Origin of the sequence: Streptomyces sp. MBT53 (assembly GCF_016654115.1) — a bacterium.
Classification (GTDB): Bacteria; Actinomycetota; Actinomycetes; order Streptomycetales; family Streptomycetaceae; genus Streptomyces.
This window is the reverse complement of record NZ_JAEQAZ010000019.1, coordinates 1-56,372: the sequence shown is the minus strand read 5'-3', so window position 1 is coordinate 56,372 and position 56,372 is coordinate 1. Positions and strand designations below refer to the sequence as shown.

Annotated in this window: 50 protein-coding genes (1 of these 50 running past the window's edge); 31 read left to right on the top strand and 19 right to left on the bottom strand. The window is 70.5% G+C overall.

The annotated features are described in order from the left end of the window. Both JHN45_RS10175 and JHN45_RS10170 read left to right on the top strand, forming a co-directional pair. Positions 1-340 carry the final stretch of an ATP-dependent DNA ligase gene (locus JHN45_RS10175; RefSeq protein WP_201048763.1) on the top strand. It extends 731 nt beyond the left edge of the window, so 340 of the gene's 1,071 nt are visible here — the last part of the coding sequence; the start codon falls outside the window, past its left edge; it ends in the stop codon at positions 338-340. Between the two features lie 126 nt (positions 341-466). Next, positions 467-1,462 (top strand): DUF3048 domain-containing protein, encoded by a 996-nt coding sequence (locus JHN45_RS10170; RefSeq protein WP_201048762.1) that lies wholly within the window; start codon positions 467-469, stop codon positions 1,460-1,462. A gap of 11 nt (positions 1,463-1,473) precedes the next feature. On the opposite strand, the gene JHN45_RS10165 is transcribed toward JHN45_RS10170, so the two are convergent. Then, positions 1,474-1,938, bottom strand: a complete 465-nt coding sequence (locus tag JHN45_RS10165; protein WP_200709576.1) for a MarR family winged helix-turn-helix transcriptional regulator — start codon at positions 1,936-1,938, stop codon at positions 1,474-1,476. A 234-nt stretch (positions 1,939-2,172) separates the two neighbouring features. On the opposite strand from JHN45_RS10165, the gene JHN45_RS10160 reads away from it, so the two are divergent. From JHN45_RS10160 to pcaD, 7 genes are read left to right on the top strand one after another with little or no spacing between them, the layout of a single operon-like run. Then, on the top strand, positions 2,173-2,934 hold the full coding sequence (locus JHN45_RS10160; RefSeq protein ID WP_200709575.1) for a CoA transferase subunit A: 762 nt from the start codon (positions 2,173-2,175) through the stop codon (positions 2,932-2,934). Next, a complete protein-coding gene (locus JHN45_RS10155) occupies positions 2,934-3,578 on the top strand; it encodes a CoA transferase subunit B (protein WP_200709574.1) in 645 nt (214 codons plus the stop codon). The genes JHN45_RS10160 and JHN45_RS10155 overlap by 1 nt, the downstream gene beginning before the upstream one ends. Beyond that, a complete protein-coding gene (locus JHN45_RS10150; RefSeq protein WP_200709573.1) occupies positions 3,575-4,777 on the top strand; it encodes a thiolase family protein in 1,203 nt (400 codons plus the stop codon). Before JHN45_RS10155 ends, JHN45_RS10150 begins: the two co-directional genes overlap by 4 nt. Before the next feature lie 8 nt (positions 4,778-4,785). After that, positions 4,786-5,559: a protocatechuate 3,4-dioxygenase subunit beta gene (gene pcaH, locus JHN45_RS10145; protein ID WP_200709572.1), complete on the top strand. Its 774-nt coding sequence runs from the start codon at positions 4,786-4,788 to the stop codon at positions 5,557-5,559. 6 nt (positions 5,560-5,565) lie between these two features. Then, on the top strand, positions 5,566-6,171 hold the full coding sequence (pcaG, locus tag JHN45_RS10140) for a protocatechuate 3,4-dioxygenase subunit alpha (protein ID WP_200709571.1): 606 nt from the start codon (positions 5,566-5,568) through the stop codon (positions 6,169-6,171). Further along, a complete protein-coding gene (gene pcaB, locus JHN45_RS10135) occupies positions 6,168-7,502 on the top strand; it encodes a 3-carboxy-cis,cis-muconate cycloisomerase (RefSeq protein ID WP_200709570.1) in 1,335 nt (444 codons plus the stop codon). The genes pcaG and pcaB overlap by 4 nt, the downstream gene beginning before the upstream one ends. Continuing rightward, on the top strand, positions 7,499-8,617 hold the full coding sequence (gene pcaD / locus JHN45_RS10130; protein WP_201048761.1) for a 3-oxoadipate enol-lactonase: 1,119 nt from the start codon (positions 7,499-7,501) through the stop codon (positions 8,615-8,617). Before pcaB ends, pcaD begins: the two co-directional genes overlap by 4 nt. 118 nt (positions 8,618-8,735) lie before the next feature. Here the strand turns inward: pcaD and JHN45_RS10125 are convergent, their stop codons facing one another. Further along, positions 8,736-11,420: an AAA family ATPase gene (locus JHN45_RS10125; protein ID WP_201048760.1), complete on the bottom strand. Its 2,685-nt coding sequence runs from the start codon at positions 11,418-11,420 to the stop codon at positions 8,736-8,738. Between the two features lie 345 nt (positions 11,421-11,765). Here JHN45_RS10125 and JHN45_RS10120 point away from each other — a divergent pair, with 345 nt between their 5' ends. Together JHN45_RS10120 and JHN45_RS10115 are read left to right on the top strand one after the other, a co-directional pair. After that, complete coding sequence (locus JHN45_RS10120; protein ID WP_200709567.1) at positions 11,766-12,344, top strand: hypothetical protein; 579 nt, start codon at positions 11,766-11,768, stop codon at positions 12,342-12,344. Positions 12,345-12,504: 160 nt separating this feature from the next. Further along, positions 12,505-13,542 carry a DUF2510 domain-containing protein gene (locus JHN45_RS10115; RefSeq protein WP_201048759.1) on the top strand — a complete coding sequence of 346 codons (1,038 nt, stop codon included), beginning with the start codon at positions 12,505-12,507 and terminating at the stop codon, positions 13,540-13,542. Between the two features lie 153 nt (positions 13,543-13,695). On the opposite strand, the gene JHN45_RS10110 is transcribed toward JHN45_RS10115, so the two are convergent. Further along, entirely contained in the window at positions 13,696-14,319 is a 624-nt protein-coding gene (locus JHN45_RS10110; protein ID WP_200709565.1) for a TetR-like C-terminal domain-containing protein, read from the bottom strand. A 224-nt stretch (positions 14,320-14,543) separates the two neighbouring features. On the opposite strand from JHN45_RS10110, the gene JHN45_RS10105 reads away from it, so the two are divergent. Together JHN45_RS10105 and JHN45_RS10100 are read left to right on the top strand one after the other, a co-directional pair. Then, positions 14,544-15,341: a phosphatase PAP2 family protein gene (locus tag JHN45_RS10105; RefSeq protein WP_201048758.1), complete on the top strand. Its 798-nt coding sequence runs from the start codon at positions 14,544-14,546 to the stop codon at positions 15,339-15,341. After that, positions 15,338-16,303, top strand: a complete 966-nt coding sequence (locus JHN45_RS10100; RefSeq protein ID WP_200709563.1) for a hypothetical protein — start codon at positions 15,338-15,340, stop codon at positions 16,301-16,303. The genes JHN45_RS10105 and JHN45_RS10100 overlap by 4 nt, the downstream gene beginning before the upstream one ends. A gap of 6 nt (positions 16,304-16,309) precedes the next feature. Here the strand turns inward: JHN45_RS10100 and JHN45_RS10095 are convergent, their stop codons facing one another. The 6 genes from JHN45_RS10095 to JHN45_RS10070 all read right to left on the bottom strand — a co-directional run bounded on the left by JHN45_RS10095 (position 16,310) and on the right by JHN45_RS10070 (position 23,287). Further along, positions 16,310-17,143 carry a phospholipid scramblase-related protein gene (locus JHN45_RS10095; RefSeq protein ID WP_200709562.1) on the bottom strand — a complete coding sequence of 278 codons (834 nt, stop codon included), beginning with the start codon at positions 17,141-17,143 and terminating at the stop codon, positions 16,310-16,312. Positions 17,144-17,195: 52 nt separating this feature from the next. Beyond that, on the bottom strand, positions 17,196-19,250 hold the full coding sequence (locus JHN45_RS10090; protein WP_201048757.1) for a phosphocholine-specific phospholipase C: 2,055 nt from the start codon (positions 19,248-19,250) through the stop codon (positions 17,196-17,198). 170 nt (positions 19,251-19,420) lie between these two features. After that, a complete protein-coding gene (locus JHN45_RS10085) occupies positions 19,421-20,662 on the bottom strand; it encodes an ABC transporter permease (protein ID WP_201048756.1) in 1,242 nt (413 codons plus the stop codon). After that, positions 20,659-21,420, bottom strand: coding sequence for an ABC transporter ATP-binding protein (locus JHN45_RS10080; protein ID WP_236583537.1), 762 nt, complete (start codon positions 21,418-21,420; stop codon positions 20,659-20,661). The genes JHN45_RS10085 and JHN45_RS10080 overlap by 4 nt, the downstream gene beginning before the upstream one ends. A 35-nt stretch (positions 21,421-21,455) precedes the next feature. Next, entirely contained in the window at positions 21,456-22,700 is a 1,245-nt protein-coding gene (locus JHN45_RS10075) for a hypothetical protein (protein WP_201048754.1), read from the bottom strand. Next, positions 22,697-23,287: a hypothetical protein gene (locus JHN45_RS10070; protein WP_201048753.1), complete on the bottom strand. Its 591-nt coding sequence runs from the start codon at positions 23,285-23,287 to the stop codon at positions 22,697-22,699. Before JHN45_RS10070 ends, JHN45_RS10075 begins: the two co-directional genes overlap by 4 nt. Before the next feature lie 91 nt (positions 23,288-23,378). On the opposite strand from JHN45_RS10070, the gene JHN45_RS10065 reads away from it, so the two are divergent. Together JHN45_RS10065 and JHN45_RS10060 are read left to right on the top strand one after the other, a co-directional pair. Next, positions 23,379-24,077 carry a response regulator transcription factor gene (locus JHN45_RS10065; protein WP_201048752.1) on the top strand — a complete coding sequence of 233 codons (699 nt, stop codon included), beginning with the start codon at positions 23,379-23,381 and terminating at the stop codon, positions 24,075-24,077. A 49-nt stretch (positions 24,078-24,126) separates the two neighbouring features. Further along, positions 24,127-25,875, top strand: coding sequence for a HAMP domain-containing sensor histidine kinase (locus tag JHN45_RS10060; protein ID WP_307783068.1), 1,749 nt, complete (start codon positions 24,127-24,129; stop codon positions 25,873-25,875). Positions 25,876-25,905: 30 nt separating this feature from the next. Here the strand turns inward: JHN45_RS10060 and JHN45_RS10055 are convergent, their stop codons facing one another. Further along, positions 25,906-26,970, bottom strand: coding sequence for an NAD(+)/NADH kinase (locus tag JHN45_RS10055; protein ID WP_201048751.1), 1,065 nt, complete (start codon positions 26,968-26,970; stop codon positions 25,906-25,908). A 139-nt stretch (positions 26,971-27,109) separates the two neighbouring features. Further along, complete coding sequence (locus JHN45_RS10050) at positions 27,110-27,937, bottom strand: helix-turn-helix transcriptional regulator (RefSeq protein WP_201048750.1); 828 nt, start codon at positions 27,935-27,937, stop codon at positions 27,110-27,112. A gap of 195 nt (positions 27,938-28,132) precedes the next feature. Between JHN45_RS10050 and JHN45_RS10045 the strand changes: the two genes are divergently transcribed. After that, a complete protein-coding gene (locus JHN45_RS10045) occupies positions 28,133-29,011 on the top strand; it encodes a helix-turn-helix transcriptional regulator (RefSeq protein ID WP_201048749.1) in 879 nt (292 codons plus the stop codon). A 27-nt stretch (positions 29,012-29,038) separates the two neighbouring features. On the opposite strand, the gene JHN45_RS10040 is transcribed toward JHN45_RS10045, so the two are convergent. Beyond that, positions 29,039-29,503, bottom strand: a complete 465-nt coding sequence (locus JHN45_RS10040) for a MarR family winged helix-turn-helix transcriptional regulator (protein WP_201048748.1) — start codon at positions 29,501-29,503, stop codon at positions 29,039-29,041. 175 nt (positions 29,504-29,678) lie between these two features. On the opposite strand from JHN45_RS10040, the gene JHN45_RS10035 reads away from it, so the two are divergent. From JHN45_RS10035 to JHN45_RS10025, 3 genes are all read left to right on the top strand, one after another. Next, a complete protein-coding gene (locus tag JHN45_RS10035) occupies positions 29,679-30,518 on the top strand; it encodes an SDR family NAD(P)-dependent oxidoreductase (protein ID WP_201048747.1) in 840 nt (279 codons plus the stop codon). A gap of 57 nt (positions 30,519-30,575) precedes the next feature. Next, positions 30,576-31,358, top strand: coding sequence for an SDR family oxidoreductase (locus tag JHN45_RS10030; protein ID WP_201048746.1), 783 nt, complete (start codon positions 30,576-30,578; stop codon positions 31,356-31,358). A 145-nt stretch (positions 31,359-31,503) separates the two neighbouring features. Then, positions 31,504-32,055 (top strand): dinucleotide-binding protein, encoded by a 552-nt coding sequence (locus JHN45_RS10025; protein ID WP_200717332.1) that lies wholly within the window; start codon positions 31,504-31,506, stop codon positions 32,053-32,055. 24 nt (positions 32,056-32,079) lie between these two features. Here JHN45_RS10025 and JHN45_RS10020 read toward each other — a convergent pair whose 3' ends face one another. After that, positions 32,080-32,919, bottom strand: a complete 840-nt coding sequence (locus JHN45_RS10020) for a GntR family transcriptional regulator (RefSeq protein WP_201048745.1) — start codon at positions 32,917-32,919, stop codon at positions 32,080-32,082. A 310-nt stretch (positions 32,920-33,229) separates the two neighbouring features. Here JHN45_RS10020 and JHN45_RS10015 point away from each other — a divergent pair, with 310 nt between their 5' ends. The 9 genes from JHN45_RS10015 to JHN45_RS09975 all read left to right on the top strand — a co-directional run bounded on the left by JHN45_RS10015 (position 33,230) and on the right by JHN45_RS09975 (position 43,800). Then, on the top strand, positions 33,230-34,468 hold the full coding sequence (locus JHN45_RS10015; protein ID WP_201048778.1) for an extracellular solute-binding protein: 1,239 nt from the start codon (positions 33,230-33,232) through the stop codon (positions 34,466-34,468). 29 nt (positions 34,469-34,497) lie between these two features. Beyond that, positions 34,498-35,487, top strand: coding sequence for a carbohydrate ABC transporter permease (locus JHN45_RS10010; protein WP_201048744.1), 990 nt, complete (start codon positions 34,498-34,500; stop codon positions 35,485-35,487). After that, positions 35,484-36,323 carry a carbohydrate ABC transporter permease gene (locus JHN45_RS10005; protein ID WP_200717361.1) on the top strand — a complete coding sequence of 280 codons (840 nt, stop codon included), beginning with the start codon at positions 35,484-35,486 and terminating at the stop codon, positions 36,321-36,323. Before JHN45_RS10010 ends, JHN45_RS10005 begins: the two co-directional genes overlap by 4 nt. Positions 36,324-36,366: 43 nt before the next feature. Beyond that, positions 36,367-37,899, top strand: a complete 1,533-nt coding sequence (locus tag JHN45_RS10000) for a beta-N-acetylhexosaminidase (RefSeq protein ID WP_201048743.1) — start codon at positions 36,367-36,369, stop codon at positions 37,897-37,899. Between the two features lie 87 nt (positions 37,900-37,986). Further along, positions 37,987-39,438 carry a cellulose binding domain-containing protein gene (locus JHN45_RS09995; protein WP_201048742.1) on the top strand — a complete coding sequence of 484 codons (1,452 nt, stop codon included), beginning with the start codon at positions 37,987-37,989 and terminating at the stop codon, positions 39,436-39,438. Positions 39,439-39,514: 76 nt separating this feature from the next. Then, positions 39,515-40,180 carry a response regulator transcription factor gene (locus tag JHN45_RS09990; RefSeq protein ID WP_201048741.1) on the top strand — a complete coding sequence of 222 codons (666 nt, stop codon included), beginning with the start codon at positions 39,515-39,517 and terminating at the stop codon, positions 40,178-40,180. Then, positions 40,177-41,466, top strand: a complete 1,290-nt coding sequence (locus tag JHN45_RS09985; protein WP_307783067.1) for an ATP-binding protein — start codon at positions 40,177-40,179, stop codon at positions 41,464-41,466. The genes JHN45_RS09990 and JHN45_RS09985 overlap by 4 nt, the downstream gene beginning before the upstream one ends. Next, a complete protein-coding gene (locus JHN45_RS09980) occupies positions 41,463-43,412 on the top strand; it encodes a glycoside hydrolase family 9 protein (RefSeq protein WP_201048740.1) in 1,950 nt (649 codons plus the stop codon). The genes JHN45_RS09985 and JHN45_RS09980 overlap by 4 nt, the downstream gene beginning before the upstream one ends. Positions 43,413-43,464: 52 nt before the next feature. Next, positions 43,465-43,800 carry a hypothetical protein gene (locus JHN45_RS09975; RefSeq protein WP_201048739.1) on the top strand — a complete coding sequence of 112 codons (336 nt, stop codon included), beginning with the start codon at positions 43,465-43,467 and terminating at the stop codon, positions 43,798-43,800. Positions 43,801-43,854: 54 nt separating this feature from the next. Here JHN45_RS09975 and JHN45_RS09970 read toward each other — a convergent pair whose 3' ends face one another. Continuing rightward, positions 43,855-46,746 (bottom strand): trehalase family glycosidase, encoded by a 2,892-nt coding sequence (locus JHN45_RS09970; protein WP_236583528.1) that lies wholly within the window; start codon positions 46,744-46,746, stop codon positions 43,855-43,857. Positions 46,747-47,086: 340 nt separating this feature from the next. Between JHN45_RS09970 and JHN45_RS09965 the strand changes: the two genes are divergently transcribed. Together JHN45_RS09965 and JHN45_RS09960 are read left to right on the top strand one after the other, a co-directional pair. Next, on the top strand, positions 47,087-48,961 hold the full coding sequence (locus tag JHN45_RS09965) for a glycoside hydrolase family 76 protein (protein WP_201048738.1): 1,875 nt from the start codon (positions 47,087-47,089) through the stop codon (positions 48,959-48,961). 109 nt (positions 48,962-49,070) lie between these two features. Continuing rightward, the gene (locus JHN45_RS09960; protein WP_201048737.1) at positions 49,071-49,841 is read left to right on the top strand and encodes an Atu4866 domain-containing protein; all 771 of its coding nucleotides are present in this window, start codon (positions 49,071-49,073) and stop codon (positions 49,839-49,841) included. A gap of 4 nt (positions 49,842-49,845) precedes the next feature. On the opposite strand, the gene JHN45_RS09955 is transcribed toward JHN45_RS09960, so the two are convergent. From JHN45_RS09955 to JHN45_RS09935, 5 genes are read right to left on the bottom strand one after another with little or no spacing between them, the layout of a single operon-like run. Then, on the bottom strand, positions 49,846-50,826 hold the full coding sequence (locus tag JHN45_RS09955) for an N-acetylglucosamine kinase (protein WP_236583527.1): 981 nt from the start codon (positions 50,824-50,826) through the stop codon (positions 49,846-49,848). Then, on the bottom strand, positions 50,826-52,073 hold the full coding sequence (locus JHN45_RS09950; protein ID WP_201048735.1) for a 6-phospho-beta-glucosidase: 1,248 nt from the start codon (positions 52,071-52,073) through the stop codon (positions 50,826-50,828). The genes JHN45_RS09955 and JHN45_RS09950 overlap by 1 nt, the downstream gene beginning before the upstream one ends. Then, on the bottom strand, positions 52,070-52,972 hold the full coding sequence (locus JHN45_RS09945) for a carbohydrate ABC transporter permease (protein WP_201048734.1): 903 nt from the start codon (positions 52,970-52,972) through the stop codon (positions 52,070-52,072). The genes JHN45_RS09950 and JHN45_RS09945 overlap by 4 nt, the downstream gene beginning before the upstream one ends. Further along, on the bottom strand, positions 52,969-53,919 hold the full coding sequence (locus JHN45_RS09940; RefSeq protein WP_201048775.1) for a carbohydrate ABC transporter permease: 951 nt from the start codon (positions 53,917-53,919) through the stop codon (positions 52,969-52,971). Before JHN45_RS09940 ends, JHN45_RS09945 begins: the two co-directional genes overlap by 4 nt. A gap of 5 nt (positions 53,920-53,924) precedes the next feature. Continuing rightward, on the bottom strand, positions 53,925-55,310 hold the full coding sequence (locus JHN45_RS09935) for an ABC transporter substrate-binding protein (protein WP_201048733.1): 1,386 nt from the start codon (positions 55,308-55,310) through the stop codon (positions 53,925-53,927). Between the two features lie 134 nt (positions 55,311-55,444). Between JHN45_RS09935 and JHN45_RS09930 the strand changes: the two genes are divergently transcribed. After that, on the top strand, positions 55,445-56,272 hold the full coding sequence (locus JHN45_RS09930) for a GntR family transcriptional regulator (RefSeq protein ID WP_200716217.1): 828 nt from the start codon (positions 55,445-55,447) through the stop codon (positions 56,270-56,272). Positions 56,273-56,372: the final 100 nt, after the last annotated feature.

Here is a 56,372-nt window from a genome sequence, read left to right as displayed (position 1 = left end):
GCGGCGCGCCGAGCTGATCGAGGAGCTGGAGCCGCTGCGCATGGACGACCCCGCCGGGCATCCGTGGGCGGCCTGGTCGGAGGAGGCCGCGCACGAGAGCGCCCGACTGCCGGGGGCGCCGAGCCGCTGGTCCGGCAAGAAGGACCTGTCCTGGGTGCCGCTGCGACCGGAGTGGGTGGCCGAGGTGGCGTACGACCACATGGAGAACGGCGCGCGCTTCCGGCACACGGCGCGTTTCCGCCGCTGGCGCCCGGACCGTACGCCCGAGAGCTGTACCTACGCACAGCTGGAGGAGCCGGTCCGCTACGACCTCGCGGAGATCCTCGGCACGCCGGACTGACTTCCTCCGGATCTTCCGGTGGGCCGATCGGCCCATTCGACGCGCACAAACACAACCGAGCGGGTATGGCCACCAATGAACTTATAAGAGCACAATCGAAAACACAGACTGGTGGCAACGGTGGGCATGGGACAGAAGGCGCCCCGGCGTCGCGGCGCGAGACGAGCGGCGCTGCTGGCCGCCACGATGACGGCCTCCCTGGCGGTGGGCTGCACGGCGCATCACGGCGGCACCACCGACGACGGACGCGGACGGACCCAGTCCCCCACGCAGAGCCCGACCGAGAGCCCGAGCACGGTCGCCCCCGCCGCCGGTCCGGTGCTCGCGGTGAAGATCGACAACGTGCCGGCGGCCCGCCCGCAGACGGGCCTGGACTCGGCGGACATCGTCTACGCCGAGCAGGTCGAGGGCGGGCTGAGCCGGCTGATGGCGGTGTTCGCCACCAAGCTGCCCAAGTCCGTCGGGCCGGTGCGCAGCGCCCGCGTGTCCGATCTGGAGCTGCTGCGCCAGTTCGACGACCCGACGCTCGCCTTCTCCGGGGCCCAGGGCAAGCTGCTGCCGCTGATCGACAAGGCACCGCTGCGGTCCGCATCGCCCGACGAGGTGGCGAGCGCCTACTACCGGGGTGTCGACAAGTCCGCCCCGCACAACCTCTATCTGCGCCCGAACAAGCTGCTCTCGTCCGCCCCGGGTGCGGCGGCCCTGACGACGGGTTTCCACTACGGCGCCGCCCCCGCGGGCGGCAAGGCAACGGCCTCCCGTACCGTCCGCTATCCGGCGGCCCGCTTCACCTTCACCTGGTCCGGGTCGCAGCACCGCTGGCTGGTCACCGAGGACGGCACGCCGGCCGTGACGACCGCCGGGAAGCGGCTGGCCCCGGCGACGGTCGTCGTCCAGTACGTGAAGATCCAGAAGTCCGCCTATCACGACGTCCTCGGCAACAACACGCCGTACACCGTGACCGTCGGCTCCGGGAAGGCGGACGTGCTGCGGGACGGCCGTACCTACAGCGTCGACTGGAAGCGGCCGACGGCCACGGACGGAACGGCGTTCACCGCCTCCGACGGCACACCCGTGAACTTCGCGAAGGGCCAGGTCTGGGTGGTGTTCGCGAAGGCCTGACACGGCCCGGGTCAGCGGTGGGCGGCGAGGGGCTCCGTGGGGTTGCGGAGTCCCTCGGCCGCGTCCGAGACACGTTGGATGAGGTCGAGGAAGACGCCCTGTTCCTCGGCGGAGAGGGGGGCCAGGAAGACCTGGTTCATCCGGGCCGTGCGGACAGCGAGCTTGCGGTGGACGCGCCGGCCGTCGTCGGTCAGGCAGAGCAGGAAACGGCGGCCGTCACGCGTGTCACGTACCTTGTCGAGGAGACCGCGGCTGCTCAGCCGGCTGATCACCTCGGCGACGGTGGACCGGTCCAGGCCCACCCGCTCACCCACCGTGCGCTGGTCGAGCCCCGGCTCGGCGACGAGCGCGTTGAGCACCGCGAACTGCGGGGAGGTGATCTCCTCGGAGACCATCGTGTTCCACAGCAGGTAGTGCGCCTGCTGGAGCCGCCGGGCGAGGTGCCCGGGATGGATGGTGAGGTCCACCGCGCCCATGTGCCCTCCCGAGGCCGTATTCGTCCGTGCACTGAACGATACCCGGAGACCCCGGGGCCGAGTCCAGGCCTGTGCACGGAGCCGACCTGGGGGTTCTCCCAGGCCTTGACGCGAGGGCCCCGCAGTGGCAGCGTGAAAGAAACTTCACCGAAATGCTCAGTGCCCTGACGAACTGCGGCGATCCCCACCGCACGGACTGCTGACCGGGCGCTCGGACGGGACGGAGCTTCACGGATGGACAAGGTGGTCGCCACAGCCCTGGAGGCAGTGGCCGATGTGCCGGACGGAGCGACGCTCGCCGTCGGCGGCTTCGGGCTGAGCGGTGTACCGAACGTGCTGATCCAGGCGCTGTACGAGCGCGGGGTCGGCTCCCTGGGCGTGGTCTCCAACAACTGCGGGGCCCTGGAGTCCGGCCTCGCCGTACTGCTGGCCGCCGGCCGGATCGCCCGGGTCACCGGCTCCTACATCGGCGCCAACAAGGAGTTCGCCCGCCAGTACCTGGCCGGGGAACTGGAGGTCGAGCTGATCCCCCAGGGCACCCTCGCGGAGCGGCTGCGCGCCGGCGGCGCGGGCATCCCCGCCTTCTACACCCCTGCCGGGGTCGGCACCCAGGTCGCCGAGGGCGGACTGCCCTGGCGCTACGACGGCTCCGGCGGCGTCTCGCTCGCCTCCCCGCCGAAGGAGGTACGGGACTTCGACGGCACCGAGTACGTGCTGGAGCGCGGCATCCGCACCGACTTCGCCCTGGTACGGGCCGCGAAGGGCGACCGGCACGGGAACCTCGTCTTCAACAAGTCGACCCGCAACTTCAACCCCCTCGCCGCCATGGCGGGCAGGGTGACGATCGCCGAGGTCGAGGAGTTGGTGGAGCCCGGCGCGATCGACCCGGACGCGGTGCATCTGCCGGGGATCTTCGTGCAGCGGGTGGTGGCCCTCACCCCCGAACAGGCCGCCGACAAGCGGATCGAGCAGCGGACAGTGACGGTGAGCGGCTGATGGCCTGGACACGCGAGCAGATGGCGGCCCGTGCGGCCCTCGAACTTCAGGACGGGCAGTACGTCAATCTCGGCATCGGCCTGCCGACCCTGATCCCCAACTACCTTCCGCCGGGCGTCGAGGTGATCCTCGAATCCGAGAACGGCATCCTGGGCACCGGCCCGTATCCGACCGAGGACCAGGTCGACCCGGATCTGATCAACGCCGGCAAGGAGACCGTGACGGTCCTGCCCGGCGCCTCCTTCTTCGACTCGTCGCTCTCCTTCGGGATGATCCGGGGCGGTCACATAGACGTCGCCGTACTGGGCGCGATGCAGGTCTCGGCCGGCGGCGACCTCGCGAACTGGGCGATCCCCGGCAAGCTGATCACCGGGATCGGCGGGGCGATGGACCTCGTCCACGGCGCCCGCACGGTCATCGTCGTGATGACCCATGTGGCCAAGGACGGCTCGCCGAAGATCCTCAAGGAGTGCGCGCTGCCGCTCACCGGCAAGGCGTGCGTGAACCGGGTCATCACCGATCTCGGCGTGATCGACGTGACACCCGAGGGGCTGGTGCTCACCGAGACCGCGCCCGGTGTGACCGTCGAGGAGATCGTCGCCAGGACCGACGCCGAACTGACCGTCACGGAGGGCCTGTTGTGAACACCGTCTACATCGTCGACGCCGTCCGCACCCCGTTCGGCAAGTACAGCGGAGGCCTCGCCCCGGTCCGCCCCGACGACCTGGCGGCCCACGTCATCCGCGAACTCCTCGCCCGCACCCCGGACTTGGACCCGGCCCGCGTCGGGGACGTCTTCTTCGGCAACGCCAACGGCGCCGGCGAGGAGAACCGCGACGTGGCCCGCATGGCCACGCTCCTCGCGGGCCTGCCCACCTCCGTGCCGGGCGTGACCGTCAACCGGCTGTGCGCCTCCGGTCTGGAGGCGGTGATCCAGGCGGCCCGCGCCATCGCGGTCGGGGACGCCTCGATCGCCGTCGCGGGCGGGGTGGAGTCGATGACCCGGGCGCCGTACGTCCTGCCCAAGTCGGACCGCCCCTTCCCGGCCGGGCACACCGAGCTGTACTCGACCACGCTCGGCTGGCGCATGGTCAACCCGGCGATGAACCCGCAGTGGACCATCCCGCTCGGCGAGAGCGCCGAACTGATCGCCGACAAGCACAAGATCAGCCGCGAGCAGCAGGACGAGTTCGCGCTCGCCAGCCACCAGAAGGCGGCCGAGGCACAGGCCGCGGGGCTCTTCGACGGCGAGATCGCCGCCGTCCCGGTCCCGCAGCGCAAGGGCGATCCGGTCGCCTTCGCCGCCGACGAATGCGTACGGGCAGATGCCTCCCTGGCGGCGATGGCGAGGCTCCAGCCGTCGTTCCGCACCGAGAACGGGACGGTCACGGCCGGCAACGCGTCCCCGCTCAACGACGGAGCCGCCGCGCTGCTGCTGACCGACGAGGAGGGCCTCAGGGCCACCGGCCGCCAGCCCCTCGCCCGGGTCTCGGCGACCGGTGTGCACGCGCTCGACCCGGACTACTTCGGACTCGCCCCCGTAGAGGCCGTCAACCGCGCACTCGCCAAGGCGGGCAAGGGTTTTGACGACCTGTCAGTCCTCGAACTCAACGAGGCCTTCGCCGCCCAGGTGCTCGGATGTGTCGCGGAATGGCCCGAGTTCGACCCGGCGATCCTCAACCCCCAGGGCGGCGCCATCGCGCTGGGCCACCCCCTCGGCGCCTCCGGTGCCCGCCTCGCCGGCACCGTCGCCCACCAACTCGCCCGCAAGGGAACAGGAGTTGGCGTCGCCACCCTCTGCATCGGCGTGGGCCAGGGCCTCGCCCTCGTCCTCGAACGGTAGGAACCCCCATGGCTCTCACCCAGCACGACATCGACCTCGAAATAGCGGCCGAGCACGCGACGTACGAGAAGCGGGTCGCGGACGGCGCCCCGGTCGAGCACCACCCGCGCCGCGACTACGCCCCCTACCGCTCCTCGCTCCTGCGCCACCCGAAACAGCCGCCGGTCACCATCGACGTGTCGAAGGACCCGGAGCTGGTGGAACTCGCCTCCCCCGCCTTCGGCGAGCGGGACATCACGGAGATCGACAACGACCTGACCCGCCAACACAACGGCGAGCCGATCGGCGAGCGGATCACCGTCTCCGGACGCCTGTTGGACCGGTCCGGACGGCCGATCCGCGGCCAGTTGGTCGAGATCTGGCAGGCCAACTCGGCCGGCCGCTACGCGCACCAGCGCGAGCAGCACGACGCCCCGCTGGACCCCAACTTCACCGGTGTGGGGCGGACGTTGACCGACGACGCGGGCAACTACCGCTTCACCACGATCCAGCCGGGCCCCTACCCCTGGCGCAACCACGTCAACGCCTGGCGCCCGGCACACATCCACTTCTCGATGTTCGGCACGGCGTTCACCCAACGCCTCGTGACGCAGATGTACTTCCCCAGCGACCCGCTCTTCCCCTACGACCCGATCATCCAGTCCGTGACGGACGACGCGGCCCGGCAGCGCCTCGTCGCGACCTACGACCACAGCCTGTCCGTGCCGGAGTTCTCGATGGGCTACCACTGGGACATCGTGCTCGACGGCCCGCACGCCACCTGGATCGAAGAAGGACGCTGACCCGCCATGACGAAGATCGACACGAGCCGCCCGGAGTCCGTGCTGCCGACCCCGTCGCACACGGTCGGCCCCTTCTACGGCTACGCGCTCCCGTTCCCCGGCGGCGGCGACATCGCACCGGTCGGCCACCCGGACACGATCACCGTCCAGGGGTACGTCTACGACGGCGAGGGCAATCCGCTGCCGGACGCCTTCGTCGAGTTGTGGGGCCCCGACCCCGACGGCAACCTGTCCACGACCGACGGCTCGATCCGGCGCGACCCGGCCAGCGGCGGCTATCTCGGCCGCAACGGCGTGGAGTTCACCGGCTGGGGCCGCATCCAGACCGACGCCAACGGCCACTGGTACGCACGGACACTGCGGCCGGGAGCGCGCGGTCAGAACGCCCCGTACCTGAGCGCATGCGTCTTCGCGCGCGGGCTGCTGGTGCACCTCTTCACCCGGATCTACCTGCCGGGCGACGAGACCGCACTCGCCGCCGACCCGCTGCTGTCCGGGCTGGATGCGGCGCGGCGTGACACGTTGATCGCCCAGGACGAGGGCCGGGCCACCTACCGTTTCGACATCCGCCTTCAAGGCGAAGGCGAGACGGTCTTCCTGGAGTTCCAGTGACAGCTGCCGACCCGTCGGACACCGGCCTGCTCGCCCCCGGGTGGGCCGGCTCCCCCGCCGCGTCCGCGACCAGCGACACCGCCTACCTACGAGCCCTGCTCGACGCGGAGGCCGCGCTCACCCGCGCCCAGGCGGCACTGGGCCTCGCACCCGCCGAGGCGGCGACGGCGGTGACGGCCGCGGCCGACGTGGACGGCTTCGACGTACGGTCCCTCGCGGAGCGTGCCCGCGGCGGCGGCAACCCGGTGATCCCGCTGGTCGCGGACCTCACGAAGGCGGTCGGTGCGGAGTACGGCCCGTACGTCCACCGGGGCGCGACCAGCCAGGACATCATGGACACCGCAACGATGTTGGTGGCCGCCCGGACGCTGGACCTGGTCCTGGCCGACCTCACGCGTACGGAGGTCGCGCTGGCGGGGCTGGCCGCCGCCCACCGCGACACCGCACTGCCGGGCCGGACGCTCACCCAGCACGCCGTACCGACGACCTTCGGCCTGAAGGCCGCCGGATGGCGGTCGCTGGTGCTCGACGCACGGGACCGGGTACGGGCCGTGCGGGACGGACTGCCCGTCCAACTCGGGGGCGCGGCAGGCACGTTGGCTGCTTTTGTGGCGTACGGCGCCGAGGACCCGCTCGCGCTGCCGGACGCCTACGCCCGTGAACTTGGCCTGGCGGCACCGCTGTTGCCCTGGCACACGCTACGGACACCGATCGCCGACCTGGCCGGGTGCCTGGCCTTCGCCACGGGGGCACTGGGCAAGCTCGCCGCCGATGTGCTGGTCCTGGGCCGCACCGAGATCGCCGAGGTCTCGGAGAGCAGCGGCGGGGGTTCGTCGGCCATGCCGCACAAGGCGAATCCCGTACGGTCCACACTGATCGCCGCCGCCGCGCGGCAGGCACCGCAACTCGCGGCCGTCCTCTACGGCTCGTTGGTCGCCGAGGACGAGCGGCCGGCCGGGGCCTGGCATGCCGAGTGGGAGCCGTTGCGCGCATTGCTGCGGCTGGTCGGCGGTGCGGCGCGCGATGCCGCCGAACTGGCCGCGGGACTGCGGGTGCACGCGGACGTGATGCGTGAACACCTCGGTCTCACCCATGGGTTGATCGTCTCCGAGCGACTGTCGGCCGAACTGGCGCCGTTGCTCGGGCGGGCCCGGGCGAAGGAGCTGCTCACGGAGGTCGCGCGGCTCGCCCATGCCGAAGGCCGTCCACTGGCCGAACTGCTCGCTCAGGAGCCCGAGTTGAAGGCTCTCGACCTCTCCGCACTCACCGACCCCGCCCGCTACACGGGTTCCGCCGGAGCCCTCACCGACCGTGCGCTGGAGCGACGTTGACCGAGAAGCTGCTCAACTTCCGTGCCGAGGGGCCCGCTTCCGCTCCCCCGCTGCTGCTCGGGCCCTCGCTGGGTACGTCGTACGCGCTCTGGGACAAGGTCGCGCCCGAACTGTCCATCACCCACCGGGTGATCCGCTGGGACCTGCCGGGTCACGGTGGTTCGGCACCGGATCTGATCGGTCCCGGGGCGACCGTCGGTGACCTCGCCGATCTGGTGCTCGCGCTCGCCGACTCCCTCGGGATCGGGCAATTCGCCTACGCGGGCGTGTCGTTGGGTGGTGCGGTCGGTCTGCATCTCGCGGTGGAGCACCCCGAGCGAGTGTCGTCGCTCGCCGTCATCTGTTCCTCGGCGCACTTCAACGGGTCGAAGCCGTGGGAGGAACGGGCCGCGCGGGTGCGGAGCGAGGGGCTGGACTGGCTGGTCGAGAGCGCGAACTCCCGTTGGTTCACGCCCGGGTTCACCGTGCCGGAGCTGGTGGCCGACCAGGGGGCCGCCGACCCGGCCGCGTACGCCGCGTGCTGTGACGCGCTGGCGGCGTTCGACCTGCGGTCGCGGCTGTCCGAGATCGGCGCGCGGACGCTGGTGATCGCCGGGCGCGAGGATCCGGCGACCCCGCCGGCGCATCTGCGGGAGATCGCCGACGCGGTGGCGGGCGCGGCGCTGGTCGAGATCCCGGGGGCCTCGCATCTGGCGCCCGCGCAGTGTCCTTCGGCCGTTCTGAGCGCGCTGCGTGCGCATCTCGGTGGGGGTGCGCGGCTTGGGATGGCGGTGCGGCGTGAGGTGCTCGGCGACGAGCACGTGGACCGGGCGCAGGCTCGGCAGACGCCCTTTACCGCGCGCTATCAGGACTTCATCTCTCGGTACGCGTGGGGGGAGATCTGGACCGACACGACGTTGTCGCGGCGGGAGCGGAGCATGGTCACGCTGACGGCGTTGATTGCGCATGGGCACTACGACGAGTTGGCGATGCATGTGCGGGCGGCTCGGCGGAACGGGCTCACGGTGGAGGAGATCGGCGCGGTGCTGTTGCAGAGTGCGGTGTACTGCGGGGTGCCTGCGGCGAACTCGGCGTTTGCTGTGGCGCAGCGGGTGTTGGAGGAAGACGGCGACTGAGGGGGTGGGGGTGGCGTTGTCGGTCGACTGCGGCTGCGTCGTGGCTGGTCGCGCAGTTCCCCGCGCCCCTGAAGACACCGGCTGGCCCGTGCTTTAGGGGCGCGGGGCGAACGACAACTCATCGCAACCCCCTCCCCGTCTCCAGCACCTCCCGTGCCTGAGCCACCAAGCCGTCCGCCCCGCACGTGCGCGCCAGCGTCAAACCCCTGTTGATCTCCGCCACCGACCGCGCGGCGATCCCGTACTCCACCCGCGCCGCCGCATGCTCGTACTGGCAGGGAGAGGACTCCAGGTAGGCGACCGCCTGCGCGGCCAGCCTGACCGCGCGCTGGCCGGTCTCCAGCGCGGCAGCGCACCGCAGGGCCTCGCCGATGGCCGTGTCCGTGCCGAAGCGTTCGGCGCGGCGGCGGGCGTCGGAGGCGAGCTGGGCCGCGCGGGTCGGGTCCTCGACGGCGAGGGCCCGGGCGAGGTCGATGGCCCACGGGACCAGTACCGGATTGTGGTGGCTGCGGACGCTCGCCGCCTTCGCGGCCTGCTCCAGTTCGTTGATGCCGTCCTTGGTGCGGCCGACGGCGATCAGCAGCCGGCCGCGTACACAGCGGGGGTCGGGCAGCACGATGGTGGACGGGTAGGGCGGTGTGAAGCCGTACTGTTCGGCGATCGCCCAGGCCTGCTCGACATGGCCGCGGGCGAGCAGCGTGTCGACCAGGTTGCAGGTCGCCGACCAGTACAGGGGCAGTCCGCGTCCGACCCGCTCGGCCAGCCGCAGGGACTCGCGCAGCGAGATCTCCGCTTCCCGGAGCCGGCCGCGCCTCCGCAGGCCGAGACCGAGATAGGCGTGCGCCAGCGAGAGGTGGCCGCCGCTCCAGCCCGCCGTCTCGTAGGCGCGCAGCGCTTCGTTGTACAGGCTCTCCGCGCGGTCCAGGCGGTCCGTGTAGGCGTACGCGCTGGCCAGCATCATGAGGATCTCCAGGCCCCACTCGGTGTCGGTCCAGCCGAGTCCGGGGGCGAGCCGCCCGTTGACGAGGGCGCGGTCGCAGACCTCCACGACCTCCTCGGCGTTCTCGCCGTGGGTCATGGCGTCGAAGCCGCGCAGGATCAGCAGGGCCCGCTCGGAGTTGTCGCGGCCGGTGCAGGTCGCGGCGAGTTCGGCGAGCCGCTCGGAGCGTCCCGGGGAGGTGCCCTCGCCCGCGTGGATGCCCTCCCACATGTACTGCACGGCCTGCAACCGCATCCTGGCGGCGCCCGGTTCGTGCCGGGCGGCCTCCGCCTCGACGGTGCGGACGGCCTCCTCCAGCTGGTCGTTGTGGGTCAGTGCCTGGGACAGCCGGAAGACGGCGTCCACGCGCGCGTGGCCGTCGAGGCCCGGCATGGCCAGGGCGCTCTGGATGTGGCCGATGGTGACGGCGGGTGCGGTGAGCAGGGTGGCGCAGCCGAGTTCGTAGAGCACGCTCGCGTGGGTCTCGGCGAGCGGCGGCTCGACCAGGGCGCGCTCCAGACAGCGGCGGGCTGCGTCGGGGGCGCCGATGGAGAGGTGTTCCCTGGCGGCCTCGCGCAGTTGCTCGACGAGTTCCTGGTCCTCCTCCGGGTGCACCTGGAGGAGGTGCCGTGAGGCGGCCGCGGCGCCGCGGCCGGAGTCGGTGACGACCTGGGCGGCGATGCCGTGCATGGCCGTACGCCAGCCGCCCGGGATGGAGTCGTAGACGGCGCTGGCGATGAGCGGGTGGACGAACTCCAGCTCGCCGGCGTCGGCTTGGGCGGCGGCGGGGTCGGGGGCGGTGAGGATGCGGGCGCTGCGCAGGAGTTCGGCGCAGCGGTCGGCCTCGTCGCCGCTGATGGTGGCGAGCCGGGCGACCAGTTTCGCGGAGATGCCGGTGCCGAGGATGGCGGCGGCCCAGGCGAAGCGGGTGGCCTCGGTGCCCAGTCCGTCGAGGCGGGCGACGAGTCCGTCGCCGCGTGAGGAGGCGTTCAGGGCGCGCAGTTCGGCGGCCGAGGCCTCGACGGGCTGGAGTTGGCTGTCCTGTACCTTGGCGAGGAGTTCGACGGTCTCGTACGGGTTGCCGCCGGTGACCGCCCACACCTCGCGGCAGAACGGGTCGTCGGCGTGCGGGCCGACGGTGGCGCGGGTGAGGCCCGCGGTCGCCCTCGGGGTCAGGACGCTCAGGTGGGTGATGGGGTGGCCGGTGAGGCCGGCGATCGCCTCCAGGTACCGGCCGCGCTCGCCGGTGACCTCGTCGGGCCTGCGGGCGACCACGACGAGGACGGACAGGTCGTCGAGGCGCTCGGCGAACGCGGAGAGCCAGCGCAGGGTCTCCTGGTCGGCCCAGTGGGCGTCGTCGATCAGCAGGACGAGGGGCCACTCGCGTTTGGCGAGTCTGCGTACGGCGGCCACCAGGCCGTCGCACACGCCCTGCGGGTCGGCCCGTCGCTCGCCGGGTTCGGCGATGCCGAGGGCGGGTCCCGCGATGTCGTACCAGTCGCCGAGGTACTCGCGGGCCTCCTCGGGCATCAGCGAGAGCAGGGCGGGCTGCAGCAACTGTCGTACGACGTTGAAGGGGACGGATTTGAGGGTCTCGCCGCCGCGGGCCTGCCAGACCACGCAGTTGCGTTCCTCGGCGATGCGGCGGGTCTCCGCCAGGAGCGCGGTCTTGCCGAATCCCGCCTCGCCCCGGACGACCAGCAGACTGCCCGAGGACGACTGGTCCGCGCAGAGGGCGTCGATCGCCTCCACGACACTCGCGATCTCATCGTCGCGCTCCCACAGGGAGGCCGAGGTGGCCTCCGGGGGCCGGTCCTCCGTCATCCCGATTCCTCCCCGAGTAGGCCGAACGACGTACAGGCCTCGAGCGTAGCCGTCCGGCTGCCGGAGCGGAGGCGGGTCCGGGGAGCTGTTGCCTTATCGGGTGACGGCGGGGCGTATGGGCGTGACGAACAGTCAGAAGACGTCAAATAAAGCCGCTTTCGATCAGACCCGTCATGCATGAGCGGACGCGTCGCGCCGCCCAACCTATGAATCAGCTCAAATCCGTTGCCCGGGCCGCGGGTTGCGTGATCGACTCTGTCCGGCGACCAACGTTGACATGAGCGAATCAACGCGAGTCGCCCGGTCCGGAATCGGATCCTCACCACACACAACGGGGAATCAACCATGAACAAGAAGTGGGCCAGTGCTGCCCTCGTCACCGGCGTGATGGCATCGGCGCTCGTCGCGGTACCGGCGACCCAGGCGTCCGCCGTCGTCAATTGCACCGGCAAATACAAGATCACCTGGTCGGCGAAGAAGAGCCCCTGGGCGATCACCCACCGGAAGGTCATCGAGAACTACACGGGCGGCACGGTCACCAAGACGTACAGCGTCGAGAAGATCTATGTGCTCGGGGCCTCCGCGACCTTCACCGCCGGCGCCAAGTTCAAGCAGGACGCCGTCCTGGAAAGCATGGAGGAGAGCTTCGACGCGCAGCTCCAGATGTCGGGCTCGTACACCAACAAGCACGCCGAGAGCATCACTTACACGCTCAGCAAGAACGACACGTACGTGCTCTACTCCGGCACCCACAAGGTCACCGGCAACTGGACGCGGTACAAGTGCGAGGCCTCGCACTGGTTCAAGACCGGCCAGTACGGCAAGGCGCAGAGCTGGACGCAGGAGGTGGACGGCGGTGTCCGCTGCGGCGCCACCGTCCCCAAGACCAGCCTCGCCGCGGCGGTCAAGAAGAAGTACTGCTGATCGCGGAACGCGAGGTGGCCGGAGGCGGCCCCCCTCGTACGGCGACGGCCCGGGAGGGATTCCGGGCCGTCGCCCGTTGTCGGGGGGAAGGGACGGCGACGACGCCATCGCGGCCGGATCCTCTCATCCCGCTTTCACCGACGCCTCATACGGTAGGGACATGACGCAGGTGACTCCCCCCGGGTGGTACCCCGATCCCGGGCAGACGAATGACGGTCCCGCCACCGAGCGCTGGTGGGACGGCAAGGCATGGACGGACCGGACCCGCCCGGCCGGGTCGGCCGCCGAATGGGGTCCTCCGACCGAGCCGCCGTACCCCGGGGCGTACCCGGCGTATCCCACGCAGCCACCGGCCGCGTCGCGCCGCAATCTGCGCACGGGCATAGCCGTGGCGGTGGCCGTCGCGGTCCTGACGGCGATCGGTGTCGGTGCCTACGCCCTGTCCGGCAACGGCAGTGGGAACGGCAACCAGGCTGGCACCCAGCAGGCGCCGAACGGCCGGGGCGGCACCGGCGGCCAGGGCGGCCCCGAGGGACAGGGGGGTACCGGCAGGCAGGGCAATCCCTTCGGCGGATCCGGCGGCACAGGCGGTTCCGGCGGGACGGGCGGTTCCGGTGGCACGGGCGGTGCGACACCCGCGCCCAGCCAGTCCGCGCAGCCGAAGGTGAAGGCCGGCGGCACGGTGACCGACTCGCTCGACGGCATCAGCTTCACCGTGCCGGCCGACTGGTACGGCCAGGTCATCGAGGGCGGCGCCCAGGTGTCGTCGAACTCCTCGTACAAGTGCCCCGGCGACACCTCCAAGACCTGCACCAATGGAGGCGCGAACTCCGCACCCGCCGTGCTCCTCGGCACGCAGGGCTCCACTCCCGAGGAGGTCGCGAAGGCGGACATCTCCGCCGCCGTCGAACAGACCTACGGCGGTGGTGTCTACGGCAGCATCACCTCGCACCAGGTGCTCGCCTCCAAGGCCGTCACCGTGGCCGGACAGAAGGGCTACCTGGTGCGCTGGAAGGCGGTCACCAGCAAGGGCGCCGACGGCTATGTCGAGTCGCTGGCGTTCCCCTCGCCCGCGAGCACCGGCCAGATGGTCGTGGTCCGCTTCGGCGTCGACGTCGGCCAGAAGGAGTCCTTGATCGACCAGATCACCGCGGGCATCAAGGTCGCCACGGGCGGCGGCGACGGCCAGACGATCTGATCCCGTTCCGCCCCCGGCACACAGTCGGCCGGGTGGGGCGCCTCTCCGCTCAAGAGGAACCCCACCCGGCCGGGGGGTGCGCGCCGCCCCCGTCCCCACGGTGCGGCGCGGCCAGGTCACCGTCCAGTCATCCCATGGACGGCGGCCTGATTCTCAGGGCGACCCGGACAGGCCCAGCGCGGGGAGCACCGCGGCCTCCACGAATCTGACGAGGTAGTCGGGGTCGGCGTAACAGCCCTCCAGGACGGGGCGGGCCCGCAGGACGCCGAAGATCTGGGCGGGGACGTACGGCAGCGCGGGGTGGTCGCGCGGGATCTCGCCGCGTTCCACACCCCGGCGCAGGATGTCCTCCAGCGCGGTGATCTCGGGGTGGACGAGCGCCTCGCGCAGTGCCTGGGCGAGTTCGCTGTCCTGGGTGACGGCGTGGCCGAGGGCCGCGACGAGCTTGGTGTCCTTCGCCGACCAGGCGCCCGCGGCCCGCGCGGCCTGGCGCAGATCCTCCGCGAGGGAGCCGGTGTCGATGCCGGTGAAGTGCGCCCGGCGGTTGGCGCGCAGCGCGGCGGCGACGAACTGGGGCTTGGTCCCCCACTGCCGGTACAGCGTGGACTTGCTGCAGCGGGTGCTGGTGGCGACGCCCTCCATGCTGACGGAGTCGTAGCCGCATTCTCTGATCTGGTCGAGCACGGCGTCGAAGAACTCCCGCTCACGCTCAGGCGTGATCTTGGAGCGGCGCGAGGCGGCGACCGTGTCCGGTGCGTCCTCAGCCTGCGACGTCATGGCTCTTCTCCTCGCTCGGCCCGCGGACCCGGGGTCCGCTCTCCAGTGTGTCTCGTTTCGCTATCGATACGCCAGTGTACCGGTACTCCACCGTATCGGTACCATCTCGTATCGGTACACTGGCGTATCGGAACGGACTCGTACCGATGAGTTCGGGCCGCCGGAAGGGTCACAAGCCCTGCCAGCACCACCACACGCACCACCGTCAGCGAAGGGGCCGGGGGATGAATGCCCGCACCGAGCCTGCAGAGCCGGGGACCAGCGCGATAGCGCGGCCCCCGCTCGTCCGTGAGCTCCTGCTCGTCGCAGGACTCTTCCTCGTCTACAAGTTCGGCCGCCAGCTGGCGACGGGCCACACCACCGAGGCACTGCACAACGCCCGCCACGTGTGGGACCTGGAACGGACCCTCCGTCTCCCGAACGAGGGCTCGGTGCAGTCGGTGCTGCTGCACAGCGACACCCTCGTGCACCTCGCGAACACCTTCTACGCGACCGTCCACTTCCCGGCCACCGTCGCTTTCCTGGTCTGGCTGTACCTGCGGCGCCCGGCGCACTACGTCTGGGCCCGCCGGGTCCTGGCGACGGTCACCTCGGCCGCCCTGGTCCTGCCCTTCGTGTTCCCGCTGGCGCCCCCGCGCATGCTGGCCGCGACGGGCCTGGTCGACACCGCGAAGGTCTACGGCCCCTCGGTGTACGGTCCGCCGACCAGCGACCACCTCTCGAACCAGTTCGCGGCGATGCCCTCGCTGCACTTCGGCTGGGCCCTGATGGTCGCGATCGGCCTGATCGTCGCGACCCGGTCCCGCTGGCGGTGGCTGTGGCTGCTGCACCCGCTGGTCACCCTGGTGGTCATCGTGGGCACGGCGAACCACTACTGGCTCGACGCGATCGTCGCGACCGCGATGCTCGGCATCGCCCTCGCGCTGATCCACCCGCCGCACCGCACGGCCACCACGGCGGGCCGCGGTCAGCCGGAGCTCGCCCCCGAGAAGCAGCCGGTGCTCGTCGGAGCCGGCCGATGAACGCCACGCTCGTCGCCGTCGTCCTGTCCCTCTTCTCGGCCGTCGCCTACGCGGCCGCCGCCGTGGCGCAGGAGCGGCTGGCGTCCCGCAACTCCGACGCGGGCATGCTGCGGCTGCTCGCCACGGGTTCCTGGTGGTGGACGGTCGTGCTGAACGCGTCGGCCGCGCTGCTGCACGTCGTGGCCCTGAAGTACGGTCCGCTGACCGTCGTACAGCCGCTGGGCGCGCTCACCCTGGTCGCCGCCGTGCCGATGGGCGCGCGGGTGGCCGGGCGACGGGTCAGCACGAGCGAGTGGCGGGGCACCGCGCTCACCCTGCTCGGCCTGTCGGCCCTGCTGGTCACGGCGTCCGGGCCCCAGCCCGACCAAGTCCTCACCGTTCCCCAGGCGTTGGCGGTCGCGGGCGCGACGTCCGCGCTGATCGGCCTGCTGGCCCGGCGCGGCGCCAAGCCCGGTCTACGGCATGCTTCGGCGTCCGGTGTCGCCTCGGGTGTCGCCTCCGCGCTCACGCAGACCGTGACGGTCGCGGCGACGGACCGCTCGGGCCCGCTGCTGAGCATGCAGGTGGTCGGAGTCGCCCTGCTGGTCGCGGTGTTCGCGGCGGGCGGGCTGCTGCTCTCACAGACCGCCTACCGGGGCGGCCTCGGTGCCCCGCTCGCGGTGGTCACCCTGGCGAACCCGCTGGCCGCCGCCGCGATCGGGCTGGCCCTGCTCGGCGAACGCCTCCAGGGCGGCGCGGCCGGCATCCTCCTCGCGCTGGCGGGGGCCGGACTCGCGTCCTGGGGTGTGGTGCTGCTGACCCGGGTCACGCCCGCCGTGCCCCTGGTGCACGAATACGGCGACCACGATCACCCGGTGGCCGCCGTACTGGCGCTGAAGCCCGAATCCGCTTCCCCGGAACCGGCGTTGATGCCCCGGCAGCCGGACCGACGGTCCGAGCCGGGGCATCTCACCGCGCTCTGAGCGAGGTCAGCCGAGGCCGCGCGAGTCCTGCTTGAGGGCGGTGTCGACGGTCAGGGCCGTCGCCACCACCAGGCTCAGCAGCGGCTCGGGCAGCTGGTAGTGGATCTGCAGGACGTAGTTGTCCGCGGTGGTGAACATCGTCTTGGCGAGGCCTTCCCAGGTCTTGGTGATCCGGGCGACCTCGTTGTCCGCGTGGTCGACGATCGCGAAGTTCCAGGCCCGCCAGTTCTCCGCCTTGATCGCGCCGATCTGCTGGCCGTTCACCATCAGCCCGAAGTTGATCTTCCCGATCATGTTCTGCTGGACGATCTCGCCCACCGGCGAACCGTCCGGACGGGACACGATCACCCGGGACTTCATGATCTTCGCGGGCCGGGTCAGCACCAACTGCGGCTGCCCGTGGGCGTCCCGGATCTCCAGCCGGTGCGTCATGAACTGGTCGAGGCTGGAGACGAAGCGCAGCGCCTTCTTCAGCGCGCTCTGGCCGATCTCGGTGACGGTGCCGATCAGATTGCCGTTCTGATCCATGACCTTGTACTCGTTGGTCAGCTCGATCAGCTTGGCCTTCTGGTTCACCACGAGGACCGGCTCGCTGAACAGACCGCCGCCGCCGGGGCCGCCCCCGGCGACCCCGGCCTGCTGCTGCACTTGCTGCTGGACCCGCGGGTCCGGCCCGGCCGCCTGCGGCGGCACGCCCTGCGGCGCCTGCTGGGCGGTCTGCCCCTGCTGGTCCGCGTTGGTGTGCTCGGTCCACTTCGCGCCGTCCCAGTAGCGGAGGGTCTGGGGCGCTCCGTGCGGATCCGGGTACCAGCCTGCAGGTGTGTTCGAATGCGTGGTCACCGGGGCACACTACCGCGAGTGCCCCGGAATACAACCGGCGCTACGACAGCGGTCACACCCGTCCGATCGCCGGGTCGCTGACCCCCGGGCGGCCGTTCTCGACATGTCCGGCGAATCGCCGCAGGAAGCCCGCGTCGCCGTCGGAAGTGACCGTCAGGTCGTACCACCGCTTGCTCGCGCCGAGGTCGAAGGTGTGCCGGACGGTGGCACCCGCCCGCACCTTCACGGTCTGGCTCTTCCCGCCATACCCGTTGGCGACCCTCAACTGCACTGTGCCGGAGCCCTTGTTGGTGAACGTCAGCTCGACGTCGTCGCCGCAGTCACGGGCGGTGACCTCGGGTCCGGCGCTCTTGCCCGGGCCCTTGAAGACGCGCAGGAAGCCGTTCGGGCCGTGCACGGTCAGGTCGTACGAGCCGTTCGAGTACGCCGAGTTCCAGGTGTCCGAGACGGTCTTGCCGGCCTCGGTGGTGTAACTCCAGGGCCCGTCCGTGCGGTTGGCGGAGGTGACCAGGAAGTTGGCGCCGGCCTTCGCGCCGGACGCGAAGCTCAGCGTGAACTTGCCGGCCGCCGTGTCCGCCGAACCGTCCACCGTCGACGCGTACTTGAGCGGGCGGGCCGGGCGCAGTCCGCGCTCCTGCTTGGGCAGTACGGGGTTGGCGGGCGGGGTCGGGACGTAGTCGGGGTGGCGGTTCTTGTCCGGCGGCTGGTAGCCGTCGGTGTCCGGCAGCGGGACCTTCTTGACGTCCTTGCGGGAGAAGTCGAAGGCGGTGGTCAGGTCACCGCAGATCGCGCGCCGCCACGGCGAGATGTTGGGCTCGTGCACGCCGAAGCGGCGCTCCATGAACCGGATCACCGAGGTGTGGTCGAAGGTCTCCGAGCAGACGTAACCGCCCTTGCTCCAGGGCGAGACGACGATCATCGGGACCCGCTGGCCGAGGCCGTAGGGGCCGGCGGGGTGACTGGCGTTGCCCGCGAAGAGGTCGGGGCCGACGTCGACGGTCGACTTGCCCTGCGCGGCGGAACCCGGCGCGAACGGCGGCACCAGGTGGTCGAAGAAGCCGTCGTTCTCGTCGTAGGTGATGAACAGGGCCGTCTTCGCCCACACCTTCGGGTCGGAGGTCAGCGCGTCCAGAACCTGGGAGACGTACCAAGCACCGTAGTTCGCGGGCCAGTTGGGGTGCTCGGTGAAGGCCTCGGGGGCGACGACCCAGGAGATCTTCGGCAGCTTGCCGCCCTTGACGTCCGCCTTCAGCTGGTCGAAGAAACCCTCGCCCTTGGTGGCGTCGGTGCCGTTGCGGGCCTTGTCGTAGAGCGGGTCGCCGGGCTGGGCGTTCTGGAACTGCTTGAAGTAGAGCAACGAGTTGTCGCCGTAGTTGCCGCGGTACGCGTCCTGGATCCAGCCCCAGCCGCCGGCCGCGTCGAGGCCGTCGCCGACGTCCTGGTAGATCTTCCAGGAGACCCCGGCCTTCTCCAGGCGCTCGGGGTACGTCGTCCAGCTGTAGCCGGCCTCGTCGTTGCCGAGGACGGGGCCGCCGCCGGTGCCGTCGTTGCCGGTGTAACCCGTCCACAGGTAGTAGCGGTTGGGGTCCGTCGAGCCGATGAACGAGCAGTGGTACGCGTCGCAGATGGTGAAGGAGTCGGCGAGCGCGTAGTGGAACGGGATGTCCTCGCGGGTCAGGTACGCCATCGTCGTGGAGCCCTTGGACGGCACCCACTTGTCGTACTTGCCGCCGTCGAACGCGGCGTGCCCGTCGTTCCAGCCGTGCGGGAGGTCCTGGATGAACTGCAGGCCCAGGTCGTCCGCCTCGGGCCGGAACGGGAGGATGTCCTTCGTGCCGTCCGACTGGTACCAGACCGGTTTTCCGTCCTGCCGGGTCACGACCGGACGTGGGTCGCCGAAGCCCCGGACGCCTCTGAGCGAACCGAAGTAGTGGTCGAACGACCGGTTCTCCTGCATCAGGACGACGATGTGCTCGACGTCCTCGATGCTCCCGGAACTGTGGTTCGCGGGGAGCGCGGCGGCACGCTCGATGCTGTTCGACAGCGCCGTGAACGCCGTTGTGGCACCCGCGAGTTGGAGAAAGCGACGCCGGTTGACTTCGGACATGGGTGAGGCACCTCTCATCCTGACGCGCGGCCGGCCGGAACATGGCGAAATGCGCGCGGTGCGAGTGTTCCAAGAGCAACAAACGTCAGGGAAGGGTCTGGTGGCGCTCATGTGAAACTCGCCCGTACGTGCGGGGGCGGGTCGACATTCTCACCCGCCTCTCACCTGCCTCACACCATCGCCAGCGCCTCCGTCGGGGTGAGCCGGGAGGCCCTGATGGAGGGGTAGACACCGGCGGCCATGCCGATCAGGACGGCGCCGCCGAAGCCGCCCGCCACCGCCGGCAGCGGAATCACCGGCGGCCAGCCCTGGTAGGTGGCGTAACCGACGGTCGCCAGGACGCCGAGAACAGTGCCCGCCAGCCCGCCGAGGCAGGACAGGGCCACCGACTCGGTGAGGAACTGCCCGCGGATCTGGCCCTTGTTGGCGCCCAGTGCCCGCCGCAGTCCGATCTCCTTGCGGCGTTCGAGGACCGAGATGACCATGGTGTTGGCCACGCCGATCCCGCCCACCAGGAGGGCCACCCCGGCGAGGCCGAGGAAGAGCGCGGAGAACGTGGTCTGCGTGGCGCGTTTCGCGGCGAGGGCGTCGGAGGGGCGGCTGACCTGCACCATGCCCGGTACTTCGGGGTAGATGGTCGGGGCGAGCACATCGCGGACGGCGTCGATGCCGTCCTCCCTGGCCTTGACGTAGATGACGGTCGGGTGGCCGGTGAAGCCCAGTTGGGTGCGCGCGGCGTCCCAGCCGACCAGGACCGCGCGGTCGATGTCGGGCGACAGCGGGGTCTGCGCGAGGACACCGATGACCGTGAACCAGCGGTGGTCGATGTAGATCTGCGGGGCGGGCCGCCCCGGCACCACCTGCGCGATGCCCATCCGGGTGGCGGCCACCGAGCCGAGCACGGCCGTGGGGAACCGCTCGGTGGACGCGCTGAGGTAACGCCCGGACCGGACCTGGGCGTTGATCGCCTTCAACAGGTCGGTCCTGCTGGCCAGTACGGCGAGACCGGCGTAGTCGTCGGCGTCGACGCGGTCGTTGCGGAACACCTCCGCATGGGTGTTGGCGACCGCGCTGGCCACGGTGACGGGGCCGATCCGGCGGACCATGTCCACGGACTGCGGCGGGAGTTCGACCGGCGGGGTCTGGTTGGGGACCGGCATCGCCTGGAGCATGTTGGTGCCGAGCGCGGAGAGCTGGTTCATCAGCGCCTTCTGGCTGGACGCCGGGATCCCGGTCACCACGATCATCGTGGCGATGCCGATCGAGATGCCCAGCGCGGACAGCGCCGCCCGCATCCGGCGGGTGTGGATGCCGAGCAGTCCCAGGCGCAGGATGTCCAGCGGAGCCAGCCGTACCGGCCTGGTGTCGGCGACGGCCACGGCGGCGGTCGGCTTCGGCGCGGTGGTGGTCATGACCGGCGTTCCCCCTGGAGGTCGGTGAAGGTGTCCCTGCGGATGGCGAAGGTGTCGTCGGCGAGATCGGCGGCGAGGTCGGCCGTGTCGATGGCCTGGGTGTCTTCTCCGACGTCCTCGCCCCGGACGTCGGCGACCAGCCGGCCGTCGAGGATCTCCACCCTGCGGGGCAGCCGCGCGGCGATGTCCCGGTCGTGGGTGATGATCGCGATGGTGGTGCCCTCGTCGTTCAGGGCGGTCAACAGCTCCAGTACGGCACGGCCGTTGGCGGTGTCCAGGGCGCCGGTGGGTTCGTCCGCGAGGACAAGGGCCGGGTGGTTGACCAACGCGCGGGCGATGGCGACCCGTTGGCGTTCGCCGCCGGAGAGTTGGTTCGGCAGATGCCCGGCGCGGCGCGCCAGACCGACCCGGGCCAGCGCCTCGCGGGCCAGCGGAGCGCGTCGCCGGCGCGGAACTCCCGCGTAGAGCAGGCCTGTTGCCACGTTCTCGGCGGCGGTCAGCCCGTCGGTGAGATGGAACTGCTGGAACACGAAGCCGAGTTGGCGTCCGCGCAGCGCGGAGAGCCGACGGTCGGAGAGGGTCGCGACGTCGTGGCCGCCGATCTCCACGGTGCCGCTGGTCGGCCGGTCCAGGGTGCCCATGATGTTCAGCAGGGTCGACTTGCCGGACCCGGACGGGCCGACGATGGCGAGGAGTTCACCCTCCTCGATGGCGAGCGAGACACCGTCCAGGGCCTTCACCCCGCCGGGATACTCCATGCCCGCGTCGATCACGGCCAGTACCGGTCGGCTCCTCACGAGGTGGTCTCCACCTTCAGCCCGGCCGTGACACCGGCGCCGCTGATCTCGACCAGGCCCTTGGCGAACATGCCGGTCTTCACCGCGAGCAGCCGCCCGTCGGGGAGCTGGACGGCGTAGCCGCCCTCGCTGAGCGCCAGCAGCGCGCCGACCGGTACGGCGAGCACGCCCTTGTGGCTCTCCGAGGTGAACGCCACCTGCACCGGGGCCGAGGTCAGCTTCCGGACGGCCCCGGTGTCGGGCACCGAGACGGTGACCGTGAGCTGCGCGGGGGCCGAACCGCCGGTGTCGCCCTGGGAGTTGTCGGTGGCGGCGGTGGAGCCGACCACGTCGATGGTCCCCTTGACGGTGGAGTTGTCCGGCAGGGTCACCGTGACCCGGTCGCCCCGGGACATCGTGCCGACCTGGGTGGCGTCCACCGGCACGGACACCTTCTTGACGGTGGAGCTGACCGTCATCAGGGTCCCGGTGGCGTCGTCGCCGTTCTGCGCCTGCACCGCTCCGACCCGCACCTCGCCGGACTGCACCGTCACGTCCCCGATGCCGAGCACTCCGGTGGCGGGCATCCCGACATGGGCCTGCCAGCGCCGGATCGCGGCGATCAGCCCGGCGGTGAGCACGCCGTCGCCCTCCTTCACTTTGACGGTGGTCGCGGTGGGTGCGGGTGTGGGCGTGGGAGAAGGGGCGACACTTGACGACGGGGCATCCGCGCTGTCCGATTCGTCGGGCGTGCCGGTGTCGGCCCGGTGCTGAGTGACCCAGGTCCCCGCCCCCGGCTGGACCCCGATGTCGTAGCCGAGCTTCTTGAGGTTGTCGGCGACCACCCGTACGTCGGGCCCGGTGGTGCCCCGCGCGTTCAGCGTGCGGTAGAGGGGGGTGCCGCCGTAGAACACCGGCACGGGGACGTTGTCCACCTTGTACAGGGTGCGGCCCCGGGAGGCCGTGGTTCCGGGGGCAGGGAGCCAGGTGACCAGTCCGGACTTGGCGCCCTTGAGCGGGGTCGCCTTGCTGTAGCCGAGGGTGCCGCTGAGGGTCTGGTCGTCGGAGAGGTCGGTCTTCGTCACCGTGGCGGTGCCGACCCGGGCCGAGTCGGCGGCCGTCGTGCTCGGTTTCGCGGTGCCGTCCTGCCACACGGTGACGCCGAGCGCGGTCGCCGTGACGCCGGCCAGCGCTACGGCCCCGATCTTCAGGCGACGCCTGCCGCGCCGGGGGCGGATGTCTTCGTCGCCGGTCGTCGTCACTTGTAGGCCTTCAACTGGCAGTCGTGGTCGAGCTTCGCCTCCTGGGCCTGGGTCAGCGAACTCTGCCCGTCGTAGTTCCAGCCGGAGCCGTCGGACAGACCCTTGACCTTCAGGCCGCCGTCGTTGAGGCACCGGATGTACGCGCGGAAGTCGTCCATGTAGTGCGGGTTCTTCGCCGGGTCCAACTCCGGTGGCTGGAGCGGGAGTTTCGGGAGACAGGCCTTGCGCGCGGCGGAGGTGATCCTGTCGGAGCCACCGCCGGGGTACCACTGCTTCGAACCCGGCTTGTAGCCCCCCGGGGCACCGTGGTCGCGCAGGCAGTCGAAGTAGATGCCGGTCAGCCGGGTCTGCTCCGCCTCGGAGGTGTCCAGCCTCAGCTGGGGCCGGCCCGACTCCGCGGCGGCGCTCGCCGACACCGTCGCGCCGCCCGCCTTCGGCGTCTCGATGGAGGCGACCCCGGTGTCCTTGGCCGCGGCCTCCCCGTCCCCGCCCGAGCCGCCGCCGCAGGCGGACAGCAGGGTGAGTGCGGCCGTCGCGGCCATGCCCGCCAGCGCGGCGGAGCGCCTTCGATGAGTGAGTTTCGACATGGCGGCACCGTGGCCGGAGCTTATGAAGATCCTGTCAGGCCACCGTCAGACTCCTGTCTGATGTCGAGGCGGCGACCTTAGGGTGGCCGGCGTGAACGCATATGTCCTGGTGGCCGAGGACGACGTCAAACAGGCCGAGGTGATCCGCCGCTACCTGGATCGCGAGGGGCACTCCGCCCTCGTCGTGCACGACGGGCGCGCGGCGATCGACGAGGTGCGGCGCCGGCAGCCGGACCTCCTCGTCCTCGACGTGATGATGCCGCTCGTCGACGGTCTGGACGTGTGCCGGGTGCTGCGCCGCGAGTGCGACGTGCCCGTGCTGATGCTGACCGCGCGCAGCACCGAGGAGGATCTGCTGCTCGGCCTCGACCTGGGCGCCGACGACTACATGACGAAGCCGTACAGCCCGCGCGAGCTGATGGCCCGCATCCGCACCCTGCTGCGGCGCACCCGGGCCACCCTCTCCGTGGACGATCCGGTGATCCGGATCGGCGCTCTCGCCGTCGACCCGGTCCGCCGTACCGTCGGCCTCGACGGACGCCAAGTGGTGTGCACGCCCGGGGAGTTCGAGATCCTCGCGGCGATGGCCGCCGAACCGGAACGGGTCTTCACCCGCCGCCAACTCCTCGCCCTGACAAGGGGGTTCGACCGCTACATCACCGAACGGACCATCGACGTGCACATCCTGAACCTGCGCAAGAAGATAGAAGCGGTCCCCCGCCGACCCGCCTATCTGCAGACCGTGTACGGCGTCGGCTACAAGCTCGTCGACGGCAGCCGTGCGCACTGACACGGAGAGCGGCGGCGAGGGGAGGCCCAGAACCCGGGTCCGGGCCAAAGTGCCGCTGCACAGAAGCCTGTTGGTCCGTCTGCTGGCCACCTCGGTGCTGATCGCCGTCTGTTCGGTGGCGGCCACCGCCTGGCTTGCGGCGCGCACCACGAGCAGCGCCATCCAGCAGGAACAGGGTCAACTCCTGTCCTCCGACACGCAGATCTACGGCACGCTCGTCGGGTACGCCGCCACGCACCGGGACTGGACCGGCGTCGGCCCGACCCTGCACCGGCTCGCCGGGAGCACCGGACGCCGGATCACCCTGACCACGCAGAGCCACCGCCCGCTCGCCACCTCCGCCGCCTCGACCGCCACCCTTCCCACCAGGGCGTCGGCGGTCGTGGACCCCCTGCACACCGACGCGGCCCTGCTGCCGAGCACCGCGACGGACCGCATCGACCCGCGTGCCGTCGGCCCCTACCGGCTGACCGCGGCCGAGCGGAGGGCGCTGCGCGGCATGGCGGAGAAGATCCGCTACTGCATGGGCGGCCCCAGCGGCATCGGCACGCTCGTCGAGGCGCCGAGCGGCCGGACCTCCCTCAAGTTCCCGGACGGCATGCTGGGCGGGACCGACAGGGAGTACAGCTGCGGCGTCGACCAGCTCTCCGCTCCCGTCAAGTCCGAGATCGGGCCGCTCAACCGGCTCAACACCATGGTCAACGACTGTCTGGCACAGCGGAACCAGCAGCCCGTGAAGGTGGGTCTCGACTTCGTCCTCAGCGTGTCGGGCGACACCGGAACCACCCAGTCCTGTGTCGACACCGCCCGCCGCGACCAGCTCGCCCCCTATGTGGCACCGGCCGCGCTGCTCTACGTCACCACCCCGGCCGGTTCGACCGCCGCGCCCGGCTTCCGCTTCACCTCCGCCAACACCGCCCGTCTCGCCGGGGTCGCCGGTCTGGTGCTGCTGGTCACCGTGGCCGTCACCGTCGTCGTCGGCACCCGGCTGGTGCGGCCGCTGCGCGCGCTGGCCGACGCGGCCCGCCGTCCGGTGGCGGAACACCAACGGGTGCCGGTGACGACCAACGACGAGATCGGCCATCTCGCCGCCGCCTTCAACGACCTCTCCCGGCGCCGCGAACGCGTGGAGGGCCGGCGCAAGGCGATGGTCAGCGATGTCGCCCATGAACTGCGCACCCCGCTGAGCACCATCCGCGGCTGGCTGGAGGCCGTCCAGGACGGCATCGCCACCTCGGACCAGGCCCTCGTGGACTCCCTGCTCGAAGAGGCGCTGCTGCTCCAGCACATCGTCGACGACCTCCAGGATCTCGCGGAGGCGGACGCGGGCCAGCTGCGCGTCCACCCCGAACCGCTGTGCGTGCGCGATCTCCTCGACCATGTCGCCACCGCCCACCAGGCCCGCGCCGACACCGCGGGGGTGTCCCTCACCACCCGAGTCGACGGCGATCCCGAGCTGTCGGGCGATCCCGTACGGCTGCGGCAGGTGGTCGGCAACCTGGTGTCCAACGCGCTACGGCACACCCCCGCGGGCGGCAGCGTCACCGTGAGCGCCCGCAGGGCCGGGGACGAGGTGACGATCGAGGTCGCCGACACCGGTACCGGTATCCCGCCCGAGGATCTGCCGCGGGTCTTCGACCGGTTCTGGCGGGCCGAGAAGTCCCGCAACCGCCGCACCGGCGGCAGCGGCCTGGGCCTCGCCATCGTCCGCCGCCTCACGGAGGCGCACGGCGGGACGGTGACGGTGGTCAGCACGTTCGGCGCCGGCACGGTCTTCACCGTCCGCCTGCCGCTGTGAGCCTTCGACGCGGAACCTTCCCTACGACCCTCAGCGCGCGGCGGTGGGCGGTGGCAGGCGCATTCCGGCGAGGTCCGGCGGGACCGGGGTGTCGGGGCGGAAGAAGGGGGCCGCGGGTCCGTCCTGGGCGGTGGCGGGGGCGTCGGTGAGCCGGAACCGGTCGCGCAGTCTGCCGTAGAAGTCGGTGGGGCGCAGGCGGACGAGGCGGACGCGCTGCGGGGCGCGGAAGACGCCGATCCAGTCGCCGGGGTCCAGGACACCGCGCAGTTGGCCGTCGACGCTGACGGCGGCCTGTCCGGAGTGGGGCAGCACCCGTAGGCCTACGGGTTCGTCGGGGGCGGCGACGACGCTGCGGTCGAAGGTCATGTGCGGGGCGATGGGCGTGAAGACGAGGGCGTCCATGTGGGGCGAGAGGACGGGGCCGCCGGCGGCGAAGCTGTAGGCGGTGGACCCGGTGGGGGTGGCGACGGCCAGGGCGTCGGCCGAGTAGCTCGCCAGCAGCCCGCCGGCCAGGTAGACACCGACGCTGACCTGCCGGTCGCGGGCGAGTTTCTCCAGGACGACGTCGTTGAGGGCGATGACGTCCAGCGCGCAGCCCCAGCCGCCGCCCTCCGTGGTCTCGGGCCGGACCTGCGGCGGCGGCAGCATCGGCCCGCGGCCGTAGCGCAGCAGGGCCTCCATCTCCTCGGGGATGTCCAGGGGCCGGGAGGCGCGCATGGTCAGCGTCATGCGTTCCTCCACGATGGCCCGTCCCTCGTGCACGGCGTCGAGGGCGTCGCCGATGTCGCAGGCAGGGACCTCGGTGAGGAAGCCGACCTTGCCGAGGTCGACGCCGAGGACGTCGGCCCCGCTCTTGACGGCGATGCGGGCCCCGCGCAGGAAGGTGCCGTCGCCGCCGAGGGTGACGACGAGATCGGGGCTGCCCGCCGCCTCGGACTCCTCGCGTCCGGCACGACGGTGCTGGTCCTTGGCCCACACGTCGATCTCCGTGCAGCGAACGCCGTGTGCCTCGCTCCACGCGTGCACGTCGCGCGCCGCGTCCCGGGCGGTCGCCCGCCCCTGATGGACGACGAGACCGATACGACGTACGGGCATGGGGTCCTCCGTGAGGTCGAGTCAGGCCCTACAGAAGGTACTGCCACTCCGGTGCCCGTCGGCGCCCCGAAGGGGCGCGGGGCTGTATCGATATGCGGCTCCGCCGCGTGGGCGCGCCCAGCCCCCACCGGCCCGCAGATCACCGCGACAGCGTCCTCGCTCGCGCCCGCAGCGTCTCGAAGGCCACCGCCGTGGGGCTCGCGGGTTCGGCCTGGTAGACGACGAGTTGCTGGTGCGGAGCGCCGTTGACGGTGAACGCGGCGAACGCGATGTGCAGGTCGCCGACGTCCGGGTGTTTGAGGTGCTTGCCCTCCTGGGACTTGGACTTGACGTCGTGCAACTGCCAGAGGGCGGTGAACTCCTCGCTGGCGTCGGACAGTTCGGCGACCACCTCCGCGATCCGGGCCGATTCGGGATCGTGCCCGTACGCGGCCCTGAGCTCGGCGACGCACGAGTGCGCGGCCCGTTCCCACTCCTGGTAGAACTCGCGCCCGGCCGGGTCGACGAACACATTGCGGGCGAGGTTGTCGAAGGCGTCGAACCCGCTGTGCAGCGCGGTGGCAAGGGAGTTGCCCGCGAGGACGTCCAGGGCCGGTCCGAGGACGAAGGCGGGGGTGTGCTCCCAGCCGTCCATCAACTGCAGCAGCTGCGCGCTGACTTGGGCCTCGCTCCGGCCGTGCGGGCGCTGCGAGGGCGCGAGGCAGAGGCGGTTGAGATGGTCGGCGGACTCCGCGTCCAGCTTCAGCGCCCGCGCCACCGCCTCCAGCACCTGCGGGGACGGGCTGTTCTCGCGTCCCTGCTCCAGCCTGATGTAGTAGTCGGAGCTGACTCCGGCGAGCAGTGCGACCTCCTCCCTGCGCAGTCCCGGCACCCGGCGGCGCCCGTACTCGGGCAGACCGACGTCCTGGGGCTTGAGGGCCTCGCGGCGGGCCCGGAGGAAATCACCCAAAGGGGTCCCATTGCTCATGCGGCAAGACTAAGTGTTTTTCATCCGGCGAGAAGGCCCGGCCGTCCGCCATCGCACCAGGTTCCGCATGCTTCACACACAGTGATTCGTGGCCCGGGCGCCCCTCCCCCGTCACCCGGGGAGCCGCGGTCCTGGGTGCGACGCACCCACCGTCGGCCGACCTTCTCCGGGCGTTTTCCGCCTAGCCTCGACGGTATGGACAACGACACGCGCCTCGACCCGGTGGAAGGACTGGGTCGCTTCCTCCGCTCCCGCAGGGAACGCGTCAGCCCCGCCGACGCGGGACTGCCCGGCTCCGGCCGTCGCCGGGTGCCCGGGCTGCGGCGCGACGAGGTCGCGGCGCTCGCGGGGGTCAGTCCGAGCTACTACAGCCGGCTGGAGCAGGGCCGTGAACTGCGTCCGTCGGTAAGGGTGTTGGAGGCGATGGCGCGTGCGCTGCGGCTCGGGGACGAGGACCGGCGGGAGCTGTTCCGCCTCGCTCGGCCCACGGCCCGTCGTACGAAGCGGCCCGTGCGGGTCGAGCGGGTCCGCCCGCATCTGCGGCAGCTGATCGAGAGCTGGACCAGGACACCGGCCTTCGTCATCGGCCACGCCCAGGACCTGCTGGCCACCAACGCCCTGGCCGACGCTCTCTACGGCGATTTCGCCCAGCAGGACAACGTGCTGCGGATGCTGTTCCTGGACCCGGCGGCGAAGACGTTCTACCGGAACGCTGAGCGGGCCAAGGACCGTGCGGTCGCCGACCTCCAGCAGTCCGCCGCGAGCACGCCCGAGGATCCCCGCGTCCTGGAGCTCGTCGGTGAACTGTCGGTGCGCAGCGGCGAGTTCCGCTCGCTGTGGGCCCGTGAGTACTCCCGGGTCCCGCCGTACGAGGTGAAGCGGATGCGGCATTCCGTGGTCGGGGAACTGGAGTTGCGGCACGAGGCCCTCACCATCCGCAGCGCGCCCGGGCAGCAGCTCATCGTTCTCCAGGCGGAGCCGGACTCCCCCTCGGCGGACGCCCTGGCCCTGCTCGGGTCGCTCAGCGCGCCCGAAGTACCGCACCAGCAGAATCCGGCACAGGACGCCCAGTAAAAGCACGCCCCTTTGCCGCGTCGGCTTTTACCCGGAATTCTGCTCGACAGCCTCCAATATCCGGTCCAGCATCTCGCCGAAAAGGCGCACCTCGTCAGGTGTCAGCGGATCGAAAACGAGCCGCCGTACATTTTCCGCATGCGCGGGTGCGGCGGCCTCGATCGCTTCCCGGCCCTTTTCCGTCAGCCGCACCATGGAGCCGCGCGCGTCGTCGGCACAGGCCTCGCGGGTGACGAGCCCGCGCTTCTCCATGCGGCTGATCTGGTGGGACAGCCGACTGCGCTCCCAGTCGACCTCCGCACCGAGGTCCCGCGCGCGCAGCACCCCCTCGGCGGACTCCGACAGGGGCGCGAGAAGCGCGTAGTCGGCCGCCGAGAGGCCCGAATCCCGCTGGAGTTGCTGGTCCTGGGCGCGTTGGAGGGTGCGGCGCAGGGTCCGGTACTTCGCCCAGACCTCGGCCTGGTCGGGGGTGAGCCATCGGGGTTCGGACATGCCGTCACCGTACCAGCTTGTTGACATGTCACCGACTTCGCGGTCCGGCCCCCGTTCCTGGGTGTGGGACTCCCAGGAAAACCGCTGCCTTCATAGCTCCCGGGCAGAGGGACAGACTCATTTGCGTCAACAGGAATTCCCCCCACAAGGGGAAGCGACGAAAGAGGTTTTCCCCATGGCTACGTGGTTTGTCACCGGCGCCTCCCGTGGAATCGGCGCGGAAATCGCCCGGGCCGCACTGGCAGGCGGTAACAATGTCGTGGTCGCCGTACGGAATCCGGAGCGGGTGCCCGACGACCTGAAGAAGTCCGACCACGTGTTCGCGGTCGCCCTGGACGTCACGGACAACGACAGCATCCCGCAGGCGGTCGAGGCCGCCGTCGAGCGGTTCGGCGGTATCGACGTCCTGGTGAACAACGCCGGCCGCGGTCTGCTCGGCGCGCTGGAGGAGATCACCGACGCGGAGGCCCGCTCGCTGTTCGACCTGAACGTCTTCGGCCTCATCAACGTCACCCGCGCCGTCCTGCCCGTGATGCGCAAGCAGGGTTCGGGCAAGCTCGTGCACATCGGTTCCCGCTCGGGCTTCGAGGGCGAACCCGGTGTCAGCCTGTACTCCGCCTCGAAGTTCGCGGTCGCGGGGATCAGCGAGGCGCTCTCCGCGGAGATGGCGCCGTTCGGCATCCAGTCGATGGTGGTCGAACCGGGCGTGTTCCGCACCGACTTCCTCGACGCGAGCTCGCTCTCGGTGGCCGCGCACCGTATCGCCGACTACGACGACACCCCGGCCCACGTGACGCTGGACTGGATCGACCGGGCCAACCACGCGCAGCTCGGCGACCCGGTGCGCGGTGCCGCGCTGATCGTCGAGGTCACCGGCACCGAGAAGCTGCCCGCGCATCTCTACCTCGGCCGCGACACGCTGGAGCGGCTGGAGGTCAAGTACCGGCAGGTGCAGGACGACCTGGCCCCGTGGCGCGAGAAGTCCGCGGCCACCGCGCACGACGACGTCGCCTGACACACCGTCACTCACCAACTCCCGCACACTCTTCCGCACAGAGATCGAGGTCTTGTGATGTCCGCTTCCGCCCTGCTCACCGGTACCCCGCTGGCCGGCCGCGTCGCCGTGGTCTCCGGCGCCTCCAGCGGCATGGGTGCCGTCACCGCCGAACGACTCGCCGAACTCGGCGCCACCGTCGTGGTGTTGGCCCGCCGCAAGGAGCGGCTGGACAGCCTGGTGAAGAACATCGAGGCGGCCGGCGGCACCGCGCTCGCCCTGGCCGTCGACGTCACGGACCGGGCCGCCGTCCAGAGTGCCGCCGACGAGGTCGCCGAGCGCTTCGGCAAGGCCGACCTGGTGTTCAACAACGCCGGCGTCCAACTCATCTCCGGCATCGAGGAGTTGAAGGTCGACGACTGGCAGCGTCAGATCGACCTCAACATCAGCGGGCTGATGAACGTGATCGCCGCGTTCCTCCCCCACCTGACGGAGTCCGCAGCCGCCGGCCAGCCCGCCGACCTGATCAACACCTCGTCGATCGCGGCCACCCGCATCCTGACCAAGTTCTCGATCTACTCCGGCACCAAGGCCTACATCAGCCATCTCACCCGGCTGCTGCGGGTCGAACTCGGCCCGAAGATGGTGCGCGTGGCCGCGATCGAGCCCGGCATGGTCGACACCGAACTCCCCGACCACGTCACGGACGCCGACGCGTCGAAGCTGATGGCCGACCTCATCCACGACATCGACGTCCTGCAGAGCGCCGACATCGCCGAGACCGTCGCCTTCATGGCCGCCGTACCGCGCCACGTCAACCTCACCGAGATCACCATCCTGCCGACCGCGCAGGCCGTCTGAGATCGATCCCGCTGGGGCGGGGGAGGAACCGCACTTGGACCGTTCCTCCCCCGCCCCGGCGGCATTGGTTGACACGACAACAAGTGTGGTGTTTTGTTGATACGTCAACGAGGACAGTGAAATCCCGGCAGCCCGGAGGCCCGACATGAACATCACGGTGATCGGACGAGGACACGTCGGCGGCGGCCTGGCCCGGCTCTGGGAGAAGGCGGGACACCAGGTCAGGACGCTGGGCCGGGACGGCGGTGACGCCTCCGACGCGGACGTGGTGGTCGTCGCCGTCCCTGGCGGCCTCGTCGCCGAGGCGCTCGCCGGCGTCACCGGGCTCAGCGGCCAGGTGACCATCGACGCGACGAACCTCTACGGCGACCGCGACGAGTCCTTCCCCTCGCTCGCACACCAGGTCAAGTCGATCGTCGGCGGCCCGACCGCGAAGTCCTTCAACACCGTCTTCGCCTCGGCCTACGACCAGATCGGCACCCAGCGCGTCACCCCGAGCAACCTCTACGCCGCCGAGCCCGCCGCGAAGGACATCACCGCGCGGCTCATCACCGACGCCGGTTTCGACCCGCTCTACGTCGGCGACCTCGCCCCGGGCGCCCGACTCCTGGAGGACAGCTCGGGCCTGACGCGGGCCCTGGCCGGCCGGCTCGGTGGACCGTTCTTCTACCGGTACGGCCGCCCCGGCGAGCTGTAGAACTGCCTTTCCATCAGCGGCAGTTCACGCCCCGGACTGGATGTCCCCCCGGGTGGACGACTCGATGGTGTCGCGGTGGGCGAAGTCGCCCGGCGGGATGCCGGGGTGGTGGCCGAGGGGGGCCGTGGGGGCCGCGACCGAGGGGCCGAGGGTGAGGCGGGAGACGATGCGGTAGCGGTCGCCGCGATAGATCGAGTGGACGTACTCGACGGGCTGCCCGGCGGTGTCCGAGGTGAGGCGTTCGAAGAGCAGGGCCGGGGAGAGTTCGGGGACGTCGAGGAGTTCGGCCTCGGCCTTGGTGACGACCGTCGGCTCGATGGCCTGGACCGCCTCCTGCACGTGGACACCGTGCTGTTCCCGCAGGTGTTCGTAGAGGTCGCCGGCCTCCAACTCCGGTGCGGACAGGGTGGGTACGAGATCGGCCCTGATGTGCAGGTGCTCGATGGCCATCGGGGCGCCGTCGACCAGCCGCAGCCGCGCCACGTAGACGATCTCGGCGGCGGGCGAGAGGCGCAGTCTGCGCCCCACCCGGGCGCCGGCCGGGATGGTGGTGAACTCCAGCAACCGGCTCGACCAGGCCCCGGAGGCCTGCGGCGCCGTCATGGTCTGCTCGGCGGAGACGAGTTCCTGGGTGATCTTCTCGGGCGCCACGAACATGCCGCGCCCGTGCTCGCGCACCAGCAGCCCCGCGGCGACGAGTTCGTCGACCGCCGCGCGCAAGGTCGGCCGGGACACGCCGAGTTGGGCGCAGAGGGCGCGCTCGGAGGGGATCGGGTCCCCCGGGTGCTGCGACTCGACGAGGTCGAGGATGAAGTCGCGGACCCGCTCCCGTTTGAGTACCGCCCCTGGCGCGTCGGCCTTCATGTCGCACTCCCTCGTACGCGGAATCCCCGGCCGACTGGTTGACCAGTTGACCAGCGGTTGCCCCGCGGTTCGCCCTCTTGACCGGGGAAGTGTAACCACCATCGGCCGGTGATCATCCGGTTCTTGAGCGATATCCGCGCCAAATCCCTTGGCAGCAGAGGGGGTTGACGCCCGCATTGGTCTATGCCACCTTCGTCCCCACATCGAGAGGTGAGCTGTCCAGTGGGCTTCACTGGTCAGGTGGTCAGTTCATGTCCTCCAGGGGTGAACCGTGCAGCTCCGTTTCTTGGCCGGCGTGTCCGTGCTCGTGATGACAGCAGGGCTGAGTGCCTGCAGCAGCTCTTCCGATACCTCCGACGGCAGTTCCAAAGGCTCCGGGGGAAACACCACCATCGACGTCTGGCTGATGCGCGACAGCGTCTCCGCCGCGTTCCAGAACGAGTTCGTCAAGGGCTTCGAGGCCGCCCACCCCGACATCAAGGTCAAGGTGCAGATCCAGGAGTGGGACGGCATCGGCGAGAAGGTCACCGCCGCCCTGGCCAGCAACGACGCGCCGGACGTCATCGAGACCGGCAACACCCAGGTCGCCCAGTTCGCGCAGAGCGGCGGGCTGCTCGACCTCAGCGACAAGGTCGACGACCTCGGCGGGAAGACCTGGCTCAAGGGCCTCGCCGAGCCGGGCGCCTACGACGGCAAGCAGTACGGCATCCCGTACTACGCCGCCAACCGCGTCGTCATCTACCGCACCGACCTCTTCAAGCAGGCCGGCGTCGACGCGTCCGCCATCAGGACCCGGGACCAGTGGATCGCCGCCACCAAGAAGCTCAACTCCGGTGGCACACAGGGCATTTACCTCCCCGGCCAGAACTGGTACACGCTCTCCGGCTTTATCTGGGACGAGGGCGGCGACCTCGCCGTCCAGTCCGGCGGCAAGTGGAAGGGCACCCTGGACACCCCGGCGGCGATCCGCGGCATGCGGTTCTACGAGCAGCTGCAGGCCCTCGGCAAGGGCCCCAAGGACTCCGACGAGGCCAACCCGCCGCAGGCCGACGTCATGGCCAAGGGCAAGGTCGCCCAGGTCGTCTCCTCCCCGGGCGGTGCCAACGTCGTCATCCAGAACAACCCCGCTCTGAAAGGCAAGTTGGGCTTCTTCCCGATCCCCGGCAAGACCGCCGCCACCCCCGGCGCGGTCTTCACCGGCGGCTCCGACCTGGTCATCCCGACGGCGTCCACCAAGCAGGACGCGGCCTACACGTTCATCAAGGAACTCACCGGCGACACCTGGCAGAAGAAGCTCGCGCTCGCCATGAGCTACGTCCCGAACAAGACCACCCTCGCCTCCGCCGTCGCCGCCGACCCCGGCGCCGCGGCCATGGCGGTCGGCGCCGCGCAGGGTCACGCGACGCCCAACACCCCGGGCTGGGCCGCCGTGGAGGCGAAGAACCCGATCAAGGACTACATGACGGCCGTGCTCACCGGCGGCGACATCCGGAAGAAGGCCGCCACCGCGTCCGAGGCCATCACCGCGGCGATGAACTCCGGCTCCTGAAGCGCCCGTCGACCGGAAGGAGGAGCGCCGTGCCGGCCGTCCGAGAGCAGACCGCCCCCCGTCCCCCACTCGGTACCGATCCGCCCCGGCGCTCCCAGGCACCGGGCACCCGCCGCCCGTCGAAGTCCGCCGGCCGAGGAGTCTGGCCGTACCTGCTGATCGCGCCCGCCGTGCTCGGCACGCTCTATCTGCTCGTGTATCCGCTGATCCGTGCCGTGGTGATCTCGCTGCAGGACTTCGGACTGCGCCAACTCATCCTGGGCCACGCGAAGTTCGTCGGCTTCCGCAACTACGGGACGCTGCTGGGCGACAGCGCCTTCTGGGAGGTCGTACGGCGCACGTTCCTCTTCATGGCGATCAACGTCGTACTGATCATGACGCTGTCCACGCTGGTCGCGCTCATGGTCGAGCGGCTCGGCCGGTTCGGGCGGACCACGGTGCTCAGTGCGCTGGTGCTGACGTGGGCGATGCCGGTGATCTCGGCGACAACGGTCTTCCAGTGGCTGTTCCACTCGGAGTTCGGGATCGTCAACGAGGTGCTGACCGGGCTGGGGTTCGAGTCCTTCGACCGCTATCCCTGGTTCGCGCACGGACCGGCCGCCTTCGCTATCGTGGTCGCGCTCGTGGTGTGGCAGTCCGTGCCCTTCGCGGCGATCACGCTGTACTCGGCGCTCACCACCGTCCCCGTCGAACTGTACGAGTCGGCGCGCATCGACGGGGCCTCGGGGTCGCGGATCTTCCGCTCGGTCACCTTCCCGATGATCCGGCCGATCTTCCTGCTGGTGTTCTCCCTCGAAGTGATCTGGACGTTCAAGGCGTTCGTGCAGATCTGGGTGATGACCAACGGCGGGCCCGGCGACGCCACCACGATCCTGCCCGTGTACGCGGTGCAGACCGCCCTCTCCCACCAGCGCTACGACCTCGGTTCGGCGGCCTCCATGGTCACCGTGGTGCTGATGTCGGGCGTGCTGGTCTTCTACTTCCGTCAGATGTTCCGCCAGGAGGACGAGCTCGCATGAGCACCACCCGGCCCCGGATCCGCCGTCTGCCCCTGAACGCCGCCGCCGTCCTCACGGTCCTGGTGTGCCTGTTCCCGGTGTACTGGATGGTCGCGACCGCGTTCACCCCGACCCGTGACATCCAGTCCGACAACCCCCGGATCATTCCCGCGAGTTGGACCCTCGACCACTTCCGTACGGCCGTCGGCGCCGCCGGCTTCGGACTGTTCTGGCGCAACAGCGTCCTCGTCACGCTGAGCGCGGTGCTGCTCGCCCTCGTCATCGCGCTCGGCTCGGCCTACGCGGTCGCCCGGATGCGGTGGAAGGGGCGCCGGCAGTTCATGCTGATGGTGTTCATCGCGCAGATGGCGCCCTGGGAGTCACTGATCATCCCGGTGTACATCATCTCCCGCGACACCGACATGCTGGACCGGCTGCCGACGCTGACGCTCGTCTACTTCATGATGACGCTGCCGTTCACGATCATCGTGCTGCGCGGTTTCATCGGCACGATCCCGCCGGAGCTTGAGGAGTCCGCGCAGGTCGACGGCTGTACCCGGTTCGGCGCGTTCCGCCGCATCGCGTTCCCGCTCCTGGCGCCGGGGCTGATGGCGACCTCGCTGTTCGGCTACATCACGGCCTGGAACGAGTTCACCTACGCCAACTTCCTGATCATCAAGCAGCAGGACCACCGCACGCTGCCCGTGTGGCTGTCCTCGTTCCAGAACGTCTTCGGCACCGACTGGGGCGCCACCATGGCGGCTTCAACTCTGTTCGCGGCACCGGCACTTGTGATCTTCCTGCTGCTCCAGCGCCATGTCACCTCCGGCTTCGCGGCCGGCGCGGTCAAGGGCTGACCCTCCGCAACACCCCCACCCGCCCCCGTCCCGGAGACGATCCATGCCCGCACAGCGTTCCGTGCTCACCCTCGTCCCCCGACCCACCAAGTCCGCGCTCCGGCCGGGGCACTTCACCCTCGACACCGGCACCGCGCTGCACATCGGCGCGGGCGCCGAACCGGCCGCGAACCTGCTGCGCACCCTGCTCGCCCCCGCCACCGGACTGCCCCTGGAGGCCTCCCCCGACGGGCAGTTGACCCTGACGCTCGACCCAGGCCTGGCCGGTCTCGGCGACGAGGGCTACGGACTCACCGTCGCCCCGCACGCCGTCCTGCTGCGCGCCGCGCACCTCACCGGACTGCTGCGCGGAATCCAGACGATCCGTCAACTCCTGCCCCCACAGGCCCTGTCGGCGCATCCACAGCCCGACACGGAGTGGCTGCTGCCCTGCGTCGAGATCACCGACCTCCCCCGACACCCCTGGCGCGGCGCGATGCTCGACGTGGCCCGCCACTTCCAGCCCGTCTCCTATCTCCGCCGGTACGTCGACCTGTTGGCCCTGCACAAGATCGGCGTGTTCCATCTGCACCTCACGGACGACCAGGGCTGGCGCATGCCGGTGGCCGCCTACCCCAAGCTCACCGAGATCGGCGGCCACCGCGCCGAGTCCCAACAGGGCCCCGCCGGAACCGACTTGTACGACGGCGTCCCGCACGGCGGCTCCTACACGCGCGCCGAACTCGCCGACCTGGTCGACTACGCCGCCGCCCGCGGGGTGACCGTCATGCCGGAGATAGAGATGCCCGGGCACGTCCGGGCCGCCCTCGCCGCCTATCCCGAGCTGGGCAACCACCCGGAGCGCAGCCTCGACGTCTGGACCCGCTGGGGCGTGTGCGACACCGTCCTCGGCGTCCACGACGAGGTTCTCGACTTCTGCCGTACCGTCCTCGACGAGGTCATGGACGTCTTCCCCTCGCCGTACATCCACGTCGGCGGCGAGGAGTGCCCCACCGCCGAGTGGACGCACAGTGCCGCCGCGCGCGAACGGGCCGTGACGCAGGGCCTGTCGAACCCCGCCGCCCTGCACGGCTGGTTCCTCGGGCGGATCGGCGAGTTCCTCCTACGGCACGGGCGGCGCCCGGTCGGCTGGGCCGAGACGGGGGCCGAACTGCCCCTGGACTTCACGGTGATGACCTGGCGCGACGCGGCACACACTCTGACGGCGGCCCGGCGCGGCCACCAGGTGGTGAGCGCGTACCACCGGGCGACCTACCTCGACTACGCCCAGTCCGAGGACCCGCGCGAACCCCCGGCGCAGCCCGGCAAGGTCGTCGATCTGCGGACCGTGCACTCCCACGACCCCGTCCCCGAGGACGCGGAGCGCAGCGCGGTCGACCAAGTTCTCGGTACCCAGGCCCAGTTGTGGACCGAGTTCGTCACCACGCCCGAGCGCATCGAGTACCTCACCTATCCCCGCCTGTGCGCCCTGGCGGACCGCGCCTGGAGCGGTCCAACCGACTGGGACGACTTCCGCGCCCGGCTCGACGGCCACACGGCCCGGCTCGACGCGCTCGCCGTCCGGTACCACCCCTGACCCGACCTGTACCGCCAATGCCCCCTCCCGTACCGCCCCTTGATCTGTCCCGTTCCGGAATCACCCCACCTTCTGGAGAGGCACGACATGAGACTCGACCCGAGACACGACACGAGGTTCTCGAAGACCAGGCTGCGCGCCGCCGCGTCCGCCGCCGTGGCGGTGGCCCTGGGCGCCGCCGCCCTCACCGCCATGCCGTCCACCGCGAGCGCGGCCGGCGACGGGCTGAGCGTCCAGTACCGCACGAGCGCCACGGGTGCCACCGCCGACCAGTCCGAGCCCTGGTTCAAGGTGAAGAACACCGGCTCCACCACAGTGCAGTTGGCGAACGTCAAGCTCCGCTACTACTTCAAGGCGGACTCGGCGAGCGCGAGTTACCGCTTCGCGTGTTCCTGGGCGGTGAAGGGCTGCGCCAACATCACGGGCACCTTCGGCACCCTCGCCAACCCGACGGCCACGGCGGACCGTTACCTCGAAATCGGCTTCACCTCCGGCGCCGGAACCCTCGCGCCGGGCGCCGACACCAGTGACATGCAACTGCGCTTCTACCAGTCGACCTGGCAGACCCTGAACCAGAGCGACGACTACTCCTTCGGCGCCTCGCAGACGTCGTACGCCGACTGGTCGAAGGTCACGGCACAGCTGTCCGGCACCACCCTGTGGGGCACGGCTCCCGCCGGCAACGACCCGACGAACCCGCCCACCGACCCGCCGACCGACCCCCCGGCGACCGGCGCCACGCTGTTCGACGACTTCAACTACAGCGCCTACAACGACCCGAAGATCTCGGCGCACGGCTGGAACGTCCGCTCCACCTCCGGCGGTCCGGGCGTCTCCGGTGCAACTTGGGCGCCCGACAAGGTCACCTTCGCCACCACGAGCGGCAACTCCGTCATGAACCTGGAGACCTCGACCTCGGGCACCGGCGAGAGCACCAAGCAGACCGAAGTCGTCACCAACGCACGGAAGTTCAAGAACGGCACCTACGCGGCGCGGGTCAAGTTCAACGACGCGCCCAAGTACGGCCCGGACGGCGACCACCTCGTGCAGACCTTCTTCACCATCAACGACCTGACGGCGCCGATGGCGGACGACTACTCCGAGTACGACTTCGAGTACCTCCCCAACGGCGGCTGGGACGAGTCGTCCAACATCCTCTACACGACGTCCTGGGAGACCTACCAGGCCGACCCGTGGGTCGCGGTCAACCAGCACACCGAGGGCCGCCAGAGCTACAACGGCTGGCACGACCTCGTGCTGACCATCGACAACAACAGCATCAAGTACTACATCGACGGCCAGCTCTTCGGCACCCATGACGCCGCGTACCTGCCGGAGCGGCCGATGTCGATCAACTTCAACCAGTGGCTGATCGACTTCGGCGGCCTCACCAGCTCCACCGCCCGCGCCTACGACGAGCAGGTCGACTACGTCCTGCACGTCAAGGACCAGGTCCTCACCCCGGCACAGGTCGCCGCGAAGGTGGCGGCCTACCGGGGCGCGGGCACCACGTTCGAGGACACCGTGCCCAGCAGTTGAGCACGGAGCGCGGTGGGGCGCGCACTCGGCGTACGGGATCCGAGTGCGCGCCCCGCCGTCGCCTAAGCTCCGGGCCATGCGTGTATTGGTCCTGGAGGACGATCTTGAGCTGGGACCCGTCGTCGCAGCTCAACTGCGGGGTGCGGGGTTCGCGGTCGACCTCGCTCGAACGCTGGCCGAGGCCGACCTCAAACTGTCCGTCAATCGCTACGACTGTGTCGTGGCCGACCGCTCGGTCCCGGACGGCGACTCCCTCACGCTGCTCGCCGCGCGACGCCGGGCCGGATCGGTGCTGCCCTTCCTGCTGCTGACCGCGCTGGACGCGGTGAGCGACCGGGTGGCCGGCTTCGAGCACGGGGCGGACGACTACCTGGTAAAGCCGTTCGCCTTCGCCGAACTCGTCGTACGGGTACGGGCGTTGTGCCGCAGGGAGCAGCCCGCGCGGCCCTCGTTGCTGCGCGCGGCCGACCTGGAGGTCGATCTGCCGCGCCGCCGGGTGACCCGTGCCGGGGTGCTGCTCAGCCTGTCGGCCAAGGAGTTCGCGGTCCTTGAACTGCTGATGCTGCGGGCGGGCGACGTCGTCACACGTAGCGAGCTGATCGAGAGCTGCTGGGACGAGGCGAGCGAGCCGATGTCCAATGTGGTGGACGTCCTGATCGGGCAGTTGCGCAGACGGCTCGGGCCGCCCGACCCGATCGCGACGGTGCGCGGTGTCGGCTACCGCCTGGGCGGCGAGGCGTGAAGCGCATCGACCCGACCTCGCCCGCCGTGGCCCGGCTGCGGCGCACCCGCCGGCTGATGACCCTCCTGTTCGCCTCGACGACGGCCGCCTGTCTCGTCGTACTCGCCGTGGTCGCGATCCGTATCGACGCCGCCTCCCGCCGCTCCGGCCTCGACCACGAGGTCGGCAGCCGCGCGGCGGGACTGTCGCGGGCGGTCTGGTTCGACGCGGGTGTGCTGCATCTGGAACCGCTGCGCGAGGACGAACTCGCCCAGGGCGCACAGGTGTTGGCGGTGTTGCAGGCGGCGCCGGGGAAGACGCCGACCGTACGGAACGTCGTACCCGGACGGTCGGCGCTGCCCGACGCGGACCAGTTGGACGAGGTCTGGCACAGCGTCCTGGACGAGCAGGGAACGGTCCAAGTCAGCGCTTCCGCCGCCAAGGGCGGGCGGCTGCGGTGGGCGGCGGCTCCGGTCTGGGACGGGGACCGGATCGGGGCGGCGGTACTCGTCGGCACGGAACTGGCGCGCAGCGAACACGATCACGACCTCCTCGTGCGCTGGCTGGCCCTCGGCTGCACAGCGCTGGTCTGCTGCGCGGCGGCCGTAGGACATCTGCTGTCCGGGCGGGCCATTCGTCCCGCGCTGCGCGGGCTCGGCCGGCAGGAGCAGTTCCTGGCCGAGGCGGCGCACGAGCTGCGGACGCCGCTGGCGACGCTGCGGCTGGTCGTGGAGCGGAACGGGTCCTCCGACGAGGCGCTACGGCTCGTCGACCGGCTGAGTCGGCTGGTCACCGGGCTGCTCGCCAGGGCGCGGCTGGAGTCCGGGGCGCAGCGGGTCGAGCTGGTGCCGTTGCGGCTCGATCAGTTGGTGGAGACCACGGTCGAGGAGTTGCCGGACCACCAGGGCGTGACGGTGACGGCCGAGCCGGTGGTGGTGCGCGGCGATCCCGACCTGCTGGCGCAGGCGGTACGGAACCTGGTGGAGAACGCCCAGCGGCATGGCGGCCCGGCCGGTTCGCCGGTGGAGGTCGGCGTCACGCCGGGGCTGGTCACGGTCCGCGACCACGGGGACGGCGTACCGCTCGCGGACCGGGAGCGCGTGTTCGCACGCGGGGTCACCGGGACCGGTCCAGGCACGGGCGCGGGCCTCGCCATCGTCCGCTGGGTCGCCGGTCTGCACCACGGCACCGCCCGCCTCACAGACGCTCCCGGCGGCGGCCTGCTCGCCGAACTCCGACTGCCGGAGGACCCGCCCCGGGCATCCTCATCGTCATCTCATGAAGGCCCCGGCACCGTGGGCGCATGAACGCACTGCGCAGCCCCGTACTGCTGGTCGGCACCTCCGCCACGGCCCTCGGCGCCGTACTCGTCGCCCTCAATGTGTACGACACGACGAGCGCGCCGCCCGCCGCCGAGGCGGTCGTCCGGGTCGACCAGGTCGGCTATGTGCGCGGCGAGACAAAGCAGGCCTACGTCATGGGGCCGACCAAGGCGCTCGCGGGGGCCCGCTTCAAGGTCGTCGACGCGAAAGACAAGGACAAGGTGGTCACGGCGGGTCGGCTCGGTGCCGTCACCGGCCGCTGGAACGCCAAGTTCCCGTCCGTGCGCACCGTCGACCTCTCCGCGCTGAACACCCCCGGCACCTACCGCATCGTCCTTTCCGGCACCGCTGTCGGCCGCTCCCCCGCCTTCCGGATCGCCGACGCGGGCGAGCTGATGACCCCGTTGGTCCGGGACAACGTCCGCTTCCTCCAGGCCCAGCGCGACGGAGCCGACGTACTGCCCGGACTCCTCAAGCACGGCCCGTCCCATCTCGCCGACGAGCACGCGGCCGTCTACGCCGACCCGCACTACGACGAGGCGGGCGAGGAACTGCTCGACGAGCATCTGACCCCGACCGGTGACACGGTCGACGCCTCTGGCGGCTGGTTCGACGCGGGCGACTTCCTGAAGTTCACCGGCACCACCTCCTACTCCACCGCCGAACTCCTGCTCGCCGAACGGGACTTGCCGACCCCCATGCCCGCACTGTCCGCCGAGGCCGACCACGGTCTGTCCTGGCTGGACCGGATGTGGGACGGGGACAGTGGAACGCTCTACGCCCAGGTCGGCATCGGCGCGGGCAACGACAACGTGCGCACGGACCACGACGTGTGGCGGCTGCCGGAGGCCGACGACCGGCTCGATGTGTCGCCCGGCGACCCGGACTACACGATCAAGCACCGGCCGGTGTTCCGGTCCAACGCGCCGGGCGAGCCGATCACGCCGAGTCTGGCGGGACGGGTGGCGGCGGTCTTCGCCCTCGCGGCGCAGCGCACGGCCGACACCGACCCTGACCTGGCCCGGGAGTGGCTGGAGAAGGCCGCCGCCGTCTACGACCGGGCCGACACCGACCCGGACCCCGACAAGCCGCTCGTCACCGCGTTCCCCAGCGGCTTCTACCCGGAGGACTCCTGGCAGGACGACCTGGAGTTCGCCGGTGCCGAACTGGCGCTGGCCGCGAGGGAGTTGGGGGACGACCGGGAGGGCGACTGGACGGCCGACGCGGCTCACTGGTCCCGTGCCTATCTGGACTCCGACGTCAAGGGCACCCTCAACGTCGCGGACGTCAGCGCGCTGGCCCATGTCGACCTGGCCACAGCGCTGGACGGCGACCGCAGCAACGGTGTCGGTGCCGAGGACTTGTACAAGGATCTGCGGCGACAGTTGGAGGACGGGGTCGAGCGCGCCGGGCACGATCCGTTCGGCGCGGGCGCGGTCTACGACGACTTCGACGCCGTACCGCACACGTTCGGGCTGGTGGCCACCGCTCAGCTCTATGCCAAGGCCACCGGGGACACCCGCTTCGCGGCCTTCGCGGGCAGGCAGCGGGGCTGGGCGCTCGGCGCCAACCCCTGGGGCACCAGCTTCATGATCGGCGCGGGTGAGGTGTATCCGCACTGCCCGGAACACCAGTTGGCCAACCTGCGCGGCAGCCTCGACGGCAAGGGCTCGATCCTGCGCGGCGCGGTGGTCAACGGCCCCAACGCGGCAGACAAACTCACCGACTTGAACGGCTTCCCGACCATGAAGAAGTGCACCGCCGGTCCGCCGTCGGGAGCCTGGACCGATTTCGACGGCAAGGGTTCGCGGTACGTGGACGACGTGGGCGCCTGGCAGACGGTGGAGCCCTCGCTGGACTTCACCACGACGGCCCTGCTGGCCTTCGCCCTGACGGCGCAGGACGAGGAGGACCAGCAGCCGACCCTCTGAATCTCCTCAAGTCGCTTGGCCCGCACGGAACATGATCGTCAAGCTGGGCCCCATGACTGGAATCACGGGACTGGGCAAGAAGAACACCTTCGTGCTGACCGTCCGGGACTCGGACGTGATCACGGCGGCCCTGCGTCAGGCACTGGCCGAGGCCTCGCCCGAGGAACGGCCCGGCCTGGAACGGTCCATCGCGCTCGTCGAGTCCACCGCCGCTGCCGACGAAGGCCGGCTGCGGGCTCGTTGGGTCCGGTCCCGGCTGACCGCGGCCGGCTTCACCGGGGACCTCGACTCGGTCGCGGCGGTGCGGGCGCTGCGGCAGGCGGAGCCGGGGCTGAGCCTGTTGGCGGCGGTGCAGCTCCAGAAGGAGGCGGTGGCGCATCCGGAGTGATCCGGCGGCCCCCGACGCGCGGAGAGGCGGGGGCCGCCGGAGGTGTCGGGCCGCTCAGGACGTGAGGTAGCAGGACTTGCTCACGTTCGGGAGCGGGTCGGAACCGAAGGCCGCTGTCGTGCAGTTCGTACCGCCGCTGAAGGTCTTGTAGAGGAAGCGGCCCCGGGCGCCGTAGGCGACGGTCTGCTGTCCGCTGAAGGCACAAGTGCCGCCTTCCGCCGAGCAGTTGGCGGCGTAGCCGACCGGGCCGCCGGTCGCGGTGTAACAGGCCTTGGACTCCCCGGAGATGGGGTCGCCGAACGTCGCGTCGGTGCACGCCGTGTCGCCGGTCGCGGTGGCCGTGGTGAACGCCCCGTAGGCGCCGTACATCACCGGCTGTCCCGCCACCGCCGCACAAGTCCCGTTCTGATCCGCGCACTTCGCCCAGCCACCGGCAGGGGCACCCGCGGGCGGCAGATAGCAGGACTTGGCGACGCCGTCGATGGGATCGCCGAAGTGGGCGTTGGAGCAGTCGACGGAGCCGTTGGTGACCTGGTGGACGAAGTTGCCGTTGGCTCCGTAGGCGACGTCACGGTTGTAGCCGGGCACGGAGCAGGTGCCACCCTCGGCCGCGCAGGCGGTGTAGCCGGGCGGGCCGCCCGCGTCGGCGACGTAGCAGGACTTGACGAGGTTCGCGGCCGGATCGCCGCCGAAGGAGTCGTTGGAGCAGGCGGTGCTGCTGGTCACGGTCTTGTACGTGTACGTCCCGGCACCGTAGGCGACCGAGCGGGTACCGCTGAAGGAGCAGGTGCCGCCCTCGCCCGCGCACCGGGTGTAGCCCGCGCGCAGGGCGCCGGTGCCGGGTTCGGTGGGTGGTGCCGGGTTGCCGAGGCCGGTGGCGGAGACGGTGTAGCTGCCGGGGGCTACGCCGGTGAGGTAGACGTAGGTGTCGTCCTGGCTGCCGCCGGTGATGCCGGAGGTGGGCGTGAAGGTTCCGTTGCTCCAGACGGTCGCGCCGTTCGCGGTCACCGTGATGTTGCCGCCGAGCTTCGGGACGCCGATCCGGCCGGTGCTGCCGGACGGACTGGAGAGGGTGGCCGAGTAGGTACCGGCCGACGGATTGCGGGACCAGGAGGCGTTGATCGCGCCCTGGGGCATGGTGATGCGGCCCTGCGCACTGGTCAGGTCGCCGGGGTGCGGGACGAAGCGGTACGCGCCGGTCGCCGACTCGGGCGCGGTGCCGAGCACGTCGAAGGTGAGCGTCGAGGTGGGCGCGGTGGACCAGCCGTGGGCCAGGCTCATGAACGAACCGCCGTACGCGAGGCCGCCGTCGGACTGGATGCCCTCCCAGAACGTGCTCTTGGTGCCGATGTCGCTGTCGAGCATGTGGCCCCAGGTGCGGCGGATCTGGTCCAGGGCGGTGTAGTCGTCGTTGGCGGTGAAGCGCGCGTTCAGCTCCATGCCGCCGGCGAACGGCGAGACGTTGCCGCCCCATTCGGGCGTGGTCGGGCCGTAGATGCCCCAGTTGTTGCCGAGCCCCGCGACGATGCTCTTCGACTTGGCCGCGGAGTCGCTCAACCCGTACCAGACGGCAAGGGAGTTGCCGTCCTGCGGGTAGAGGCCGCTGGTCGGGTTGTCCTTGTACATGCCCTTCGAGGCGTCCCACAGACGGGAGTTGGCCGCGGCCTTGATGGCGTCGGCCTTGCTGTTCCAGCTAGCGGCGAGCGCGCTGTCGCCCTCGACGGTGGCTAGGCTCGCGCCGCCCCTGAGCGCGCCGTACAGCAGCGCGTTGGCGGAGATGTTCTCGCCGCCCTGGCCGACCCGGGCCCAGTCCTGGGTGCGGGTCACGTTGAGCAGGTTGTTGCCGTCGATCTTGTTGGTGATGAAGGCCATCCCCCGCTTGTAGTTGGACCATTCGGAGTCCAACCACGACCGGTCGCCGGTGTACGTGTAGTACGTGGACGTCCCCAGCAGGGTCCAGGTGTGGTACGTGTCCGAGCCGGTGAGGTTGAACGGCGGCCCGGACCAAGGGATTTCACCCGCCGACGACTGCGCGTTGTACATCGTGGTGAGCGCGTTGCGGGTCGAGGTGAGGTCGTTCGAGTACGCGTACTGCGTGGGGACGGCGATGCCCATGTCGCCGGGCCACACCGTACGGTCGCGCTTCGCACCGTCGACCAGCACGGAGTCCCCCACACCCACGGTGGCGCTGTTGTCCCACGCGGAGGAGGGCGGCGGCCAGGCACGGCCCTGGTTGGAGGCGATCGTGTTCAACTGCACGGTGTACGCCCCGGCGTACCAGATGCGGTTGAGCAACTCGTCGCTGGAGGTGAAGTAGTTGGCGTAGTCGGCCGGGTTGGACTTCCCCGGCGCCGCGGTGAAGTTGAGGCTGACACCGTTGAGGTCCACCCAGCCCGAGCTGTCCAGGAAGACCGTCAAGTAGCGGAAGCCGCCCCGCAGTTGGGCGGTGGGCACGGTGTAGGTGCCGTTGGCCGAGGGCGTGGCGTAGAGGGCGCCGTCCTCGCCGTCGCGGCCACTGCTGCGGTCGCTGTTGTTGCCCACGTACAGGGACGACTCGCTGAAGGCCAGGCCGACGCGTTGGCCGCTGGAGCTGGTGCTGCCGAATGACAACGTTACCAAGCCACCGACCTCCTTCCCGAAGTCGAGCGTGACGGCCGACTGCGAACCGGAGATCCGGGTCGCCGTCCCGTTCAGCACGTTCGTCGGATTCGCAACGCTGCCGGCGGTGCGGTAGACGGCGGTCGGCTTGAGGGTGCGCGAGGTAGGCGAGTAGTTCACGGCGTCAAGTGCCGCCTTGGGCGCGGACGTTGCGGTCGTTGCTGCCGTCGGCGCCGCCCCTGCCGACAGGGCCGGGGTCACGGCCAGCGCGGCGGCCACCACCACGGTGAGCCCAACTAGGCGCCCTGGTCTGGGCTTTCGGTTCAGCGCTGGCCTGCGACGGCGCATGAGTGCCTCCCGGATCGGTGGGGGAACCAGCCGCTCAACTGGACAACCAGGCAAGTGAATCGATTCAAATGGATCGAATACGGAAGCCTGGAGCTGGAGGAGCGACGGGTGCGCGAGATGACTCGCCGAAGTTCGCACCGATGATGGGCGCCGGGAGAGCGAGTGTCAACCCATCACGTCAACCCTCAACTCCCGGGTAAAAAGCGCGCCTTACGACATTGACAGGGTCGCACCAAGCCGGTTCACTGCGTCGAGTACGGGTAGAGGTATGGACCTTTGATCCAGAGCTGAATCCATTCACACCCGGCGTCCCCCATCGTGAAATCGAGGCGAGTTTCCGGTGTCCCTCCATGGCTTCGACATCGTTGTCAGACCACGGTTCCTCAGCTTTCTCCTGAGCTTTCCCCTGACGGCCGCCCTGGCGTTCGTGGCGCTCGTCCCGGCCGCGACGCCGGCGTCCGCCGCAACGCAGGTGTGCGTCCTGGCCTGCGACACGCTGGACCCTTCGCAGGCAAAGCAGGAAACGTTTCCAGTCCCGGACAAGACGCTCAACGGCCGGCGTGTGCAGCTCCATGTCTCCGACGCGGACGACATGGCGTGGGCCAGTATCGACAACGGCTCGACCGGTGACGCGGTCTGGTTGGACCGGTCCTGGGACGGCGGCGCCACCTGGGACGGACTGCTCGGCAAGGCGAGCATCCCGAGCACCTGGACCGGTACCAGGACGCTGATGTACAACATCACCGACCCGCGCAACCACAGGCGCGGCCTGGTCCGGGCCTGCGGCGACGCGGCCGGCGTGGGCTGCACGAACTGGGTCTACCCCACCGTCTGCGACACCCTCTGCGACGGCACGGGCGCGGGCCAGGCGGCGGGCGACGACCAGCCGGTGCCGTCGACCAGCCTGTACGGCCGCACGATCCGGCTGCACGTGGACCAGAAGAACGCGACGGCCTGGGGAAGCATCGACACGGGCGGCCCCGGTGACGAGATCTGGTTGGACCGGTCCTGGGACGGTGGCACGACCTGGCCGGACGGCTCCTCCCTCGGCCGTACCAGCACCCCGTCCGGGGCCATCACCACCCGCACCACGATGTACGCCACCCGCGATCCGCGCGGTCTCCTCTACGGCGGCGCGGTCCGCGCCTGCGGCCGGGAGGCGAGCCACAACGAGGGCAGCTGCACCGCGTGGTACCGGCCCGTGCCGACCCGGGCGCGCGCGGCGGCGGACGCGCTGATGACGTCGTACGACCCCTACAACGGCTGGTGGCCCAGCAGTTGGTGGAACTCGGCGGCCACCCTCACCTCCGTCATCGACTTCGCGAAGACCACCGGCACGCACGACTACGACTGGATCATCGCCCGCACCTTCGACCAGAACAAGGGCGTCTTCCCGGCCGGAACGCGCAGTTCGGACGCGATCGAGGGGGACTTCGTCAGCCGGTCCATCGACGACTCGGGCTGGTGGGCGATCGCGTGGATCGACGCGTACGACTACACGCACGACGCGCGCTATCTCAACGAGGCCGTCACCATCGCCAATTACGTGCAGCAGTACTGGGACACCGGCACCTGCGGCGGCGGTGTGTGGTGGGACCGGGAGAAGACCTACAAGAACGCGGTGACCAACGGGCAGTACCTGTGGCTGACGACCGCGCTGCACCAACGCATCGCGGGTGACACCGTGTGGCTGCAGCGGGCGAAGACCTCGGCCGCCTGGTACAAGGCGAGCGGGATGATCAACTCCTCGGGTCTTGTCAACGACGGGCTGTCCTCGTCCTGCGCCAACAACGGCTCCACCGTGTGGAGTTACAACCAGGGACTGGCCATCGGCGGCTTCACCGAGCTGTGGAGGACGACCGGGGACAGTTCGTTCCTGACCACCGCGCGGACCCTGGCGAACGCCGCGATCAGCAGCTCGCAGCTGACCGTCGGCGGGGTGCTCACCGAGTCCTGCGACGTCGGCTCGGCGTCCTGCGACGACAACCAGAAGCAGTTCAAGGGCATCTTCATGCGGAACTTCGCCGACCTCGCGAACGTGACCGGCTCCAGCACCTACCGCGCCTACATCCAGAAACAGGCCGACACGCTGTGGGCGCAGGACCGGTCCAACCTCAACGCGCTCGGTGAACGCTGGGCGGGCACCAGCCCGAACCAGACCGACTGGCGGACCCAGGCCAGTGCGCTCGGGGCGCTGACGGCCGCCGCGAGCTGAGCCGGTGCGCAGGGTGGGTGCGGGACACCTGGGGTAACGGCGGCCTGGTTGCGTCCCTCGGACGCGACCAGGCTTGCCACCAAGGAGCCACCCACTTGAGGAGCAGGCGATGAGCACCACCCACACGGACACCGTCACCTGGAACGGTCCAGCCCTCGACGAGATCGTCACGAACGACGCGGGCCGTCCCGTCCTGTTCACCAACGCCCGGGTCCTGACCATGGACCCGCTGATCGGCACCCTGACCGGCGCCGACGTGCTGCTCGTCGGCGCCCTCCTCGTGGGCGTCGGCCCGGGCATCGTCACGGCGGCGCAGGACGACAACGCCATCGTCGTCGACTGCACCGGCATGACGGTGGTGCCGGCCGTCGTGGACACGGCCGCTCTGGTCGGCGGGCGTGGCCAACGCTCCGAGTACGTCGCGACGTTGACGCCCGGGAACACCGGTGACCTGCTCGTCGTACCCGATGAACTCGCCCCCGACGTGGCGGGTGCGGTGGCCACGCTGCTGACCCGGCCGGAGGAGGTCCGCGCCCTCGTGGCGAACGGCAAGCCGGTCCTGTGGGCGGGCACCGACGCCCCCAGCCGCCCCACCGCACCCAAAGCGGGCATCCCGGACGCCCAGGATCTGAGCGGCAGCCCGCGCATCGGCGTCTGGATCGACGAGAACGGCTTCCTGCACCAGGAGTTGACCGCCGACGGGCGCTACGACGAGACCCGCGGTGGCCGCCCGCACGCCTACGAGGGCCGCTACTGGATCGACGGCGACCGTATCGACTACCTGGACGATCTCGGCTTCTGGGCCTTCGGCGAGTTCCGGGGCGACGAGCTGCACCACGCGGGGTACGCGATGCGGCTCGGGACGCGCTCCCGGTCGTAGCGGATCAGTGGAATCCGGCGCGGAGTCGGGCCTCCGCCCCAGGGTCCGCTCGCGGGTGGAGGTCAAGGGCCGCCAACGCGGCGCCGAGCAGCGGCGGTTGGGTGCACACCACCGTACGGACGCCGGGTACGTCCTCGGTGAGTCTGCGTTCGATGTCGTCGAGGAGGGCGCGGTGACCGGCGGCCAACACGCTTCCGCCCAGGACCACTTCGGGGTCCGGGAGGTGGGCGAGTTGGAGTCGGCACAGGACCGTCAGGGCCATTCTCGCTGTCTCCGCCGCGAGTCGTTCGACCAGTTCGGTCGCGATGCCGTCCCCGTCGTCGCGGGCCGCGAAGACCGCCGGGCAGAGTTCGCTCAGCCGGAGCGCGGGCAGGTCGCCGCTGTGCAGGGCGGCGGTGACGTCGGCGACCGTGGCGAGGCCGAAGTGGTCAACTACCGCCATGTGCAGGGCGGTTCGCGGGCCCCGGCCGTCCTCCGCCCTGGCCGCGTGCCACAGCGCCGAGGTGCCCATGTCGATGCCGCCGCCCCAGTCCCCGGAGATCCGGCCGAGCGCGGCGAAGCCGGTGGTACGGCCGTCGGGGGCGACGCCGACGCAGTTGATGCCGGTGCCGCAGACCACGGCGACACCCCAGGGGCGGTGAGCCCCGGCGCGCAGGACGGCGTAGGAGTCGTTGTCGACGCGCTGGGTGACGGCCCAGCGGCGGGCGCCGACGGCCTCGCGCAACGCCCTGACCTCGTGCGGCAGATCGGCGCCGGCGAGGAAGGCGGTGATGCCGTCCACCACGGTGTCGGCGCTGGCACCCGCCGCCGCCATGGCCTCGGCGCGCAACGCGGCGAGTACGTCCATGGCGGCGTCGAGGCCCACCGCCTGCGGGCGGAATCCACCGCCCCGGGCGCGGCCCAGGATCGTACCGCCGGTGGTCAGTACGGCGAGGTCGGTCTTGGAGTTGCCGCCGTCGACGGCCAGCAGCAGACCCGAACTCATCAGGCCCACCACAGGTGTTGGCGGTTGGCGGCGACGAGCTTCGCCGCCAACTCCTCGGCGACGGAGACCTGTCCGATCAGGGGGTGTGCGAGCAGCGCGGTCGCGACCCGGTCGACGCCGCCGTGCAGGGCGGCTTCCAGAGCGAGTTCCTCGTACGCCGTCACGTGGGCGATGAGTCCGGCGAACAGCGGCTCTACGGCGTTGACGGGCAAGGGAGTTGCGCCGTGTGCGCCGATGCGGGAGGGGACCTCGATGACGGCGTGGTCGGGGAGGAAGGGCAGGGTGCCGTTGTTGCGGACGTTGGCGACGCGGACGTCGCCGGTGTCGGTGGTGAGGGCGTGGACCAGTTGGACGGCGGCCTCGGAGTAGTAGGCACCGCCGCGCCTGTCGAGGAGGGCCGGCTTCTCGGTCAGGGCCGGGTCCGCGTACATCGTCAGCAACTCGCCCTCCATGGCGGCGACTTGCTCGGCGCGGGAGGGTTCGGTGAGCTGTTCGCCGAGTACCTCGTCGTGGGCGTAGTAGTAGCGCAGGTAGTAGGAGGGGACGACGCCGAGGCGGCGGACCACGTCGAGGGGCATGCGCAGCCGGTCGGCGAGGGCCTGGCCGTGTTCGTCGAGGAGGCGCGGCAGGACGTCGACGCCGTCGAGCCGTACGCTCCGTTCCCAGGTCAGGTGGTTGAGGCCGACGTGGTCGAGGGTGATCCGCTCGTGGTCGACGCCGAGCCAGTCGGCGAAGGTGCGTTGGAAGCCGATGGCGACGTTGCACAGGCCGACCGCCTTGTGGCCGGCGTCGAGGAGGGCGCGGGTGACGATGCCGACCGGGTTGGTGAAGTCGACGATCCAGGCGTTGGGGGCGCGTTTGGCGACCCGTTCGGCGAGGTCGAGGACGACGGGTACGGTGCGCAGCGCCTTGGCCAACCCGCCTGCTCCGGTGGTCTCCTGCCCGATGCAGCCGCACTCGTGCGGGAGGGTCTCGTCGATGTGGCGGGCGGCCTGGCCGCCGATGCGGAGCTGGAAGAGGACGGCGTCGGTGCCGTCGATGCCGGCGTCCGGGTCGGCGGTGGTGGTGATCTTCGCGGGGCTGCCCTGGCGGGCGAGGATGCGGCGGGCGAACGGGGCGACGACGTCGAGCCGTTCGGGGTCGGGGTCGACGAGGGCGATCTCGGTGACGGGCAGTCCCAACCGGGCGAATCCGTCGACCAGTTCGGGGGTGTACGTGGATCCGCCGCCGACAACGGTGATCTTCAACCTTTGACTCCTGTCAGTGTGACGCCCTCGATGAAGGCCTTTTGCGCGAAGAAGAAGACGATGATCACTGGCGCCATCGCGATGAGGGTCGCGGCCATGGTGAGGTTCCACTGCACCGCGTGGGAGGTCTTGAAGGTGGCCAGGCCCAGGGCCAGGGTCCAGTGGGCGGGCGTCTCGCCGGTGTAGATGAGGGGGCCGTAGTAGTCGTTCCAGGCGTTGAAGAAGGAGAAGAGGCCGACCGCGACGAGCGCGGGGCGCATCATCGGCAGCACCACCCGGGTGAGCACGCGCAGTTCGCCGCAGCCGTCGATACGGGCCGCGTTGAGGTAGTCCTCGGGGACGGTGAGCAGGAACTGCCGCAGCAGGAACACCGAGAAGGCGTCGCCGAACAGGGAGGGGAGGACCAACGGCCAGATGGTGCCGGTGAGATGGAGCCTCGCCCACATCAAGTACATGGGGATGACGAGGACTTGGGGCGGCAGCATCATCATGGTGATGACGCAGAGGAACGCGGTGTTGCGTCCCTTGAAGCGGAGCCGGGCGAGCGCGTAGGCGATGGGGACGCTGGAGAGCAGGGTGGCGGCGGTGGCGGCGACCGCGTAGAGCACGGTGTTGACCAGCCAGGTGCCGACCGGTGCGGTGGCGAAGACGGTGCGGTAGTTGGACCACTGCCAGTGGTGGGGCCAGAGGCTGGTGGTGAGGGACTGGCCGTCGGTCATGACGGATGTCAGGAAGATGAACACGATCGGGCCGATGAAGGCGCAGGCCAGGCCGACGGCTACGGCGTGTTCGGCGATCCAGACCAGCTTGCGCCGCCGGCTCGCCCGGCCGCGTGCGGCCTGGTGGGGTGATGCGGCGCGGGTCTGGCGGGCGGGGGCCGGGGCGTAGGTGGCCGTCATCGCGGTGCCTCCTCGATGTCGAAGCCGGAGGCGCGGCGGAGCAGGACGACGGTGAAGGCCATCGCCACCACGAAGAGCACCACGGCCAGCGCGCAGGCGTAGCCCGCGTGGAACTGGTTGAAGCCGGCGATGTAGAGCTGCTGCGGGAAGGTGAGGGTGGAGCCGTCCGGATAGCCGGGCGCGGGCTGGATGTTGCCGTTGGCGACCTGTGAGGCGACCATCGCCTGGGTGAAGTACTGGAGTCCGGCGATCACCCCGGTGACGGTGGCGAAGAGCACGACCGGTGAGATCGTCGGGAGGGTGACGTAGCGGAAGCGGTGCCAGGAGCCGGCGCCGTCCAGTTCGGCGGCCTCGTACAGTTCGGCGGGTACCTCCAGCAGGGCCGCCAGGAAGATGACCATCATGGTGCCACTGCCCCACAGGGCGAGCAGGGTCAGGGCGGGTTTGGACCAGTCCGGCGAGTTGAACCACAGCGGTCCGTGGATGCCGAGCAGGCCCAGGATCCGGTTCACCGGGCCGGAGTTGGGGTTGAACATGCAGACGAAGGCGACGGTCGCGGCGACCGGCGGGGCCAGCGCGGGCAGATAGAACAGGGTGCGGAAGACGCTCGCCCCGGCCTTGAGCCGGGCGGTCACCATGGCCACGCCGAGGGCGAAGAGCACCTGCGCCGGGACCATGACGGCAACGAGCCAGCCGGTGTTGCGGATCGCGTGCCAGATCAGCGGGTCGCCGTCCAGCAGATAGCGGTAGTTGCGCAAGCCGACGAAGCGGGCCGGGGAGATCATGTTGGAATTGGTGAAGGACAGCCAGACCGTCATCACCAGGGGGTAGACCAGGAAGACGGCGAAGCCGACGAGTCCGGGCGCGAGGAAGAGCAGGACGCGCAGCCGGTTGCGGCGCAGCCGGGCCCTCAACAGCGCCGGGGCTAGCTGGAGTTGGGTGGCCATGACGGTCACTGCCCCAGCTTGAGCGCGGCGTTGTTCTGCTTGTCGACGGCGGTGAGACCGGCCTTCAGGTCGGATACGGAGCCGCTCTGCCACTTCTCCACGAAGTGACCGAAGTTGGTGAGGTAGGCGCCGCCGTCGGCGCTCGCCGGTGTCGTGGTGGTGAGCGGGTTCTTGAACACCTGGAGGAACGGGGCGAAGTTCGGGTCCTTGGAGAGTCCCAGCGCGGGCGAGTCGAGCGCGGCCTTGGTGGTGGGGACGTTGCCGATGGCGTCGGCGAGGGTGGTCAGCGCGTCGGTGTCGGTGGTGAGGAATTTGATCAACTTCCAGGCCGCGCCCGGGTGTTTGGCGCCGCGCGGCATCCCGATGACGTTGCCGCCGACGTAACCGGCGCCGTACAGCTGGGACTTGCCGTCGGCGGCGGGCATCACGGCGGTGCCGTAGTCGATGTCCGCCTTGTCGTTCTTGATGAACGAGTTGCGCCACTCGCCGTCGACCATCATGGCCAGCTTGCCGGTCTCGAAGGCGTTCTGGGCAGAGAACTCGTCGCCCATGCCGGCCTTGAAGGTGACGAGTTTCTTCGCGCCGAACCAGTCGACCAGGCTCTTCTGCCAGGTCAGCGCCTGGGCGAAGGCGGGGTCGCCGCCGACGTTGGACTGGCCGTCGGCCGTGAGCCACTTGCCGCCCCAGCTGGGGACCAGGTGTTCGGTGAGCATCTGGTAGGCGCCCAAGTAGGGCATGAATCCTGCGGTCTTGATCGAGCCGTCCGGGTTGAAGGTGGTCAACTTCTTTGCGTCCGCGGCGAGTTCGGACATCGTCTTCGGCGGCGCGGATATCCCGGCCTGTGCGAAGAGCTTCTTGTTGCAGTACAGCCCGAAGGTGTCGGCGAGCCAGGGCATGGTGCAGCGCTTGCCGCCGAACGCGGTGTACGACTGGACGGCCTTCGGGATCTGGGACATGTCGACGTGGTCGGCCTTGATGTCCGGGTTCAGGTCTTGGAACGCTCCACTGGAACACCAGCCGCCGACGTTCGCGGCGTTGAACGAGGACGCCACGTCGGGCGCGGTGCCGCCGCGGATGGCCTGGTTGACCTTGTCGTCGGTCTGGGCGGCGACGGCCTTGACCGTGATGTAGGGGTACCTCTTGTGGAACTTGGCGAGCACGGCGTTCACCGAGGCGATCTCGTGCGGCGAGCTGAGACCGTGCCAGAAGGTGATGGTGACGGGCGTGGTGTCGTCGGCGCCGGTGTCCGCCTTCGACGCGGCACCCCCGGTGGTGCATGCTGCGGCCAGCAGGGCCGTGGCCGCGAGCAGCGACGCGGCGACGGTACGGCGGGGGCGGCGGGCGGTGCGGGTGACGGTGCGGTTGACGGGTCCGACACGGGACTCGGACATGGGACCTCCGGCGAATTCGCTTACCACTTATTGACCAGTGGGCACATGTTGGGGCACTATTTGGGGACTGTCAAGCAAGCATTTCGGAAGTAACCGGCAGCAGGATGAACCACTGGTAAGGAAAGTTGGTAGGAATGGTCAGCGGTGAGAGCCGTTGGGAGAAGCGGGAACGCATCCGCACCCACCTCCTCGACCTGATCGAGGAGACCGGGACCGGACGCCCCCTCCCGGGCGAACGGCAGCTGTGCGAGGAACTCGGGGTCTCCCGCCCCACGTTGCGCGCGGTCGTCGACGACTTCGTCCGTGACGGTCTGCTGGTGCGGGAGCACGGACGCGGTGTGTTCGTCGCCCGGGCCAAGGTCGCCCAGCACCTCAGCGGCTCCCCCGGACAGCCGCAGACGCTGGGCGTCGGCGGTGTGGACGGCACCTGGGCCAGCCGCACGCTGGACTTCAAGACCGTCGCCGCGGGGCCCCGGATCGGCCGCCGGCTGGGCATCGCGCCCAGCGAGCAGATCCTGCGGATCATCCGGCTGCGGACGGTGGACGGCGACCCGATGTGTGTGGAGACGCTGCATGTGCCGCACGCGCTGGTGCCTGGCCTGACCGCCCGTGACCTGGAGACCGACTCCTTCTACCGGCTGCTCGGCCGCCGCTACCAGATCCTGTTGACCGACGCGGCGCAGAGCATCGAACCGACCGTGGTCGACGAGTGGGAGGCCGAACTCCTCGGCGTGTCCGTGCACACCCCCGCCCTGCTGTTCGAACGGGCGGCCAGGGACGCCGAGGGCCGGGTGGTCGAGTTCACCCGCTCCGTCTACCGGGGTGACCGCTACCGCATCTTCACCAGGCTGTCGCTGGCCGGCCGGCCCGACGGCGGACGCGTCGTCGACGGCTCCTGGTCGGCCGCCACCACCGTCCCCGGCGCCGACACCCTGGCCTTCGACCCCTACTGGAGCAACTAGCCACTCCCGTCCCCCAGTTCACCGCGCCGGCCCTCCGGCCGACGCGGCGATCCCGCACGCCCCTCCCCACCCTCCCCACCCGAAAGGACTTCCCAATCGT

Bases quoted from the DNA above. Each gene is read 5' to 3' on its own strand.
- JHN45_RS10085 (WP_201048756.1), bottom strand. From the start codon at position 20,662: ATGACCACCACCGCGCCGAAGCCGACCGCCGCCGTGGCCGTCGCCGAC.
- JHN45_RS10045 (WP_201048749.1), top strand. From the start codon at position 28,133: ATGGACAACGACACGCGCCTCGACCCGGTGGAAGGACTGGGTCGCTTC.
- JHN45_RS09995 (WP_201048742.1), top strand. From the start codon at position 37,987: ATGAGACTCGACCCGAGACACGACACGAGGTTCTCGAAGACCAGGCTG.
- JHN45_RS10165 (WP_200709576.1), bottom strand. From the start codon at position 1,938: ATGGGCGCGGTGGACCTCACCATCCATCCCGGGCACCTCGCCCGGCGG.
- JHN45_RS10170 (WP_201048762.1), top strand. From the start codon at position 467: ATGGGACAGAAGGCGCCCCGGCGTCGCGGCGCGAGACGAGCGGCGCTG.
- JHN45_RS10090 (WP_201048757.1), bottom strand. From the start codon at position 19,250: ATGTCCGAAGTCAACCGGCGTCGCTTTCTCCAACTCGCGGGTGCCACA.
- JHN45_RS10050 (WP_201048750.1), bottom strand. From the start codon at position 27,937: ATGAGCAATGGGACCCCTTTGGGTGATTTCCTCCGGGCCCGCCGCGAG.
- pcaH (WP_200709572.1), top strand. From the start codon at position 4,786: ATGGCTCTCACCCAGCACGACATCGACCTCGAAATAGCGGCCGAGCAC.
- JHN45_RS10030 (WP_201048746.1), top strand. From the start codon at position 30,576: ATGTCCGCTTCCGCCCTGCTCACCGGTACCCCGCTGGCCGGCCGCGTC.
- JHN45_RS10020 (WP_201048745.1), bottom strand. From the start codon at position 32,919: ATGAAGGCCGACGCGCCAGGGGCGGTACTCAAACGGGAGCGGGTCCGC.
- JHN45_RS09990 (WP_201048741.1), top strand. From the start codon at position 39,515: ATGCGTGTATTGGTCCTGGAGGACGATCTTGAGCTGGGACCCGTCGTC.
- JHN45_RS10105 (WP_201048758.1), top strand. From the start codon at position 14,544: ATGAATGCCCGCACCGAGCCTGCAGAGCCGGGGACCAGCGCGATAGCG.
- JHN45_RS10025 (WP_200717332.1), top strand. From the start codon at position 31,504: ATGAACATCACGGTGATCGGACGAGGACACGTCGGCGGCGGCCTGGCC.
- JHN45_RS09945 (WP_201048734.1), bottom strand. From the start codon at position 52,972: ATGACGGCCACCTACGCCCCGGCCCCCGCCCGCCAGACCCGCGCCGCA.
- JHN45_RS10070 (WP_201048753.1), bottom strand. From the start codon at position 23,287: ATGTCGAAACTCACTCATCGAAGGCGCTCCGCCGCGCTGGCGGGCATG.
- JHN45_RS09955 (WP_236583527.1), bottom strand. From the start codon at position 50,826: ATGAGTTCGGGTCTGCTGCTGGCCGTCGACGGCGGCAACTCCAAGACC.
- JHN45_RS10000 (WP_201048743.1), top strand. From the start codon at position 36,367: ATGCCCGCACAGCGTTCCGTGCTCACCCTCGTCCCCCGACCCACCAAG.
- pcaG (WP_200709571.1), top strand. From the start codon at position 5,566: ATGACGAAGATCGACACGAGCCGCCCGGAGTCCGTGCTGCCGACCCCG.
- JHN45_RS09960 (WP_201048737.1), top strand. From the start codon at position 49,071: ATGAGCACCACCCACACGGACACCGTCACCTGGAACGGTCCAGCCCTC.
- JHN45_RS10125 (WP_201048760.1), bottom strand. From the start codon at position 11,420: ATGACGGAGGACCGGCCCCCGGAGGCCACCTCGGCCTCCCTGTGGGAG.
- JHN45_RS09975 (WP_201048739.1), top strand. From the start codon at position 43,465: ATGACTGGAATCACGGGACTGGGCAAGAAGAACACCTTCGTGCTGACC.
- JHN45_RS09935 (WP_201048733.1), bottom strand. From the start codon at position 55,310: ATGTCCGAGTCCCGTGTCGGACCCGTCAACCGCACCGTCACCCGCACC.
- JHN45_RS09970 (WP_236583528.1), bottom strand. From the start codon at position 46,746: ATGCGCCGTCGCAGGCCAGCGCTGAACCGAAAGCCCAGACCAGGGCGC.
- JHN45_RS09940 (WP_201048775.1), bottom strand. From the start codon at position 53,919: ATGGCCACCCAACTCCAGCTAGCCCCGGCGCTGTTGAGGGCCCGGCTG.
- JHN45_RS10035 (WP_201048747.1), top strand. From the start codon at position 29,679: ATGGCTACGTGGTTTGTCACCGGCGCCTCCCGTGGAATCGGCGCGGAA.
- JHN45_RS10160 (WP_200709575.1), top strand. From the start codon at position 2,173: ATGGACAAGGTGGTCGCCACAGCCCTGGAGGCAGTGGCCGATGTGCCG.
- JHN45_RS10110 (WP_200709565.1), bottom strand. From the start codon at position 14,319: ATGACGTCGCAGGCTGAGGACGCACCGGACACGGTCGCCGCCTCGCGC.
- JHN45_RS09980 (WP_201048740.1), top strand. From the start codon at position 41,463: ATGAACGCACTGCGCAGCCCCGTACTGCTGGTCGGCACCTCCGCCACG.
- JHN45_RS10040 (WP_201048748.1), bottom strand. From the start codon at position 29,503: ATGTCCGAACCCCGATGGCTCACCCCCGACCAGGCCGAGGTCTGGGCG.
- JHN45_RS09930 (WP_200716217.1), top strand. From the start codon at position 55,445: ATGGTCAGCGGTGAGAGCCGTTGGGAGAAGCGGGAACGCATCCGCACC.
- JHN45_RS10120 (WP_200709567.1), top strand. From the start codon at position 11,766: ATGAACAAGAAGTGGGCCAGTGCTGCCCTCGTCACCGGCGTGATGGCA.
- JHN45_RS10100 (WP_200709563.1), top strand. From the start codon at position 15,338: ATGAACGCCACGCTCGTCGCCGTCGTCCTGTCCCTCTTCTCGGCCGTC.
- JHN45_RS10005 (WP_200717361.1), top strand. From the start codon at position 35,484: ATGAGCACCACCCGGCCCCGGATCCGCCGTCTGCCCCTGAACGCCGCC.
- JHN45_RS10015 (WP_201048778.1), top strand. From the start codon at position 33,230: ATGACAGCAGGGCTGAGTGCCTGCAGCAGCTCTTCCGATACCTCCGAC.
- JHN45_RS10080 (WP_236583537.1), bottom strand. From the start codon at position 21,420: ATGGAGTATCCCGGCGGGGTGAAGGCCCTGGACGGTGTCTCGCTCGCC.
- JHN45_RS10115 (WP_201048759.1), top strand. From the start codon at position 12,505: ATGACGCAGGTGACTCCCCCCGGGTGGTACCCCGATCCCGGGCAGACG.
- JHN45_RS10155 (WP_200709574.1), top strand. From the start codon at position 2,934: ATGGCCTGGACACGCGAGCAGATGGCGGCCCGTGCGGCCCTCGAACTT.
- JHN45_RS10055 (WP_201048751.1), bottom strand. From the start codon at position 26,970: ATGCCCGTACGTCGTATCGGTCTCGTCGTCCATCAGGGGCGGGCGACC.